Annotated in this window: 48 protein-coding genes and 1 pseudogene (2 of these 49 cut by a window edge); 20 read left to right on the top strand and 29 right to left on the bottom strand. The window is 73.9% G+C overall.

Features of this window, described 5'->3' with window-relative positions; genetic code table 11:
• Both SY2F82_RS34275 and SY2F82_RS34270 read right to left on the bottom strand, forming a co-directional pair.
• Positions 1-97: the beginning of a hypothetical protein gene (locus SY2F82_RS34275; RefSeq protein WP_200422972.1), read on the bottom strand. The gene continues 110 nt to the left of window position 1, outside the view; only the first 97 of its 207 coding nucleotides appear in the window; its start codon is at positions 95-97; its stop codon lies beyond the left edge, outside the window.
• A 170-nt stretch (positions 98-267) separates the two neighbouring features.
• Complete coding sequence (locus tag SY2F82_RS34270; protein ID WP_200423128.1) at positions 268-1701, bottom strand: alginate lyase family protein; 1434 nt, start codon at positions 1699-1701, stop codon at positions 268-270.
• Positions 1702-1928: 227 nt separating this feature from the next.
• Here SY2F82_RS34270 and SY2F82_RS34265 point away from each other — a divergent pair, with 227 nt between their 5' ends.
• Together SY2F82_RS34265 and SY2F82_RS34260 are read left to right on the top strand one after the other, a co-directional pair.
• The gene (locus SY2F82_RS34265) at positions 1929-2414 is read left to right on the top strand and encodes an Lrp/AsnC family transcriptional regulator (protein WP_200423127.1); all 486 of its coding nucleotides are present in this window, start codon (positions 1929-1931) and stop codon (positions 2412-2414) included.
• A 228-nt stretch (positions 2415-2642) separates the two neighbouring features.
• Positions 2643-3077, top strand: coding sequence for a DUF2000 domain-containing protein (locus SY2F82_RS34260; protein ID WP_236041960.1), 435 nt, complete (start codon positions 2643-2645; stop codon positions 3075-3077).
• A 19-nt stretch (positions 3078-3096) separates the two neighbouring features.
• Here the strand turns inward: SY2F82_RS34260 and SY2F82_RS34255 are convergent, their stop codons facing one another.
• The gene (locus SY2F82_RS34255) at positions 3097-3894 is read right to left on the bottom strand and encodes an N-formylglutamate amidohydrolase (RefSeq protein ID WP_200422970.1); all 798 of its coding nucleotides are present in this window, start codon (positions 3892-3894) and stop codon (positions 3097-3099) included.
• A gap of 64 nt (positions 3895-3958) precedes the next feature.
• A complete protein-coding gene (locus SY2F82_RS34250) occupies positions 3959-4825 on the bottom strand; it encodes a fructosamine kinase family protein (RefSeq protein ID WP_200422969.1) in 867 nt (288 codons plus the stop codon).
• 230 nt (positions 4826-5055) lie between these two features.
• Between SY2F82_RS34250 and SY2F82_RS34245 the strand changes: the two genes are divergently transcribed.
• Positions 5056-5916: a polysaccharide pyruvyl transferase family protein gene (locus SY2F82_RS34245; protein ID WP_236041959.1), complete on the top strand. Its 861-nt coding sequence runs from the start codon at positions 5056-5058 to the stop codon at positions 5914-5916.
• A gap of 242 nt (positions 5917-6158) precedes the next feature.
• Here SY2F82_RS34245 and SY2F82_RS34240 read toward each other — a convergent pair whose 3' ends face one another.
• A complete protein-coding gene (locus SY2F82_RS34240) occupies positions 6159-7166 on the bottom strand; it encodes a Ppx/GppA family phosphatase (RefSeq protein ID WP_200422968.1) in 1008 nt (335 codons plus the stop codon).
• 246 nt (positions 7167-7412) lie between these two features.
• Here SY2F82_RS34240 and SY2F82_RS34235 point away from each other — a divergent pair, with 246 nt between their 5' ends.
• From SY2F82_RS34235 to SY2F82_RS34220, 4 genes are read left to right on the top strand one after another with little or no spacing between them, the layout of a single operon-like run.
• The gene (locus SY2F82_RS34235; protein ID WP_200422967.1) at positions 7413-8435 is read left to right on the top strand and encodes an NAD-dependent epimerase/dehydratase family protein; all 1023 of its coding nucleotides are present in this window, start codon (positions 7413-7415) and stop codon (positions 8433-8435) included.
• The gene (locus SY2F82_RS34230) at positions 8432-9400 is read left to right on the top strand and encodes a glycosyltransferase family 9 protein (protein ID WP_200422966.1); all 969 of its coding nucleotides are present in this window, start codon (positions 8432-8434) and stop codon (positions 9398-9400) included. The genes SY2F82_RS34235 and SY2F82_RS34230 overlap by 4 nt, the downstream gene beginning before the upstream one ends.
• Before the next feature lie 47 nt (positions 9401-9447).
• Positions 9448-10290 (top strand): glycosyltransferase, encoded by an 843-nt coding sequence (locus tag SY2F82_RS34225; RefSeq protein WP_200423125.1) that lies wholly within the window; start codon positions 9448-9450, stop codon positions 10288-10290.
• Positions 10287-11288 carry a glycosyltransferase family 2 protein gene (locus SY2F82_RS34220; RefSeq protein WP_236041958.1) on the top strand — a complete coding sequence of 334 codons (1002 nt, stop codon included), beginning with the start codon at positions 10287-10289 and terminating at the stop codon, positions 11286-11288. The genes SY2F82_RS34225 and SY2F82_RS34220 overlap by 4 nt, the downstream gene beginning before the upstream one ends.
• Before the next feature lie 63 nt (positions 11289-11351).
• Here SY2F82_RS34220 and SY2F82_RS34215 read toward each other — a convergent pair whose 3' ends face one another.
• The 3 genes from SY2F82_RS34215 to SY2F82_RS34205 form a co-directional block, all read right to left on the bottom strand.
• On the bottom strand, positions 11352-11546 hold the full coding sequence (locus SY2F82_RS34215) for a DUF2795 domain-containing protein (RefSeq protein ID WP_200422965.1): 195 nt from the start codon (positions 11544-11546) through the stop codon (positions 11352-11354).
• Between the two features lie 141 nt (positions 11547-11687).
• Positions 11688-12710, bottom strand: coding sequence for a cytochrome d ubiquinol oxidase subunit II (locus SY2F82_RS34210; RefSeq protein WP_200422964.1), 1023 nt, complete (start codon positions 12708-12710; stop codon positions 11688-11690).
• 48 nt (positions 12711-12758) lie between these two features.
• Positions 12759-14171: a cytochrome ubiquinol oxidase subunit I gene (locus tag SY2F82_RS34205; RefSeq protein WP_200422963.1), complete on the bottom strand. Its 1413-nt coding sequence runs from the start codon at positions 14169-14171 to the stop codon at positions 12759-12761.
• A gap of 250 nt (positions 14172-14421) precedes the next feature.
• Between SY2F82_RS34205 and SY2F82_RS34200 the strand changes: the two genes are divergently transcribed.
• The 3 genes from SY2F82_RS34200 (at position 14422) to SY2F82_RS34190 (ending at position 16594) form a co-directional block, all read left to right on the top strand.
• The gene (locus tag SY2F82_RS34200) at positions 14422-14592 is read left to right on the top strand and encodes a hypothetical protein (protein ID WP_200422962.1); all 171 of its coding nucleotides are present in this window, start codon (positions 14422-14424) and stop codon (positions 14590-14592) included.
• A 13-nt stretch (positions 14593-14605) separates the two neighbouring features.
• Positions 14606-14923: a DUF2795 domain-containing protein gene (locus tag SY2F82_RS34195; RefSeq protein WP_200422961.1), complete on the top strand. Its 318-nt coding sequence runs from the start codon at positions 14606-14608 to the stop codon at positions 14921-14923.
• A gap of 291 nt (positions 14924-15214) precedes the next feature.
• Complete coding sequence (locus tag SY2F82_RS34190) at positions 15215-16594, top strand: MFS transporter (protein ID WP_200422960.1); 1380 nt, start codon at positions 15215-15217, stop codon at positions 16592-16594.
• Between the two features lie 301 nt (positions 16595-16895).
• On the opposite strand, the gene SY2F82_RS34185 is transcribed toward SY2F82_RS34190, so the two are convergent.
• The 10 genes and pseudogenes from SY2F82_RS34185 to SY2F82_RS34140 form a co-directional block, all read right to left on the bottom strand.
• Positions 16896-17945 (bottom strand): glycosyltransferase family 9 protein, encoded by a 1050-nt coding sequence (locus SY2F82_RS34185; protein WP_236041957.1) that lies wholly within the window; start codon positions 17943-17945, stop codon positions 16896-16898.
• Positions 17942-19336 carry a D-glycero-beta-D-manno-heptose 1-phosphate adenylyltransferase gene (gene rfaE2 / locus SY2F82_RS34180; RefSeq protein WP_200422959.1) on the bottom strand — a complete coding sequence of 465 codons (1395 nt, stop codon included), beginning with the start codon at positions 19334-19336 and terminating at the stop codon, positions 17942-17944. Before rfaE2 ends, SY2F82_RS34185 begins: the two co-directional genes overlap by 4 nt.
• Positions 19333-19980: an SIS domain-containing protein gene (locus SY2F82_RS34175; RefSeq protein WP_200422958.1), complete on the bottom strand. Its 648-nt coding sequence runs from the start codon at positions 19978-19980 to the stop codon at positions 19333-19335. The genes rfaE2 and SY2F82_RS34175 overlap by 4 nt, the downstream gene beginning before the upstream one ends.
• Before the next feature lie 114 nt (positions 19981-20094).
• Positions 20095-21366: a glycosyltransferase gene (locus SY2F82_RS34170; RefSeq protein WP_200422957.1), complete on the bottom strand. Its 1272-nt coding sequence runs from the start codon at positions 21364-21366 to the stop codon at positions 20095-20097.
• Positions 21363-22328, bottom strand: a complete 966-nt coding sequence (locus SY2F82_RS34165) for a glycosyltransferase (RefSeq protein ID WP_200422956.1) — start codon at positions 22326-22328, stop codon at positions 21363-21365. The genes SY2F82_RS34170 and SY2F82_RS34165 overlap by 4 nt, the downstream gene beginning before the upstream one ends.
• A 205-nt stretch (positions 22329-22533) precedes the next feature.
• Positions 22534-23557 (bottom strand): annotated as a pseudogene (locus SY2F82_RS34160) (glycosyltransferase family 9 protein); the annotation flags it as partial.
• A complete protein-coding gene (locus SY2F82_RS34155) occupies positions 23554-24231 on the bottom strand; it encodes an HAD-IIIA family hydrolase (protein ID WP_200422954.1) in 678 nt (225 codons plus the stop codon). The gene SY2F82_RS34155 and the pseudogene SY2F82_RS34160, both read right to left, overlap by 4 nt.
• On the bottom strand, positions 24228-25316 hold the full coding sequence (locus SY2F82_RS34150) for a glycosyltransferase family 2 protein (protein ID WP_200422953.1): 1089 nt from the start codon (positions 25314-25316) through the stop codon (positions 24228-24230). The genes SY2F82_RS34155 and SY2F82_RS34150 overlap by 4 nt, the downstream gene beginning before the upstream one ends.
• Complete coding sequence (locus SY2F82_RS34145) at positions 25316-26977, bottom strand: carbamoyltransferase C-terminal domain-containing protein (protein WP_200422952.1); 1662 nt, start codon at positions 26975-26977, stop codon at positions 25316-25318. Before SY2F82_RS34145 ends, SY2F82_RS34150 begins: the two co-directional genes overlap by 1 nt.
• A 143-nt stretch (positions 26978-27120) precedes the next feature.
• Complete coding sequence (locus SY2F82_RS34140) at positions 27121-28083, bottom strand: UDP-glucuronic acid decarboxylase family protein (RefSeq protein ID WP_200422951.1); 963 nt, start codon at positions 28081-28083, stop codon at positions 27121-27123.
• A 458-nt stretch (positions 28084-28541) separates the two neighbouring features.
• On the opposite strand from SY2F82_RS34140, the gene SY2F82_RS34135 reads away from it, so the two are divergent.
• A complete protein-coding gene (locus SY2F82_RS34135) occupies positions 28542-30293 on the top strand; it encodes a glycoside hydrolase family 15 protein (protein ID WP_200422950.1) in 1752 nt (583 codons plus the stop codon).
• 26 nt (positions 30294-30319) lie between these two features.
• Here SY2F82_RS34135 and SY2F82_RS34130 read toward each other — a convergent pair whose 3' ends face one another.
• From SY2F82_RS34130 to SY2F82_RS34110, 5 genes are all read right to left on the bottom strand, one after another.
• Positions 30320-30811, bottom strand: a complete 492-nt coding sequence (locus tag SY2F82_RS34130) for a DUF1360 domain-containing protein (RefSeq protein WP_200422949.1) — start codon at positions 30809-30811, stop codon at positions 30320-30322.
• 31 nt (positions 30812-30842) lie between these two features.
• Positions 30843-31832 carry a DMT family transporter gene (locus tag SY2F82_RS34125; RefSeq protein ID WP_200422948.1) on the bottom strand — a complete coding sequence of 330 codons (990 nt, stop codon included), beginning with the start codon at positions 31830-31832 and terminating at the stop codon, positions 30843-30845.
• 246 nt (positions 31833-32078) lie between these two features.
• Positions 32079-32876: a polysaccharide deacetylase family protein gene (locus SY2F82_RS34120; protein WP_200422947.1), complete on the bottom strand. Its 798-nt coding sequence runs from the start codon at positions 32874-32876 to the stop codon at positions 32079-32081.
• 156 nt (positions 32877-33032) lie between these two features.
• The gene (locus SY2F82_RS34115) at positions 33033-33995 is read right to left on the bottom strand and encodes a DMT family transporter (RefSeq protein WP_200422946.1); all 963 of its coding nucleotides are present in this window, start codon (positions 33993-33995) and stop codon (positions 33033-33035) included.
• Positions 33996-34002: 7 nt separating this feature from the next.
• On the bottom strand, positions 34003-34854 hold the full coding sequence (locus SY2F82_RS34110; RefSeq protein ID WP_200422945.1) for an SDR family oxidoreductase: 852 nt from the start codon (positions 34852-34854) through the stop codon (positions 34003-34005).
• A 371-nt stretch (positions 34855-35225) separates the two neighbouring features.
• Between SY2F82_RS34110 and SY2F82_RS34105 the strand changes: the two genes are divergently transcribed.
• A complete protein-coding gene (locus SY2F82_RS34105) occupies positions 35226-36290 on the top strand; it encodes a galactosyldiacylglycerol synthase (RefSeq protein ID WP_200423122.1) in 1065 nt (354 codons plus the stop codon).
• Positions 36291-36417: 127 nt separating this feature from the next.
• Here the strand turns inward: SY2F82_RS34105 and SY2F82_RS34100 are convergent, their stop codons facing one another.
• Both SY2F82_RS34100 and SY2F82_RS34095 read right to left on the bottom strand, forming a co-directional pair.
• Positions 36418-36864: an SPW repeat protein gene (locus tag SY2F82_RS34100; RefSeq protein ID WP_200422944.1), complete on the bottom strand. Its 447-nt coding sequence runs from the start codon at positions 36862-36864 to the stop codon at positions 36418-36420.
• Positions 36865-36919: 55 nt separating this feature from the next.
• Entirely contained in the window at positions 36920-37561 is a 642-nt protein-coding gene (locus SY2F82_RS34095; RefSeq protein ID WP_200422943.1) for a CGNR zinc finger domain-containing protein, read from the bottom strand.
• 38 nt (positions 37562-37599) lie between these two features.
• On the opposite strand from SY2F82_RS34095, the gene SY2F82_RS34090 reads away from it, so the two are divergent.
• On the top strand, positions 37600-38823 hold the full coding sequence (locus tag SY2F82_RS34090) for an MFS transporter (protein WP_236041956.1): 1224 nt from the start codon (positions 37600-37602) through the stop codon (positions 38821-38823).
• Here the strand turns inward: SY2F82_RS34090 and SY2F82_RS34085 are convergent.
• The gene (locus SY2F82_RS34085) at positions 38793-39599 is read right to left on the bottom strand and encodes an SGNH/GDSL hydrolase family protein (RefSeq protein WP_200422942.1); all 807 of its coding nucleotides are present in this window, start codon (positions 39597-39599) and stop codon (positions 38793-38795) included. The genes SY2F82_RS34090 and SY2F82_RS34085 overlap by 31 nt on opposite strands.
• Before the next feature lie 652 nt (positions 39600-40251).
• Between SY2F82_RS34085 and SY2F82_RS34080 the strand changes: the two genes are divergently transcribed.
• From SY2F82_RS34080 to SY2F82_RS34060, 5 genes are all read left to right on the top strand, one after another.
• Complete coding sequence (locus SY2F82_RS34080; protein WP_308437807.1) at positions 40252-40512, top strand: STAS domain-containing protein; 261 nt, start codon at positions 40252-40254, stop codon at positions 40510-40512.
• On the top strand, positions 40509-41465 hold the full coding sequence (locus SY2F82_RS34075; RefSeq protein WP_200422940.1) for an anti-sigma factor RsbA family regulatory protein: 957 nt from the start codon (positions 40509-40511) through the stop codon (positions 41463-41465). Before SY2F82_RS34080 ends, SY2F82_RS34075 begins: the two co-directional genes overlap by 4 nt.
• Positions 41466-41716: 251 nt before the next feature.
• Positions 41717-42580 (top strand): LysR family transcriptional regulator, encoded by an 864-nt coding sequence (locus tag SY2F82_RS34070; RefSeq protein ID WP_200422939.1) that lies wholly within the window; start codon positions 41717-41719, stop codon positions 42578-42580.
• A 140-nt stretch (positions 42581-42720) separates the two neighbouring features.
• The gene (locus tag SY2F82_RS39305) at positions 42721-43182 is read left to right on the top strand and encodes a hypothetical protein (RefSeq protein ID WP_236041954.1); all 462 of its coding nucleotides are present in this window, start codon (positions 42721-42723) and stop codon (positions 43180-43182) included.
• A 9-nt stretch (positions 43183-43191) separates the two neighbouring features.
• A complete protein-coding gene (locus tag SY2F82_RS34060) occupies positions 43192-47508 on the top strand; it encodes a cation-translocating P-type ATPase (protein WP_200422938.1) in 4317 nt (1438 codons plus the stop codon).
• A gap of 432 nt (positions 47509-47940) precedes the next feature.
• Here SY2F82_RS34060 and SY2F82_RS34055 read toward each other — a convergent pair whose 3' ends face one another.
• Positions 47941-48747 (bottom strand): LuxR C-terminal-related transcriptional regulator, encoded by an 807-nt coding sequence (locus tag SY2F82_RS34055; RefSeq protein ID WP_236041953.1) that lies wholly within the window; start codon positions 48745-48747, stop codon positions 47941-47943.
• 589 nt (positions 48748-49336) lie between these two features.
• Here SY2F82_RS34055 and SY2F82_RS34050 point away from each other — a divergent pair.
• Together SY2F82_RS34050 and SY2F82_RS34045 are read left to right on the top strand one after the other, a co-directional pair.
• A complete protein-coding gene (locus tag SY2F82_RS34050) occupies positions 49337-49903 on the top strand; it encodes a methanogen output domain 1-containing protein (protein ID WP_200422937.1) in 567 nt (188 codons plus the stop codon).
• 1 nt (position 49904) lies between these two features.
• The gene (locus SY2F82_RS34045) at positions 49905-51479 is read left to right on the top strand and encodes a PP2C family protein-serine/threonine phosphatase (protein WP_236041975.1); all 1575 of its coding nucleotides are present in this window, start codon (positions 49905-49907) and stop codon (positions 51477-51479) included.
• A 103-nt stretch (positions 51480-51582) separates the two neighbouring features.
• Here SY2F82_RS34045 and SY2F82_RS34040 read toward each other — a convergent pair whose 3' ends face one another.
• Complete coding sequence (locus tag SY2F82_RS34040) at positions 51583-53736, bottom strand: OmpL47-type beta-barrel domain-containing protein (protein ID WP_200423119.1); 2154 nt, start codon at positions 53734-53736, stop codon at positions 51583-51585.
• A 47-nt stretch (positions 53737-53783) separates the two neighbouring features.
• On the bottom strand, positions 53784-56020 hold the 3' portion of the coding sequence (locus SY2F82_RS34035) for a ThuA domain-containing protein (protein ID WP_200422935.1). Its footprint extends 289 nt past the window's final position; 2237 of the gene's 2526 nt are visible here — the last part of the coding sequence; its start codon lies beyond the right edge, outside the window; its stop codon occupies positions 53784-53786.

The raw sequence follows: 56020 nt of genomic DNA, 5'->3' as shown, positions 1-56020 counted from the left end.
CCGCCGAGGTCTCGAGCGGGCACGCGTGCAGCAGCTCGTCCGGCGTGGCGCGGTCATCGGCCGGACGACGCGACGCATCAGGCTGTGACGTCGACATTCTGTCTCCTCTGCGAGTCGATCCTCCCCTCACCTTTCCCCCAGATGGCGCAGCGCGCATCCCGAGAGGGCCGCGATCGGCGCTCCTCCACGGAGCGTCGCGGGGTGAGCACTCGGCGTGTATGAGGGGACGCCGGCGGTCGTGGGACGGTCGGCCGCCGGCCCTTCGGCTCACGCGCTGTCGCGCCCGGCGCGCCCGCGGCGGCGCAGCAGGAGCAGTCCGCCCGCGACGGCGGTGACGCCCGCGGCGGCGGTCCACGCGGGGACGTCCGAGGAGCCGGTGTTCGCCAGGTCCCTGCCCCGGCCGCCCTGCGGACCGGCCGTGGACGACGGCGCGGAGGGCCCGCCTCCGGCCCCGGTGGCCGCGCCGGACACGGGCGTCGGGGACGCCGTCGCCTCGGCCGTGGACACCCGGTCGCGGGTGAACGTCAGGGTGCCGAAACCGAGCTGGTCGTATCCGCCGCTGTTGGGCCCGTAGTCCCCGCCGCCGCCCTCCGGGGCCGTCCTGGCCGCGATCCGCGTGACATAGGGGGCGTCCAGCCCCCGGCGCTTGGTGTAGTGGTTGGCGATCATGGCCCAGATCGGACGGGTCATGGCCGGATCCACGGCGGCCGCCTTGCTGGTCGTCTCACTGCCGGACCAGATGCCCGGTGCGCCCTTCTTCCGGGTCAGCGCGGTGTAGGGCACGGATCCGCCCATGCTCCACTTGGCCACGTACTGGGCGCCCTTGAGGAAGCGGCTGTCGTCGTACCCGTACAGGTCGATGCCCTGGTTCCAGGCCATCTCGCACACCGTGGCCATCAGTCCGACCCCGAGCAGGGCGTGGCCCTGGTCGCGGCCCGCCTCGGCCCATTCCGCGAGGCCGTCGGGGTGCACCACGGGGATCGCGTTCCTGATCGAGCCCATGCCGTCGCCGCTCCGGAAGTAGGAGACCGCCTGGTCGACCGCGGTGCGGTCGTCGCAGAGGATGCCGACGGCGAGGACGCAGGCCATCGCGGCCAGGTCCCAGTTGGTCCAGTAGTTGCTGACGTAGGCGCCGTTGTGGCTGGTGAGGAAGTCGGAGCTGACCGGAAGGAAGACGGACCGCATCATCTTCTGGAAGCGGGCCAACTCGAACCCGTCGCGCTCGCGCACGAGTTCGGCGGCGTTGGCGAACTGGTAGCCGTACAGCCCGGCCGCCAGGAACCGGTCCGCCGTGCCGTCCAGCGTGGTCAGAGTGGCGGACCAGGCGTTGAGGATCGCCACGGCGGCGTCCGCGTGCGCGCTGTCGCCGCTGACGTGCCAGCGCAGGGCGTTCTGGTAGGCGGCGTGGACGTCGTTGTAGAGAACCCTGTAGTTCTCCGGTGTGCCCGATCCCCGGTAGACGGTCGCCGCCGGGCGGGCGGTCCATGTGCTCTGCGCGTGCCGGTTGGCGGTGAGCTTGGCGAAACCCGCCGTGTAGGGAGCGGCGCCCGCCTTCACCTTGGCCGCCATGCGGTCCAGGTCGGCCTGGGTGTGCAGCAGTCCCGGGTGCGCGAAGGCCGTGCCCGCCGCCGACGCCCCGGGGGCGGGGACGGCGGCGGTGACGGCGGCCGCGCCCGCGGCCGTACCGGCGATCTTCAGCATGCTCCGGCGGCTGATCCGTGCTCTCACGTGGGTGCGTCCTCGGTCTCGTCAGATGGTCGATGCGGACGATTGCGCACAGGAGACGGCCCCGGACCCGGCCGATAACAAAAAGTGGCGCGGCCTTGACGGACCGGAGCACACCGGCGGGTCGAACCGCTGCGGCCAGCAGCCGTAGGGAGATTCCCGGCTGCCGCCGAATTTCGTACGGCATAGTGAGCGGCATGGACATGGACGCACTGGACCGCGCCCTGCTGCGGGAACTGCAGGACGACGCACGGCAGACCAACCGGGAGCTGGCCGCGCGGACGGGGGTCTCCCCGTCCACCTCGCTGGAGCGGGTACGGCTGCTGCGGGAGCGCGGGGTCATCACGGGCTACCACGCGGCCGTGGACCTCGAGGCGGTGGGCCGCCCGGTCCAGGCGCTCATCTCGGTCCGCATCCGGCCGCCGGCCCGCCCCGTGATCGAGGGGTTCCGCGAGTGGGCGGCCCAGCTTCCCGAAGTCATCGGCCTGTTCGTCACCTCCGGAGCGCACGACTTCCTCATCCACGTCGCCGTCCCGGACGTCAACGGCGTCTACGCCTTCGTCATCGACCGGCTGACCGAGCGCCGTGAGGTCGCCGACGTGCAGACCACCATGGCCTACGAGCACGTCCAGCCCCGGCGTATCGAGCCCGCCGCCGGATCCCCGGCGGTCCCGCGCGGGAAACGGTGACGGGCCCCGATCCATGTCCGCACGTTCGACGCCACATCGGATGACTTGCCGCATGAAGTTCACCACTGGCGGTCATGCGGCGGCCGTGGCCTGCAAAAGTTCGACAGTCAAGCGACAGAGACGCACACCTGCCTAGCATTCGCGGCACCAGCCGCAGAAATGCTCAGGAGACAAGCTCATGACCGACGAAAACACGACCGGCTCGCAGATCGGCTGCGCCCCGAGGAGGTGGACCCCGGCGTCTCGACCCGCGCCGCCCGGCTGAAGTGGGTCGTGGTCGTCGACCGGGACCTGCCCTCGGGCCGCGCCGTCAACGCCGCCGTCTGCGTCGCGGCGGCCACGCAGTCCGCGGTGACCGGGCTGCTCGGCGAAGACGCCACCGACGCCGAGGGCGCCGTGCACCCGGGACTGCCCTGGGCCGGCTGCTCGGTCCTGGCGGCGGATGCCGACACTCTCCGCGCCATCCGCGCCAAGGCGGCCTCGTACGCCGACACCTTCGTCGCCGACATGCCGGTCGCGGCCCAGGAGACGCTGGTCTACGCCGACTACCAGGCCACCGTGGGCAAGACCGCCACCGACGACCTCGTGTACTGCGCCGTGAGCATCGTGGGCCCGCGCAACCGCGTCAGCAAGATTGTGGGCAAGCTTCCGCTGCTGCAGTGACCTCGGGCGGGGACGTCCCTCAGGACACCGCGTCCACCAGGGCCGCCAGGGCCGACGCGAGGCGGGGCAGACCGGGGCCCGCGGCACCGCCCGGTTCGGTCATGTAGGTGTCCCGGCGGATCTCCACCATCAGGGCGGTGACCCGGGGCTGTGCGCCGTAGAACTCCAGGGGGACGTACGCCCCGGAGAAGGGGCTGTCGACCCCCGTTCCGCCGAACCCGGCGAACGCCTCACGCGCCCGGGCGAGCAGCTCCGGCGGCGTGTGGAAGGAGTCCGTGCCCAGGCAGACCGGTGGTCGGGGGCCTTCGCCGTGCAGTTCGTAGGGCAGAGGGGAGGTCGGGTAGGAGTGGACGTCGAGGACCACGGCCCGGCCCGTGGCGGCCAGCCTGTCCGCGACCGCCGCCGTCATCGCCCGCGCGTACGGGTGGAAGTAGCGCCGCAGCAGCGGTTCCGGGTCGGTGCCGTCCCCTCGCAGGACCTCGCGGTGCGTGGTGCGGGTGTAGACGGCGCCCATCCCGACGGCGAGCATCTCCTCCCGCTCGTCGGGGAACCGCTCGGGATCGACCACCAGCCGTGACAGCCGGTTGACGAACCGCCAGGGCGTGACGGTGGCGGCCTTCGCGGCGAGGTCGGCCAGTTCGCCGGTGTGCGCGTCCGTGATGTGATCCAGCTCCCGGGCGAGGGCCGTGTCGTCGAGCAGGATGGCCTCACGCACGTCCGCCGGTATCTCCCGCGCCCCGTGCGGCACATGGAGGATCACCGGAGAGCCGTCGGCGCCGGGCAACAGGTCGAACGAGGCGTCGGTGGCGCGGGACATGGCGGCTCCTCCGGGTGCGGTGACCAGGAGACCGTACCCTGCCGAGGAACACGCGTGCGGTGGGTCAGGCCGCCAGGGCCGCGCGGGCCGCCGCGAGCGCCTGCCCCGCGTACCCGCCGCCGAACAGCACCGTGTGGACCAGCAGCGGGAAGAGCTGGTGCAGCCCGATCCGATCCCTCCAGCCGTCCGCGAGCGGAGTCGCCTCCTGGTATCCGGCCAGCACCCGGTCCAGGTGCGGGCAGCCGAACAAGTGCAGCATGGCGAGGTCGGTCTCCCGGTGTCCGCCGTGCGCGGCCGGGTCGATCAGCCAGGCGTGGCCGTCGGCGCCCCACAACACGTTCCCGTTCCACAGGTCGCCGTGTAGCCGCGCGGGCGGCTCCGCGGGACCGGCCACCTCCGGCAGCCGCTCACAGACACGTTCGAACAGCGTCGCCTCGGTGGACCGCAACGTGCCGTCGTCCACCGCACGGCGCACATAGGGCAGCACCCGGTGCTCGCCGTACCAGCCCGGCCAGTCCTCACCGGCGACGTTGCGCATCGGGGCGAGGCCGATGTACGCGTCCTCGGGACCACCGGGCGGCGGGGCGCCGAACGCGGGCGCACCGGCCGTGTGCAGGGCCGCCAGTTCGCGGCCGAAGCGCACTGCCGCCTCGGCACTGGGCCGCCCGGGCCGGACGCGGTCGGTGACAAGCCAGTGCTCGTCGTGACCGTGCACGGCGGGGACACGCACCGCGCCGGCGTCCGCCAGCCAGCGCAGCCCCGCCGCCTCGGCCCGCAGGGAGCCGGGTTCGTCGCCGCGTTTGACCATCACCACCCGGCCACCGTCGAGGACGACCTCCGCGAGCGCACCGGACCCCGGGCGCTCACCGGTCACCGGACGCCCGGTGAACCGGGCCGCCGCGGCCCCGGGTCCCTGATCGGCTTCGGTCATGGCGGGCACCTCGTCGACAGAACTCCGTGAACTCCCGGCCCGCGCCGTACGGGCTCCGAGGGCCCGGACGATACCGCAGCCGTCCGGCGCGCCGACGCGGTGACCGTGAACGCCGGCCCGGGTGTCTGCGAACCCCTGCGGGGATGAGTGAGCACGTGACGAGGGGGCACTCGTGAGGCGTTGTGTGTGCGAGGCATCTGAGGACTCTGCTGACCGGATGGTTCAGCTTTGTGGACGGCGAGGCCACCGCGGGAGATGTGCTGGCCCTGCGGCGGGTCGAGGACGTGCTGCGTCACCAGGGGATCCCCTACGACGTGGCGTGGAGCCCCGGCTTCCGGCCGTCGGCGCTGCACCTGGACGACGTACGGCCCGCCTCCTATTCGCATCTGATCTTCATCTGCGGGCCGCTGCACGGACCCCGGATCGAGGAACTGCACCGGCGATTCTCGCACTGCGTGCGGATCGCGGTCGGCACCTCCGTGCTGGACGCCGACGATCCGGCCGTCACCGGATTCCACCGGGTCCTGCCGAGGGACGCGCCCGCCATGGGCCCCGTTCCCGACCTGTCCACCCACGCGCCGAGCGAGACGACCACGCCCGTCGTCGGGGTGATCCTCACGCACGGGCAGCACGAGTACGGGGAGAGGCGCCGGCACGACGAGGCCGCCGAGACGGTCACCCGGTGGCTGGCCGGCAAGGACTGCGCGCGTGTGGAGCTGGAGACCCGGCTGGACAGCCACGACTGGCGGTTGTGCGCCACGCCCGGGCAGTTCGAGTCCGTGCTGTCCCGGATGGACCTGGTGGTCACCGACCGGCTGCACGGGCTGGTGCTCGCGCTGCGCGGCGGAGTGCCGGCCCTGGCCGTGGACCCCGTCGAGGGCGGCGCCAAGCTGACCGCCCAGGCCGAGGCCTGCGGCTGGCCCGCGCTGGTCCCCGCGGACCGCCTCACCACCCGGCGGCTGGACCACTGGTGGCAGTGGTGCCTGACCTCCGGCCGGGTCGCGGCCCGGCAGGTGCGCCGCGAGTTCCTGGAGGACCCGGACGACGACAACGCCCCGGCACTGGTGGCAGCCTTGACGGACCGGGCCTGAGAGGCGACCCGGCGTCCGCCCGGGCCGGCCGCACACCGCGGAGTCGTCTGCTCGGGGCGACCCCGTGCACGGAGAGACGGGTGACCCCGTGCACGCGGAGACGGACCCCGTGCACGCGGGGAGAGGGGTCTGGAGGGGTCTTCCCTGTGCACGCCGGGACGAGGGTGCGGCCCTCAGAGCGACGACCGGGCCGCGGAGCGCTCCAGTCCCGCGGCCCGGTCGCCGCCCTGAGGGTGTCCCGGTCAGGCCGTCGGTTCCGCCACGCGCAGCGGGACGGCGGCACCCGACAACGTCTCCTCACCGTCCCGCGCGACCTTCGACCACCAGCCGATGCCGTCCTCGATGGACCGCAGCAGCACACCCTCCCTGACCGCCCACGGGCAGACGGTCACCGTCTCGAAGCTCGCCAGCTTCATGACGGTGTGGGCGACCAGGGCACCGGCCAGGCTCTGGCGGGCCCGTGGCGCGGAGATGCCCGGCAGGTCGGCCCGTTCCGCCGACCGGCGGGAGGCCAGGGCGTCGATGGCCCGCCGCAGATCCGCACGGCGCAACTCACGGTGCACGAACGGGCCGTGCCGCCCCGGCGGCGCCCCGCACAACCGTGCCAGCTGCTGGAACGTGCGTGAGGTCGCCACCGCCGCGCAGGGGCTCTCCCAACGGGCGCGCGTGGCCACGTCGCGCAGTTGGTGACGCACCTTGCGGCGCAGCGCCTTGATGTCCGCCGGGGTGGGCGGATCGTTCTCGGCGAAGAACTCACGGGTCAGCCGGTTCGCACCGAGCGGCAGCGACGCGGCGAAGTCCGGGAGGCTGCCCCGGCCCAGCGCGACCTCCAGGGAACCGCCGCCGATGTCGAGCAGCGCCAGCGGCCCGGACCGCCAGCCCATCCACCGCCGTGCCGCGAGGAACGTCAGCTCCGCCTCCACCTCGCCGGGCAGCGTGCACAGGGCCACACCCGTCCGGCCGCGCACCGCCTCCAGGACCTCCCGCCGGTTGGGCGCGGCGCGCACCACCGCGGTCGCGAAAGCCAGGGGCGGCCCCGACCCCCACCGCTCGGCCGTCGCGGCGGCCTCGGCGACCGACTGGGCCAGTTGCTCCACCGCCGGGTCCGCCATCCGCCCGTCCGCGTCCGTCTGGTCGGACAGCCGCTGCTTCCACTTCGCGGTGTGCACCGGGAGGGGCACACCGCGCTCCACGTCCGCCACCATCAGACGGATCGTGTTCGAACCCACGTCAATCACGCTCACCCGCATGGCGGCGAAGTACCCCGTTCGGCCCGGGGGATGCCGGGCGGTCCGTCCGGCCGCGCGGGTTCACTCGAACGAGCCGCGACGAGCCGCCGTGGCCGCCACGCGGTCGGCGGTGCGGTGCCCGCGCCCCTGTGGCACGCCCTCACCGCAGGCCCGAGCATGAAAACGACCCGCCGGGGCACTCGACCGGCCGCCGCGCACAGGCGTGCGTCACCATCGGCGAAAGGAAGGCGGAAGGACCACGTGCTGATGACGCCGACGACCACGTTCTCCCCGCTGCCGACGGCCCGGCCCTTCTGGGGGCGCGCGGCGGTGACCGGAGGTGCTGGATTCCTCGGCTCACACCTGTGCGAACGTCTCCTGGACAGCGGGATCGACGTCGACTGCGTGGACGACCTGGTGTCGGGATCGGCGGCCGACATCGCCCATCTGACCGGCCGGCCGGGCTTCCGGTTCGTGGAGTGCGACATCGCGCGGCCCGAGAGCCGCGAAGCCCTCGCCGGCCCCTATGACGTGGTGCTGCACTTCGCCGGTCCCGCCTCCCCCGCCGACGCCCGGGACCGGGCCCTGGAGACGATCGCCGCCTGCGGCCTCGGCACGCGCAACGCGCTGGCCGTCGCCGACCGGGACGGCGCCCGCTTCCTGCTGGGCTCCTCCTGCCAGGTCTACGGCGATCCGGCGGTGCACCCGCAGCGGGAGGACTACTGGGGCGACGTCGACCCCGTGGGACCGCACAGCGCCTACGACGAGTCCAAGCGGTTCGCCGAGGCGCTCACCACCGCCCACGCGCGCGCCCGGGGCACCGACGCGGGAGTCGTACGGGTGTTCACCACCTATGGCCCCCGGATGCCGGCGGACGGCCGTCAGGCCCTCCCCGCCTTCATCCGGCAGGCACTGGCCGGGGAACCCGTCACCATCGAGGGCGACGGCACCCAGACCCGCTCCCTGTGCTATGTCGACGACACCGTCGACGGCATCCTGCGAGTCGCCGCCAGCCGGTCCGTGCGGCCCGTCAACATCGGCGGAGACGAGGAGACCACCGTCGAGGAGATCGCGCGCCGGGTGATCGCCCTCACCGGCTCCACCTCGCGCCTGGCCTTCGTCGACCGGGACCCGGGCGATCCCGCGGGGCGCCGGCCCGACACGACCCTCGCCCGCGAACTCTTCGGCTGGGTACCGAAGGTGACCTGGGAGGAAGGGCTCAAGCGGACCATCGCCGCCTGCACGGACAGGACCCCGGAAGAAGTGGCGCACGGGGGAGGGGCGCTGTGAAGGCGCTCGTCGTGCGGCTCGGCGGCTTCGGAGGCGTCCTGCTGACCGGTCCCGCCGTCCGAGCCGTCGCCACCCGGGCCGGCCACGTGACCGTCGTGTGCGGCGCCCGTGGTGCCCCCGCCGCCCGGCTGCTGCCCCATGCCGACGACGTCCTCGTGGCGGAGGACGCCCGGCAGGGCGCCGACCCGCCGGGCGAGGGCGAGGCGGACACCGACCGACTGCTGCGGCGCCTGCGCGAGGACTCCTACGACGTGGCGCTCGACCTCACCCCGTCGCACCGAAGCCCGCTGCCGGTCGAGCAACTGCTGCGCACGGCCCGGGTGCCCCGCGTCGGAGCCGTCGACCACGTCGACAGCCCGGCCCGGCGCCCGCAGGGCCGCCCCGACCACGCGGCCGAGGCGGCACTTCAGACGGCGGCCCGCCTGGGCTTCTCGCTCCGCGACGGGGACGACGGACGGCTGCGCGTGGTGCCGTCGCCCGACACCGCCGGCGTCACCGGCAACGGCCCCTACGTGGTGGTCCACCCCGGCGCCGGCACGCCGAACCGCGCCTGGGACCCGGACGGTTGCGCGGAGGCGGTCGCCCTGCTGGCCGACGCGGGCCATCGCGTCGTCGTCACCGGCGGCCCGCACGAGACCACCCTGACCCGGTACGTCAGCGGCGGCACGGCCGTGGACCTCGGCGGCCGCACGGACGCGCGAACCCTGGCCGGGGTGGTGCGGGCCGCCGACGTCGTCGTCACCGGCAGCACGGCCCCCGCCCAGCTCGCCGCCGCCACCGGCACCCCCGTCGTCTCGCTCCGCTCCCCGGTGGATCCACGCCGGGGGCCCTACGGAGTGCCCGGTGTGCTCCTCGGCGACGAGACCGGTCCCCGCGCGGAGGCGGGCGCCCGCCCGGGCCGCAACGGGGTCACGGCCCACGACGTGCTGCGCGGCGTACAGAAGCTGCTTCAGGAGGGCGCGTGAGGGACATCGACGCGCCCGAGTGGCACGCCTGCCGTGTCACCGTCGCCATGATCACCCGCGACCGCCGTGACAGCGTGCTGCGCACCCTGGACCGCCTGGCCGACCTGCCCGAGCGGCCCCCCGTCATCGTCGTGGACAACGGCTCCAGTGACACGACCGTGGCCGCCGTACGCGACCACCCACTGGGCGTGCGCGTCCTGGCCGCCGGACGCAACACCGGTGCGCTCGGCCGCAACCTCGCGGTACGGCACGCCGCCACGCCCTACGTCGCCTTCAGCGACGACGACTCCTGGTGGGCGCCGGGCGCCCTGGACACCGCCGCGGACGTCCTCGACGCCCACCCCCGGCTCGGCCTGCTGGCCGCCCGCACCCTGGTCGGCCCGGACGCCGCCGAGGACCCGCTGAACTCCGTACTCGCGCGCTCGCCGCTGCCGCCCGACCCCGACCTGCCGGGCCGCCCGGTGCTCGGCTTCCTCGCCTGCGCGGCGGTGGTCCGCCGCCGCGCCTTCCTCGAAGCAGGCGGCTACCACCGGGTGCTCTTCTTCGGGGGCGAGGAGACCCTGCTGGCCTACGACCTCGCGGCCCGCGGCTGGGGCGTCAGCTATGTGCCGTCGGTGACGGCCCATCACCACCCGGACCCCGGCGAACGCCCCGGCCGCTCAGCGGTCCAGCGGCGCAACGCCCTGCTCACCGCATGGCTCCGCCGGCCCGTCACAGTGGCACTGGGCCACACCGCCCGCCTCGCCGCGGCGGCCGCCCGCGGCGAGCGCGACGCCGCTGCGGCGCTGCGCGGCGCGATCGCCCGGCTCCCCGCGGCGCTCAGGGACCGCGAACCGCTGCCCGCCCGGATCGAGCACGCCGTCCGCCTGCTGGAGCGGGCCACCCCATGAGCACCGACGACCGAGGACGAGCGGACATGCCCCACGACCCCTCTCACGTGCCCGCCACGACACCCCGGAACGACACCGGCACCCCGCACGGCGACGACCTCCACCCCGACCCCCGGACCACGGTCGTCGTGATCACCCGGGACCGCCGCCCGGAACTGCTGCGCACCCTGCGGACCCTGCGGGACCTTCCCGAGCGGCCCCGGGTCGTCGTCACGGACAACGGATCCACCGACGGCACCGCGGACGCCGTCACCCGGCACTTCCCCGAGGTCCGGCTGCTGTGCCCCGGACGCAACCTGGGAGCGGTCGGCCGCAACCTGGCGGTGCGTCACGTACGGACGCCCTATGTGGCGTTCTGCGACGACGACACCTGGTGGGAACCGGGATCCCTGCGGCGGGCCGCGGACCTCCTCGACGCCCATCCCCAGCTCGCGGCCGTGACGGCCCGCATCGTGGTCGAGCCGTCGGGGGAGGAGGACCCCGTCGTCGCCGAACTGCGCGACTCACCCCTCAGGGGCCCCGACTGGCTGCCCGGCCCCGCCCTGGGGTCGTTCCTCGCCGCCGCGACCGTGATGCGCGTGGACGCCTTCAGGGCCGTGGGCGGATTCCACCCCGGACTGTGGCTGGGCGGCGAGGAGGAACTCCTCGCCACCGACCTGCTGCGCCGGGGCCACTGGCTCAGCTATGCACCGGAACTGACCATCCATCACGCCGCGTCCCAGGTACGGGACAGCACCGAACGGCGCGTCCTCGGACTGCGCAACACCCTCTGGTTCACCTGGCTGCGCCGCCCCTGGCCGTCTGCGCTGCGCCGCACCTGGTACCTGATGCGCACGGTCCCCCGGGACCGCGCGTCCCTGCGCGCGTTCGCGCGGGCGGTGGCCGGGCTTCCCTGGGTCCTTAAACAGCGCGATCCCGTGCCCGCCGATCTCGAGGCCGGCCTGGTCGCCCTGGAGGAGGCGAGGCGGACCTCCCCGGCCCGCAAGTACGTCGGCTGACCAGCGGCCGCACGCACCGCGGCCGGGGCACCTCGCCCCGGCCGCCGCACCTCCGAGATCGGATCACTCGTTCTCGAACACCGCCTTGCTCACCTCGGCCGGATTCTGGAACTTCTTCTTCCCGAGGTGATCGATGCGCTCGGTGATCTCCTTGGGAGCGCGGTTGTCCCGGGCGACCTTCTTGAGCTGCTCGGTGTCGGCCGGGTACTCCGCGCCGGACAGTGCTTTCTGCAGATCTGTGGGGCTGACACCCGCCATGGCTCCTCCAGGCGGTGAGACGTTCCGGTTGACACGGCGCCGCCAAAAGCGCCGGACCCCCGAGTACCCGGTGCCCGGCAGGGCCATGCGCGGGCCGGGCGCGCGATCCCCGCCGCGCCGCCACGGCCGGGGGAGTGGCTCTCAGGCGCCGCGCTCGCCGTCCCGTGCCGCGGGCGCGGGGCGGCGCTGGAAGAGCGAGTACAGCCACAGCAGCGACGGCACGAGCAGCAGCGCACCGGCCGCAAGGGCCGCGAGGCTCGCCCCCAGGACGGACGACTGCGAGGCGCTGTCACGCACGGTGACCGACGGGGGGAGCATCGCGGGGTACTGGGCGACCCCCCAGCTCCACAGGATCGCGGCGACCGCCGTGGCCGCCGTGACCCGTACCGACGTCAGCCTCGCCCGCATCAGCAGGGCCAGGCTGACCACGCCGAGCACCGCCGAGACCACCACCAGGGGCAGCGCCCGGTGCGTCAGGCCGTGGAAGAGCTGCGGCGCGTCCGCGTGCAGGACGGCGATCCCGGCCAGGGCCACCACACCCGTCACCACCCCCGTGACCAGGGCCCGGTGCCGGAAGTAGACCGCCAGGTCGTCCTCCCCGGTCCGCGCGGCATCCCCGCTCAGATACACCGCCGCCAAAAACGCGCAGGTCAGCACGGCCAGCACACCGCCCAGCGCGGAGGTGGGATTGAGCCAGCCGGTGACCAGGTTCCCCTTCGCCAGGCCGGGAGGCACGCGCCCCGAGGCCACTGCTCCGGCGACCGAGCCGAGGAAGTAGGGCGTGACGACCGAGGACAGCGCGAAGAAGCCGCCGAACAGTCGCTGCTGCCACACCTCCGTGCTGACCTTGCGGAACGCGAACGCGGCACCCCGGGCGATGATCCCGAGAGCCGTCAGGGTCAGCGGGATGTAGAGGGTGGACATCACCGCCGCGAACACCGGTGAGAACCCCGTCCACAGCATGACGACGACGAAGATCAGCCACACGTGGTTGGTCTCCCACACCGGGCCGATGCTGTGCTCGATGAGCCGTCGCGGCGGCCTGCCGCGCTCGCTGCCCCCGGCGAGCAGGTCCCACAGGCCCGCCCCGAAGTCGGCTCCGCCGAAGAGGGCGTAGCAGGTCAGGCCGACCCACATGGCGGCCAGGGCCGTGTTGGCGAGCATCAGCGTCCCCCCGTCACGGTGGTGCGGGTACGCAGCGAGGGCGAGCGGTCAGACAACGGGGTACTCCCGTACGTCGTGCTCCTGGGGAGCGAGCGGAACAGGCCGGTCGCGGGTCAGACGGCGCAGCACATAGACCGTGGCCACGGTCATCAACGCGTAGACGACGACCACCAGCCACAGCCCGGCCATCAGCCCGGGAGCCACGTTCACGGCGTCGTGGACGCGCAGCAGCCCCCACACGATCCACGGCTGACGCCCCTCCTCGGTCACCGTCCAGCCGCACTCGAGGGCGACCACCGCCGCCGGTCCGGTCAGGACACCGAGCGCCAGGAAGGCGCGCAGCGGGCGGCTCTCGCCCTCCAGCCAGGGGCCGCCACGGCGCCTGCGACGCAGCCCCAGCACGAGCAGCCACACACTCACCGCGAGCAGGAACAGGCCGCAGGCGACCATCAGGTCGAAGGCCAGGTGGACCCCGGTGACCGGGGGGCGCTGGTCGGGCGGCACCTCCTCGAGGCCCTTGATCACGGTGTTCGGGCTGTAGCCCACCAGCAGCGACAGCCCGTCGGGGATCTCCAGCCCGTAACGCAGGCCGCGCGGGCCCGCGATGCCGGCGATGGTCAGCGGCACGTGGTCACCGGTGCGGTAGACGCCCTCCATCGCGGCGAGCTTGACCGGCTGGTAGTGGGCGATGAAACGCGCCGCCCAGTCCCCGACGACCAACTGCACGGGAGTGACGATCGCGCCCAGGACCAGCGGGACGGTGAAGCCCAGCCGGTGGTAGCGGTCCCGGCGGCCGCGCAGCAGCGCCACCGCGTACACGCTGGAGGTCAGGAAGGCCGCGACCATCAGGGCCGCGAGGATCATGTGCGTGGTCTGCGGCGGGGTTGCCGGATTGAACATGGCCGCCCACGGGTCCACGTGCACCACCTTGCCGTCACGCAGCGTGAAACCGCGCGGCTGGTTCATCCAGGCGTTGGCGCACACCACGAAGAACGCCGACGCCACACCCGCGACCACGATCGGCACACCGGTCAGCAGATGGGTGCGCGGCGGCAGCCGGTCCCACGCGTACAGGTAGATGCCCAGGAAGATCGCCTCGATGAAGAAGGCGATCCCCTCCATGGCGAAGGGCAGGCCGATCACCTGGCCGTAGGTTCCCATCAGACCCGGCCACAGCAGGCCCATCTCGAAGCTGAGAATCGTGCCGGACACCGCGCCGACGGCGAAGAGCACCCCCATGGCGCGGGCCCAGCGGCGGGCGAGGAGACGGTACGAGGGGTCCCCGGTCCGCACACCCCGCCACTCCACGATCAAGGTCAGCAGCGGCAGGCCGACGCCGAGGCAGGCCAGCACGATGTGCCAGGCGAGGGAGAAGCCCATCTGGGCGCGGGCCGCGTCGAGATCTCCCGGGTTGACGACCGTGGCGGCCAGTGCTCGCGGCCCCGAGGCGACCGGTTGCATCGAACACGTCCTCTCTCACGCCGGGACCGTGCGCTCCCGTGGGTTCCCGCAGCGTCGCGGGGCATGCCGGACGGGAAGCAGGGCGTCGCGGCCCACAGGTCCCGCCCAGGTCAGCTTCGCGGCATGGTCCGCCGTATGTGCCGTGCGACACGCACGTGTGTGCTCCCGATCTTCAGGGTGTTCACGGCCTGGTCTCCCGGGTACTCGCCGTCGTTCAGGAAGCGAGAGGCGTATGTGAGGAATCGTCGCGATGACCGTTCCCGAGGGGAACCGGCAGAAGACCGAGACCACCGACGACGTGGTCATGGAACCGGCGGAGGAGAACGCCGGCAAGCCCGCGCCCACCGGCCCGTCCGGCCGCACCATGCGTGAGGCGATGGAGGAGGCGGGCATCCAGCGGGAGGACTACGAAGAGCAGTAGCAAGGAGGCCCCCATGGCGCACACCAATGTGCCGGAGGTGCTCGGCGCGCTGAAGGACGTCGACTTTCCGGCCGACAAGGACCAGTTGCTGACGGCGGCGCGCGCCGCCGGCGCCTCGGACGAGGTGGTCAAGGCGCTGCGCGGCATACCGCCCGAGGAGTACACCAGCCGGGAGGACGTGGCCCGGTCGGTCCGGGTGGACCCCGACTCCGACCTCGGGCACACCGCCGCACAGCGTGCCGAGCAGGCGCGCGAGGGCGGCAAACCCGGCCTGTCGCAGCACCTGCGGGACGTGCCGAAGACGCCGATCCAGGAGGAGCTGGAGGACTGACGTCACGGCGGCCGGCCACGGACGCTGTGAGCAAGTACACAGGAGCACCAAGTCCCCGACACGGTCGGGGACTTGGTGTGCGTTCGCCACCCCTTCCGGAGCCCGCGCCGACGACTCGCCGGTCCCGTCTGCCACGATGGTCGACGCCGTCCTTCCGGGACCCGCACCGCGGCTCACCGGCGGCACGGCACCCGCCAGATGCGGGGGAGCGACCGCGCAGCGCAGCCGGTGTACCGAGCTCCCGCCGATGTTCCGTGTGAGTCCCCCCGGGACCCCTCCCCGAAGATCACTGTGCCTTCTTCCCCTGTCGCTTCCGCGTCCCCTCATGCCCCCGTGCCGGCTGCTTCCGCGCCGGACGCCGTCCCGGCGGCCGAGTCCTCCTCGCCCTGGAGATCCCTGAAGTACCGCAGCATGCGCTGGTGGTCCCTGGCGAACTTCGTCTCGAACGCCGGCACCTGGATGCAGCTCACGGTGCAGAACCTGCTGGTCCTGAAGATCACCGGGTCCGCCGCCGCCACGGGTCTGTCGATCTCCGTGCAGGCCGCCCCGGCCCTCCTCGTGAGCCTCGCGGGCGGCGCCGCCGTCGACCGCTTGCCGAGGAAGCTGACCGCCGCCGTCAGCCAGGCGCTCCTCGGCGCCGTCGCCTTCACGACGGCCGTTCTCGTCGCGCTCGGCCGGCTCGACGTGCCCGTGCTGATGGTGCTGGCCGCCGTCACCGGCCTGATCGCCACCGTCGACGGGCCCGCGTGCGCGCTGCTGGGCAACGACCTCGTCCGCGAGGAGGACGTCCCCTCCGCGATCGGCGTGGGCTCACTGGTGCACAGCGCGGGCCGGCTCGTCGGTACGGCGCTCGCCGGTGTGGCGGTCGGCTTCTTCGGCACGGCCGCCGCGTACACCGCGAACGGGGTCTCCTTCCTGTTCGTCGCCTCCGTCATCCCCTTCCTCCGCCCGGCACCCGGCGCCGTACGGGCTCCCGCGCGGCGTGCGCCGGCCATCCCGGCCCAGCGCGGCAGCCGGCCCGCGGGCGGGGACATGACCGTGCGGCAGGGCCTGGCCTTCTTCGCGCGCCGCCCGCGGCTGGTCGCCCTCGCGGGCGTCACCGGGATCAGCGCGATCTTCGGACGCAACTACGGCCTCACCCTGGCCGTCCTCGTCACCGGTCCGCTCGCGGGCGGCGCCGGGGCGTTCGGCACGGTGTCCACCGTCCTCGCCGTCGGAGGCATCGTCGGTGCGGTCCTCGGTGCCCGGCTGCGTCGGCCCTCCGTGCGGGTCGTGGGCACGCTGGCCGCCGTGGGCGGACTCCTCCAGATCGTGGCGGGGCTCTCGCCGTCGCTCGCCGTGCTGCTGGTGCTGGTTCTGCCGATGGCCGTGGTGGAGTCCGTCTCCGACACCGCCGGGACCACCGTCCTGCAGACCGACCCGCCCCCCCACCTGCGCGGTCGCGTGCTCGGCGTCTGGAGGACCATCAGCACGGCGTGGGGCCTGGGCGGCCCGCCCGCGCTCGGCCTCCTCATGCAGGTGGCCGGAGCCCGCGGCGCCCTCGTCGTCGGCGGCGTGATCATCGCGGGAACGATCGGAGCGGGCTTCGCCCTGCGCCGGCGCCGGACCACCCCGGCGGTGGTGCTCCGCACGGAGGACCGCCGAGTACCGGAGCTGAGCACCGCGGCCTGAGCCGTCCGGGCGGCGGCCGGCCGCCGCCCGATGCCGGGCCGACCTCTGTGCCGTCGCCTGTTGCCGGCCTACTTTCCGCCGTGCCGCCGCCCGGGTCCCATGCCGGGCGGCGGCACGGCCGTCGCGCCGGATGGCGTCTGGGGCCGCCCGGGTCGACCGGAAGGGGAGGGGATCGCGCGTCACCTGACGGCGGAGCGATGCGGAGGGCTCGTGCGGAGGGCTCGTGCCTCCTTCGTCCGTCGCCCGTCGCCCGTCGGCCGGCACAGCCCTCAGGGGCCCTCCGGTCTGCCCTCGGCCTCCGTCAGCCGCGGGCGCGCAGGCCCGTCGTCAGTGCTCCCGGCACCTCGTGCCTCGCCCCACGGCCCGGCCCCGGCTCCAGCAGGCCGTGCACGGCCTCGGTGACCTCCGCCACCGTGATCCTCAGCAGCCGCTCGTCCGGCACCCTCCCGTGCGCGTCCCCGGGCCGTGGCGCATCGTCGCCCCCCGGATGCCACAGCACCCGGTGCCGTGCGTCGGCCGGCGGTCCCCACAGCCGAGGGGCGACCGGGCCGAACAGGACCACCGAGGGTGTGCCCAGCGCCGTGGCCAGATGCGCGAGCCCGGTGTCGCCGACCACCACGCAGCGGGCCCCGGCCACCAGCGCGGCCAGCCGGTCGAACGGCACGTCGCCGTCGCCTCCCACGACCGCCTCCGGCGGCAACCCCGCCCGAGCCGCCACATTCCGCGCCAGCGTGCCCTCCCCGGCGCCCGCGGTCACCACCACGTCGTACCCCGAGCGGCGCACCTCCCGCGCCACGGCCGCGAACCGCTCCGGCGGCCAGCACCGCGCGGCGGCGTCGGCCCCGGGGTGCACCACGACGGCACCGGGTGCGGGGGAGGGCGTCGCGGGCGCCGGGACCGACAGGTCCTCCGGGTCCGTCCGGACGCCGTACCAGGCGAGCAGACGGCACCACCGTTCCCGCTCGTGTTCGTCCTCCCGCCACACCGGACCGGGGATATCGGGGGTGCCCGGGTGCGCGTAGGCGAACAGCCGCCGCGGCCCCAGCCCCCGCAGCAGCAGATGGCTCGGTGGGCCGTTGCCGTGCAGATCGACCGCCAGATCGGGCGCCGGCCCGGCCCAGGCCAGCTCGGTGGGCACCGCCCGGCCGGGGGCGGAGGCGGGCAGCAGCCGGTCCACCAGGCCGGTCGCCGCGGCTGCCTGCTCCAGCCGTGCGGGCGCGGCCAGCACGATCTCGTGGCGGGGCAGATGCCGCCGCAGCGCCCGCAGCGCGGGCACCGCCGTCAGCAGATCGCCCAGCCCCAGCGCCCGCAGCACCAGGACCCGCGGCGAGTGCGCCTCGGCCGTCCTCACGACGGCGGCACCGGGGGCACGGCGGCCCGCGCCGCCCGGCGGGCCAGCAGGGTCGTGGAGCGGCCGTCGAGATAGGGCAGCACGACCGCCTGCCCGCCCCAGGCCCGCAGCGCCTCCGCCTCCGGCAGGTCCTGGACGGAGTAGTCGCCGCCCTTGACCCAGACATCCGGCTGCAATCGCTTCAGGACCGTCTCCGGGGTGTCCTCCTCGAAGACCGCGACGGCGTCCACGCTGCCGAGCGCCTCGAGGACCCGCACCCGGTCCGCCACCGTGTTCAGCGGGCGCCCCGGCCCCTTCAGACGGGCGACCGAGGAGTCGGAGTTGAGGCACACGATGAGGCAGTCGCCGATGCGCCGCGCGCTCTCGAGCAGGCCCACGTGCCCCGCGTGCAGCAGGTCGAAGCAGCCGCCGGTGGCCACCACGGTGCCGCCGCGCGCGCGGACCCGCTCGGCGACCGCGAAGGCGTCGGTGCGGGGGGTCTGCGCCGGGGGAGGGGGCGAGGTCCGCCACAGTGCCGGGTTCCCGGCCCCGCCCGCCGAGACGAACGCGGCGGCCTCCGCGACGCCCCGCTGCAGGGCCTCCTCCGGCAGCGCACCGTCCGCCAGCGCCGCCGCCGTCGTGGCCGCGAAGCAGTCGCCCGCGCCGCAGGGGTCCCCGCTCGCCCGGTACGGCGGCGGCACCAGCATCGGCGTGCCGTTGCCCGGCCTGGCCAGCAGCGCCCCGCGATCCCCGAGGGTCACGGCGACACCGGCCGCCTGCCAGCGCTCCGCGAGCCGAGCGGCCCGGTCGGCGTACGCGCGCAGCGAGTCGCCGTCGCCGGGGCACAGGGCGGATGCCTCCGCCGCGTTCGGGGTGACCAGTCGCGCCCCCGGCACCGGAGTGTCGCCCCGGGGGTGGGGGTCCCACACCAGCGGTGTGCGCGGCACGACGGCCGCCAGATGCTCCCGCACGGCACCGGCCGTGTGCCGCCCGTAGTCGGCGACCAGCACGGCGTGCGCCTGCGCGAGCGCCTCGCGCACCGCGGCGTCCGGCTCGCCGGGCGTGCCGCCGCCCCGGTCGATCCGCACCAGGGGCCGGCCGCTCGCCAGCACCCGCGTCTTCACCGGCAGGCTGCCCTTCAGCGGGATCTCCACCAGCCGCACCCGGCCGCGCAGATCACGGCGTACGGCCTCGCTGGCCGAGTCGTCGCCGAGCGCGGTCACCAGCACCACCTCACGCCCGCCGCGGGCCGCCAGCGCGGCGGCCAGTCCCGCGCCACCGGGATGACGCCGGTCCTCGGTGACGTCGACGACCGGCGCGGGGGCGTCCGGGGACAGCCGGGTGGCGACACCTTCGATGTCCTCGTCGAGCAGGACGTCCCCGACGACCACGAGCGGAGCCCGCCCCGTCACGACGCCCTCCCGTGCGCTCCGACCGTACGTGGCGCGGCGGTGGGCCGGGTGGCGGCGCCGAGCGCCGCGTCGAAGCTCTCGCAGAGCAGGTGCACGGCCACCAGATGGGCCTCCTGAACGGTCGCGGTGTTGCCGACGTCGATGCACAGGGCCTCGTCGGCCGCCTCCGCCAGCGGGTTCGGGCCAGGCCCGGTGAGCGCCCAGACGCGCAGCCCGGCCGCCCGGCCGGTCACGGCCGCGCTGATCAGGTTGGCGCTGCGGCCGGAGGTGGACAGCAGCACGAGCACGTCACCCGGGCGGCCGTGTGCGGCCACCTGCCGGGCGTAGACCTGGTCGAAGCCGTAGTCGTTGCCGATCGCGGTCACGCTGGAGGTCTCCGCGTGCAGTGAGATCGCCGAGTAGGCCGGCCGTTCCTGCCGGTAACGGCCCACGAGTTCGGCGGTCAGATGCTGGGCCTGGGCGGCGCTGCCGCCGTTGCCCGCGGCCAGCAGCCGTCCGCCGGCTGAGAGGACGATCGCGAGCCGGCCGCCCCACTCCGCGATCCGGTGCAGGCCGTCCCGGCGCAGGCGGACGAGCGCCTGCTCCAGTGAACGGCAGTGCAGGTGCGCGGCATCGAGTGCAAGAGATGCAGAAGAATCGGTCATGTTGATCGGGCGTACCGCGTCACGGGGACGGCGGCCGGACCCGCACCTCCTTCGGACGTCGGAGCTCCGCGGTGGGTCGGGAACGCTGTCGAGGGCCGGGCGGACGGTGCGTGATCACACCACCCCCGTGGCCGCGGGCTGGGCGTCCAGGACGGAGCAGTACGTCGCCTCGGTCGCCGCGGCGACCCGTCCCCAGCCGTACCTGCGCAGCACGCGACGGCGGCCCGCCGCGCCGCACGCCTCCCGCATCTCGGGGTCGGCGAGGAGTTCACCGACGGCCCGTGCGAGGGCCTCCGGGTCCCGTGGCGGCACCAGGCGCCCGGTGGTCGGGTCCGCGATGGTGTCCAGCTGGCCGCCCACCGCGCTGGCCACGACCGGCCTGCCGCAGGCCATGGCCTCCAGCGGGACGATGCCGAACGGCTCGTAGTCCGCGGGGCACACCACCACGTCGGCCGCGCGCAGCAGCGGCGGCACATCGCGCGGCGCCACACCGCCCTTGAAGATCACCCGGTCGGCGACGCCGTGCTCCTCGGCGATGCGCCGCAGCCGGCGCACCTCCGGGTCCTCGTCCAGCCGGTCCGCCGACGGCCCCCCGACGACGACGAGTTCCGTCTCCGGCAGCAGGGCGAGCGCGGCGACGGACACCGCCGCGCCCTTGCGCGGCACCAGGCGCCCCAGCTGGATCAGCCGGTGCCGGCGGGTGCCGCGTTCGGCGACCGGACCCTTCGGCGTGAACAGCTCGGTGTCCACCCCGCACGGCACGATGCTGACCTTCCCGGCGGGTATGCCCATCCTGCCCAGTTCGACGACCTCGTCCCGGCACGTGGCGATCACCCGGTCGCAGCCGAGGCCCACCTCCGTCTCGTACGCGATCCGCCGCGCCGGACTGGTGTCCGCCAGCTGCTGGTGCCGTCGCTTCACAGTGCCGAGCGCGTGGTACGTGTGCAGCAGCGGCAGCCCCAGCTCGCGCACGGCCCGCAGCGAGGCCAGCCCCGACATCCAGAAGTGCGAGTGCACCACGTCCGGCGCCCGTACCCGCCAGACCCCGGCCAGATAGCGCCCGAAGTCGGCCATGTAGGGCAGCAGTTCGTCCTTGGGCAGTGGCTCCGGCGGACCCGCGGGTACATGGCGCACCTCGACCCCTTCGCGCAGTGGCACCCGGTCCGGCAGGTCCTTGTCGTCGCGGCGGGTGTACACGGTCACCCGGTGTCCCCGGTCGGCGAGCGCCCCGGCCAGGCAGGCCACGTGGACGTTCTGCCCGCCGGCGTCCACCCCGCCCAGGGTGGCGAGGGGGCTCGCGTGTTCCGAGACCAGTGCGATCGACAGGGAACCGGGGCCGTCGGCGTCGACGGTGCCGGACTGGATGGGGTGCAGGGATGAGGTCATGAGCGCGCCTCCGTCATCACGCGCTCCCAGTCGTCCAGGAAGCGCTTGAGCCCGTACCGGCCGAGTGCCGCCTGGCGGGCACGGGCGCCGGCCTCGGCTGCGGCTTCGGGTTCGTGCAGGTAGTGCCGGGCTGCCCGGGCCAGGACGTCGGGCCGGGTGGACAGGACACCCGCGCCCTGCGGGACCGCCTCGACCACCTCGGTGGTGGCGAGCGCCAGGACGGGCATGCCCAGGTGCATGGCCTCCAGCAGCGACAGGCCGAGGGACGTCCAGCGCACCGGATGCAGATAGAACCGGCGCTCGGCCATCGCCCGGTGCAGCTCGGCCTGCGGCAGGTCCGCACTGCAGCACCGCTCCTCGGGGAGCCCGAGATGGCCGGCCAGGCCCTCGGTGCGCATCCCGAACACGTCGAGCGGCGCCGCCTCCGCCAGCGCGGGCAGCAGGTCCGTACCCGTGTAACGGCCGCGCCGCACCGGCTCGTTGACGACCACGGCCCCACGGGCGAGACGGCCGGTGTACTGGTGTCCCGGGTCGACGATGCCGTGCTCGACGACCTCGGTGCGCGTTCGGCCGCAGTCCCAGAACAGCCGGTTGAAATGGGTGACATGGACGAGCGTCAGGTCGCCGCGGTCGGCGAAGGGATGCCGGGTGTTCGGCACGTCGCCGTCCGGTGCGTTGTGCTCCAGGTAGACGGCGGGTATGTCGCGGCCGGGGCGGCGGCCGCCGAGCCAGCGCTCGGCGAGCTCCAGCTCGTGCGGCCGTTGCAGGACGACCAGGTCCACGTCCGCGTCCCGCAGCTGCTCGGGGGTCGCCTCGCGCACCGAGGACGGCCAGGAGAACGTGCGGGCCCGCCCCAGTCCGTCGGGGTCGCGGCCGGGTGTCACCGGAACGAGGTAGGTGTGGGGACCCTGGACGAACGCCGTCGTCCAGGAGCCGTGCACATGCCACAACAGGATGTTCATACGGTCGCTCCTCGTTCCGTCTCGGGACCGCGGCCCGCCCCGGACACGTCCTCCGCCGGGCCGCGTGCGTCCCCGGGCCCTGACGCGTCCTCGGGGCCGGACGCGTCCTTCGGGCGGGACGCGTCACCCGGTGCGGGCGACGCGGCCGTGGCGAGATCCGTTCGGTCCGTCTTTCGCGTCCGGTCCGCCTCATGCATCGCCGTGGCCCTTCTCTCACAGAGCGCCGCCACGGCGGCCAGCACCTCGGCATCGCTCACGCCGTCGAGACACGGGTGTCCCGGCACCGGGCAGTGCCGGGCGCGGGTCGCCGCGCACGCCGCGCCCTGGTCACCGAGCAGCACGTGCGGGACGCCGTACGGGGCCCAGCGCTCGGCGGGCACGACCGGCGCGAACAGGGAGGCGACCGGGGTGCCCACCGCGGCCGCAAGATGTGCCGGCCCGGTGTTGCCGACCACCGCCACCCGCGCCCCGGCCAGCACCCCCGCCAACTGCCGCAGGTCGGTGAGGCCGCCGAGGTCCAGCCCGTGCGATCCGGCCACCTTCGCGGTCAGCTCCCGCTCCCCACGGCCCCCGGTGACCACGACCCGGTAGCCCTCGGCGGCCAGGGCGGCCACGGCCCGCGCCGCCCGCTCGGGGCTCCACGCCCTGGCCGGCACCGCGGCACCGGGGTGCAGCACCACGTACGGCTCCGACCCGGTGAGGTGAGTGGTGTCCGGCGGTGTGGTGACCCGCAGCGCCCCCTCGTCGTCGGGCGGCAGCGCGAAACCGGCGTCCTCCGCCAGGTCCAGCGCCGCCAGGGCCTCGTGCCGGTGCGGCAGCCGGCGGTGCCGCAGGTCGAGCAGGGCACCCGGGTAGTCCTCGCTGTCGGCGGCCGTCCAGCCGACCCCGGCCAGCTTCAGCAGCAGCGCGATCGGCAGCGGGCTCTGGTGGTACGAGACGAACACCAGGGCGCGGTCGAAGCAACCCGCGGTCAGCGTCTGAAGGAGCTGACGCGTCGCCGCACGGGAGACCGGCGCCGGTTCCAGCCCCACCCACGGGGCGTCGTACTCCAGCACCTCGTCCACGCCCGGCAGCAGCTTCGCCGCCTGCACCCCGCGGGGACCGCAGAGCATCGCCGTGTGCGAGGAGCCGGCCGCGACGGCACGCACGGCGGGCCCGGCCAGCAGCACGTCGCCGGCGCTGTCGAGGCGTACGACCAGGGTGCGGGGAAGGCGTCGGGTGTCCGTCATCGTGCCTCCCCTGCGATCGAGGCGGCGCGCGGCCCGTGACCGGAGCCGCCCTGCGGGCCCAGCACCAGGCGCACCGCCGCCAGCAGGTCGCCGGCCGTGGTCTCGGCGGCCTCGATCTCCTCCGGGAGGGTGACGGGGGTCGGCACCAGCACGCCGCGGGCGCCCGCCGCCCGGGCGGCCCCCATGTCCGCGCCGATGTCCCCGATGACGACGGCGCGCTCCACGGGGACGCCCAGCCGTGCGCAGGCGGCCACCACCAGGCCCGGCGCCGGCTTGCGGCAGCCGCAGCCGTCGCCCGGGCCGTGCGGGCACACTGCCCACACGTCGAACGGGCCGAGCAGCTCCTCCACGCGCCGCCGCACCGCCTCCACCTGAGCGCGCGTCAGCAGGCCGCGGGCCACGCCGGACTGGTTGCTGACCACCCCGACGGGGATGCCCCGTGCACGGACGGCGTCGACCGCCTCCCGTGCCGTCGGCATCGGCGCGACGCGCGCCGGGTCACCGTTGTAGGGCACATCGGACACGAGCGTGCCGTCGCGGTCGAACAGCACCGCCGTCGGCAGGGTGCCCCCCGGCTGCGGCGGGCCGCCCTGCGGTCCGTCGAACAGCCACGGCCCGGTCGCCGACGGCACGGCGGCCTGGGGGTCACGGGGCGGCAGGCGACGTCCGCTCATGGGTGCACCCGTTCCTCGAGCGACCGGCGCCGCACCGGCGGCTGCGCCCCCGCGTCGTATGCGGCGTGCGGCGGCGCTCCCCGGTGGACGATGTGACCGCGCAGCCAGTGCCAGGTGGCCGCGGGCGGGATGAGCACGCTGGTCAGCGCCATGGTGGCCACCTCGTCCGGGGTTCGCGGCCCCGGCCCGATCCGTGCCAGGGCGAACTCGGCGGTACCGGCCAGCCATCCGGCGGCGCAGACCGCAGCGGCCCGGGGCCTGCGCAGGGCCGCGCAGGCGAGGGCCGCCACCGCCGCTCCGGTGACCGCCAGGTGACCGGGCAGCCGTCCCCGTGGTGCGCCCGCCCTGCTCCACCACCCGGGGCCGTGCAACCGGGTCATCAGCACGTCGTCCGCGTTCCCCGCCTGCAGGCGCACCGAGACCCAGCGGTCGGCCGGGCGCACCGGGTGCGTGGTGGTCCGGGACCCCGCGGTCACCATCCATCCCGCGGCCTGCACCCGCAGTGCGAGGTCCGCGTCCTCCCGGAAGGCCCGCCGGAACCGTTCGTCGAAGCCGCCGACGGCCTCCAGGGCCGTGCGCCGGTAGGCCATGTCGGCGGTGATCCACCGCGCGGTGGCGAGGCCGGCGGTGTTGCGTTCCCAGTCGGTGGGCCGGCGGTCGGGCGGCAGCGGCACATCGATCCGGGCGGTGATCGCGCCCGTCGGTTCCATCGCCTCCGCCAGGTCCAGGGCGAGGTCGTCGCCCCAGGTACGGCCGGGCACCACATCGTCGTCGAGGAACACGATCCAGGGGATCCGCCCGGCCGCCCGCCACCCGTCGTTGCGGGCCGCGGCCGGGCCCCGGGCACGGCCGCGCACCACGGTGGTGACCGGGCGCAGCGGCCCCGGGATGTCGACCGTGAGCGGCTCGCCCTCGTCTCCCGGGCGGTCGTCGACCAGGACCACCCGCACCGGCCGGGGCCCGGACGCCTCGGCCAGCGCCCGCAGGCACGCACTCAGGCTGGGCCGTCCCAGCGTGGGTATCACCACCGCGTACGCGTCGTCGGCGTAGGCGGTGGTCACCTCGTCGTCTCCGCGCTCCCCCATCACGTGCTCCTCATGTCGGCGCCGCGGAAGAAGTCCCCTCGCCGCACCGCGTACGGGCCGATGGCGAGGAGGTCGACGGGGGAGGAGCCGAAGCACTCCAGCGCGTCCCGCGGATCGTCCACCATGGGCCGGCCCGCCGTGTTCAGGCTGGTGTTGACCACCACGGGCAGCCCGGTGAGCCGTTCGAACTCATCGAGCATCCGGGCGACCAGCGGCTCCTTGGCCGGATCGACGGTCTGGATGCGGGCCGTGCCGTCGACGTGCACGACCGCCGGGATGCGGTCCCGCCACGCCTCGGCCACGTCGTGCACGAACAGCATGTACGGGCTGGGCAGCGGACCGTCGAAGATCTCCGAGGCGCGGTCGGCGAGGACCATCGGCGCCACCGGCCGGAACTGCTCGCGGCCCTTGACGTCGTTGAGCCGCTCCAGGTTGCCCGCGTGCCCGGGGTGGGCCAGCAGCGAGCGGTGCCCCAACGCCCGGGGGCCGTACTCGGAACGGCCCTGGAACCAGGCCACGATCCCGTTGTCCGCGAGGGTCTCGGCGACGGTCCGGGCGATGTCCGCGGGCCGCTCGAAGGGCACCGCCGCCGTCTTCAGCCATGCCCCGAGCTCCGCGTCCGACCAGTCCCGGCCCAGGTCGGCCCCCGGCATGGGCTCCGGCTCGTCCCCCTGCCGGGCAGCCAGCAGCAGCGCCCCGCCCAGAGCCGTGCCCGCGTCACCGGCCGCGGGCTGCACCCACACCCGGGAGAAGGGCCCCTCGCGGGCGATCCGCGAATTCGCGACGCAGTTCAGCGCGACGCCCCCGGCGAGCGTGAGCACGCTGTGGTGCGTCCTGCCGTGCAGCCAGCGCACCAGGTCGAGCAGCGTCTCCTCCAGTACGGCCTGGGCGCTCGCGGCCACGTCCGCGTGGTCCTGGGTCCACGGCTCGTCCGGGCCGCGCGGCGGGCACAACTCGTGCCAGGGCACACCGGTGGCGTGGAAGCCGCCGTCAGCCGTGGGGTACACATGGCGGCGCAGCTCGGCGAGCATGCGCGGGCGGCCGTGCGAGGCGAGCGCCATCACCTTGAACTCGTCGGAGGACCTGAGGAAGCCGAGGTGTTCGGTCAGCTCCTCGTAGACCAGCCCCAGGGAATGCGGCAGTTCCTGCGCATACAGGGGTTCCAGACGGTCCCCGACCCGGCGCGCGGCCAGGTGTGAGGCGCGCTCCCCCCGGCCGTCCAGCACCAGCACGGAGGAGTCCCCGGCGTCGGGCGCGGCGAAGGCGCCGGACGCGGCGTGCGCCATGTGGTGCGGCACGAAACGCACGATGCCGGGGTCGAGGCCCGGCAGCGCCGTCTTCAGGAAGCCGGGGGCCTCGCGGGCGTAGGTCTGCCGCAGGTGGTCCCAGGGGTCGTCCAGCCCTATGGCCTCGGCCGGCCGGGCGAGGTCCGGATCGTAGGAGTAGACGACGGCGTCGAGGTCCTGGGGGCGCAGTCCGGCGCGCCCGAGGCACCACGCGGCGGCCTTCTCCGGCAGTTCCCAGGCGGAGAACGGCACCGGCCGCTTGCCGTGCTTGCGCCGGGAGAACCGCTCCTCCTCGGCGGCGGCGACGGTCCGGCCGTCGATCACCAGGGCGGCGGCCGGGTCGTGGAACAGGGCGTTGATTCCGAGGATGCGCATGGGGTTCCGAGGCCTTTCGGCGATTCGTGAGCCGGACGGAAGCGGGTGGTGAGGGGGCGGGCGTCAGGCGGAGTGGCCGGTACGGGACCCGAACGACGGGGCGCGTGCGCTGCCGCGGGGCGCGGCCGGAGGCGGGCGCGCGGTCAGGCGCCGGCGGTGGCGCGGAACCAGTCGATGGTGCGGCGCAGCCCTTCCTCGGCGTCCACCTGCGGCTCCCAGCCGAGCTTGTCGCGGGCCAGCGTGATGTCGGGGCAGCGCACGGCAGGGTCGTCCGTCGGCCGCTCGATGAACCGGATCTCCGACGACGACCCGGCGAGCCGGATGACCAGGCGGGCGAGGCCGAGCATGGTGATCTCGGAGGGGTTGCCGATGTTCACCGGACCGCGCATGCCGTGCGCCGCCGCCGCGAGAATGCCGCGGACGGTGTCGTCGACGTAGCACAGGGACCGCGTCTGGCGTCCGTCACCGGTGACCGTCAGCGGCTCACCGGCGAGCGCCTGCCGCACGAACGTCGGAACCGCGCGGCCGTCGTGCCCGCGCATCCGCGGTCCGTAGGTGTTGAACAGGCGCACGATGCCGGTGTCGGTGCCCTTCGCCTCGGCGTGCGCGGTGGTCAGGGCCTCACCGAACCGCTTGGCCTCGTCGTACACGCTGCGTGGGCCGACCGGGTTCACATGCCCCCAGTACCGCTCGTCCTGCGGGTTCTGCTGCGGGTCCCCGTAGACCTCGGAGGTCGAGGCGAGCACGAAGCGCGCGCCCGAGCGGTGCGCCAGGTCCAGGGCATTGCGCGTGCCCAGGCTGCCGGTGTCCATCGTGTGCAGGGGGAGGCGCAGATAGTCGGCGGGCGACGCGGGGGAGGCGAAGTGGAGTATGAGATCCGGCTTCCGGTCGACGGTCAGCCCCTCCGCCACATCCCCCCTCACCAGCGTGAACCCGGGCCGGTCGAGCAAGGGCGCCACGTTCTCCGGCCGGCCGGTGCTGAAGTCGTCCACGCAGGTGACCGCGGCGCCCGCGTCCAGCAGGGCGGCGCACAGGTGGGAACCGACGAAGCCCGCGCCGCCGGTGACGACGGCGTGGTCCCAGTTCCGTGACAAAGGGCTGGCCATTGAAGAACTCCTCCCTACGCGGCGACGGCTCGTCGGGCCGTTTCCGGGCGCCGGGCCGCTGACGTCGCGGAAGACCGTCGAGTACCCCGATCAGCGTCCGTCGCCGCGGCGCCGGTGGCTCGGTGGTGTACGTCATCCGAGTGAGTGACGCAGCGTGAGGACCCACGGTGCGCGCGACCCGACGGGCACGGCGGCCGCCCCCACGGGCGCCCGTGGCGGTGCGGCAGGGCGCGGTGGGGGCACCGGGCGGGCCGGCGGACGTCGCCGGGTCGTTGACATGCGGCACCGGTTTCCCCACTGGTCGCAGGTCAATCACCGGGTCTCTCCAGCCGTCCGGGGACGCTTCTGGCACATTCGGCGCCAATGCCGCAGCTCAAACCGGGTAGCCGTACGGCTTGAGGTCCCTGCGACTCCGCACGCCGCGTGCCCCCAGTCGGCCCAACCAGGAGGCAGCACCCATGAGCACATCGTTCCGGCCGCACGCGCTGCACGACTACGCGTTGCTGGCCGACGGGGAACGCGGCGCGCTGATCGGCCCCTGCGGTGACATCGGCTGGCTGTGCTCACCCGGCTGGCACAACGACGCGGTCTTCGCCTCGCTCATCGGCGGCGGCGGTGTCTACGCCATCACGCCCAGGGGCCGCCACGTCTTCGGCGGCTACTACGAGGAGGGCACCCTCATCTGGCGCAGCCGCTGGGTCACCACCGACGGCGTCATCGAGTGCCGGGAGGCCCTCGCCTTCCCCGGCGAGGCCGGCCGCCTGGTGCTGCTGCGGCAACTGCACGCCGTCGACACGGTGGCCCACGTACGGGTCCTGCTCGAGCCGCACGGCGACTACGGCCGCTCCTCACTGGCCTCCGCCCACCGCACCGACGACGGCGTGTGGTACCTCACCTCGGGCCCCCACCGCCTGCGCTGGCAGGGCGCCCCGTTCGCCGTCGCCCGCGGTCAGGGCCTGACGGCCGAGATCGTGCTGGAGCCCGGCGAGCGCCACGACCTGGTCCTCGAGTGCTCCGCCTCACCCCTGCCCCGCACCGCGCCGCGGGCCGCCGAGGCCTGGGCCGCGACGGAACGGGCCTGGCGCGAGGCCGTACCCGCGCTCGACCACACGATCGCCCCGCGCGACGCCCGCCGTGCCTACGTCGTCCTGCGCGGCCTGACCACCCACGGCGGCGGCATGGTCGCGGCCGCCACCACCAGCCTGCCCGAACGCGCCGAGGCGGGGCGCAACTACGACTACCGCTACGTGTGGATCCGCGACCAGAGCTACGCAGGGCAGGCAGCAGCGGCCACCGGCGCCCCCGAACTACTCGACGGGGCCGTGCGCTTCGTCGGCGAGAGGCTGCGGGAGGACGGCCCGCGACTGGCCCCCGCCTACACCGTGCACGGCACCCCCGTCCCCGACCAGAGAGAACTCGACCTGCCCGGCTACCCCGGCGGATTCAGCCGTGTCGGCAACCACGTCAGGGAACAGTTCCAGCTCGACTGTTTCGGCGAGGCCCTGCTGCTGTTCGCGGCGGCCGAGCGCCGGCAGCGGCTGGACGCCGACGGGTGGAAGGCCGCCGAGACCGCGGTGCGCGCCATCACCGAGCGCTGGCGGGAGCCGGACGCCGGGATCTGGGAGCTGGACTCCCAGTGGTGGACCCACAGCCGGCTGACCTGCGTCGCCGGGCTGCGCGCCCTGGCCGCCGCGGCCCCCCGCCATCCCCTCTCCGACCACTGCGCCCGGCTCGCCGGCACCCTCCTCGACACCACCGCGCAGCGCTGCCTGCACCCCGACGGCCACTGGCAGCGCACCCCCGACGACCCGGAGGCCGACGCCGCCCTGCTGCTGCCGGCCGTACGAGGCGCCCTGCCCCCCGACGACGACCGCACCCGCGCCACCCTGGCCGACTGCCGTCGCCGACTGGCCCAGGACCACTACATCTACCGCTTCCGGCACGACGAACGCCCCCTCGGGGAGGCCGAGGGGGCGTTCCTGCTGTGCGGGTTCGTCATGGCGCTCGCCGAGCACCAGCAGGGCCGGCTGATCGACGCCCACCGCTGGTTCGAACGCAACCGTGCCGCCTGCGGGGCGTCCGGCCTGTACGCGGAGGAGTTCGACATCGCCCAGCGGCAGCTGCGGGGCAACCTCCCACAGGCGTTCGTCCACGCCCTGCTGCTGGAGACCGCCGCACGGCTGGCCGAGGACCCCGAGGCGCACGCCTGACCTCCTGTCAGGCGACCGGCCTCGCCTCAGCCCTCGGCCGCCTCGGCCGTCGCACTCCATCCGTACTGCAGCCAGTCCGACACGGTGACGGCCGTGAGACCCGCGCACACCAGCCGGGTGGCCCTCGGCGCTGAGGCGTAGGAGCACACCAGCGCCCCCGCCACCCACGTGGACGTGCAGAACGGGCAGGAGAGCAGGTCGCCCACGGCCTGCCGCACACCGCTGCCGCGCGCCTCGTCCATCACCTCGTTGGCCGTGCTGTCGGACGCCCGCCGGGTGAACGGCGCCCGCAGAAAGCTGGTCACCTTGTCCTTGGTCAGCAGCCGGGACGCCTTGAAGGTCGCCGTTCCCAGCAGGGCCACGTCCCACGGCGGCACCTGCTGCGGCAGACGCAGCCCCCGGCGGCGCGCCACCGCCGCGAACAGCGCGGCACCCGCCGTGAACGTCGTCGCCAGGAACGCGTAGCCCGCCAGCGGCGTGTCGCCGCTCCGGTCGTAGCGCGTGTCCTCCACCGTCATACGAATGCCTCCCTCGGGGCCGGTCACCAGGTCAGCCTTCGCTTTCGGACCGCTCTCCCATGGGTCCCCGTCCCCGCTGGGTGCGCGGACCCCGGCTGTCGCAGCCCTCGTCCTCCTGCGGCCCCGAGTCCCCGTGGCCCCCGCCCACAAACGCCTGCCGGTGGTCGGCCTCCGCCGCCTGGACCTTCGACACCACCCGGCTCAGTCTCACCACCCCCCACACGATCACGGCGACGCCGACGGCCTCGGGCAGCAGCCACCAGCCGGTCCGGATCCGCTCGTCGAACAGGGTGATGCCGAGCAGCAGGCTCACCGTCGCATCCCCGATGGTGAGCGCCGGCTGGGACGCGGTCAGCCAGCCCGCCTGGAGCGCGTTCTCCAGCAGCAGGATGGCGCTGACACCGGTGAGCGCGAAGCCGTACGTCTGCCAGGACTGCAGGAAGGCGCCGACGCCGCCCTGCGCGAACCTGCCCGTGGCGGACTTCAGCAGCGCAGCGGTCAGGGCGTTGCCGACAGCGGAGGCCGCGGCCAGCACGGCGGCCCGGAACAGCGGCGGTCGCCCCGGGCGGGCGATGACGATCGCGGCGGCCATGGCACCCAGGCAGGCCGCGAGGACCGGGATCCAGCGCACCATGGACGCCTGGTCCACCACCCCGGACGGAGCGGCGGAGCCGAGCACCAGGGCAAGCCCCATGACGACTCCGGTGATCCCCCACCAGGCCGCGGCCGGCAGCCGCCGCTGCATCAGGGGAGCGGCGATCATCAACGCGAACGGCAGCTCCAGCACGAACAGCGGCTGCACCAGTGCCATCGGCCCGTTGACCAGGGCGAGTGCCTGGAACAGCGCGGCGCCGACGACGCCGCCGATGCCGATCACCCAGGCCGGCCGGTGGGCCAGCTCGATCAGCAGCCGCAGACCGCCGCCGCGCGCGACCGTGGACGCCGCCTTGCGCTGGAACGCGGTGCCGACCGCATTGCTGGCGGCACCCATGACGGCGAACAGCGCGGCGAGAAGGATCACCCCTCCAGAATGCCCCGGAGGCCCGAAGCAGGCGGGCTCGGAACACCGCGACCGGGTCGGCCGGGTCGGCCGGGTCGGCCGGGTCGATGGGATCGACCGAATCGGCCGGATCGGCCGGAGCGCCGGTCGCCCGCGACAGGCCGAGCGGGGCGACCAGGCGGGCGCGGGGGCCGCCGGCCGGTGTTCCGACGACCCCGGTGACCGCCCGATCGCGACGCGCGGTCCGGTTCCTTCCCTCGGCGGGCGTCAGGCGCCGCGGACGCACCCCGCCGCCTCCCGCGCCGCGGTCTCCTCCGCGCCGGCTTCCCCACCGTGCTCGCCCAGCGGCCCGACCGACAGCCCCGCCTCACGGCAGTCCTCCACGATGCCGGGCAGCGCCCCGAGCGTGGCACGCCAGCAGCCGACCGCCGCGGCATGGTCCGAGTCGTGCAGCAGCAGGGTGCCGCCACCCCGCAACTCCGCACCGGCCGTCGCGCGTACGGAGGCGGGCGTGGCGTCGGCCGTCCAGTCCTTGCCCCAGGCCGTCCACAGCACCGGCCGCAGGCCGACCCGCCGGGCCGCAGCCCAGCGTCCCGATGTCAGGATCCCGTACGGCGGCCGGTACCACCGGGGCCGGCGGCCCGCCGCGTCGTGGACCGTGTCCACCGTCCGGACCAGGTCCGCCGTGTCCCGGGCGGGAGACGGCAGCCAGGGCCGGTCGTGGCTCCAGCCGTGCACGGCGAGCTCATGCCCGCGCTCCGCGATCTCCCGCGTCACCGCCGGGTAGCGCACCACGTTCTCGCCCAGCACGAAGAACGTCGCCCGGACGCCGAGGTCGTCCAGCGCGTCGAGGAAGTGCGGCGTGGAGCCGGGGTCGGGCCCGTCGTCGAAGGTGAGAGCGATGTGGTCGGGGCGGCCCACCCCGGCCAGTCCGGGGAGGAAGCGGCGCCGCAGGCCGGGCAGCCAGGTGGCGGCGGGGCCGATGTGCACGGCCGCGACCGCCGCGACCGGCGCCAGGAGAGCCGCGGCGCGTCCGCCGGCGGAGGGACCGTGAGGACGAGTCATAGGGCAACTGCCTCCTTGTCGTCGGGAACCCGGGGCTTCGCCGTGTGCCGGGCCGTCGTGGGGACGGGGCCGCCGTCGGGGCGGGACCGTCATGGAGCGGGGTCGGCGCGGATCGGGACCGGCACGGATCGAGGCCGCCGTGGACCGGAATCGTCGTCACAGGCCCGGCCGGTCGCGGTCGGGCCCACCGGCCGACGGCCTCCCCGGCGCCCGCTCCCGGGCCTCGGGACCCGGTCCGTCCCGGCCGTTCGGTGCCGTGTCCCAGGCACCGCCGGCCCACGGGGCGCCCGCCAGTCCGATACTGCCCGCACCGATGAGCGCGAAGCCGAGAACCTCGGGCAGCACCCGCACCCCGAGCGCGATCTGCTCGTCGAACAGCGCCGATCCCAGCGCCACACTGACCATCGCGTCCCCGAGGGTCAGAGCCGGCTGCGACGCCGTCAGCGACCCGGCCCGGAACGCGCTCTGCAACAGCAAGAAGCTGACCACGCCGATCAGCGCCGTCACGTACGGCGGCCACTGCGTCAGCACGGCCCCCACGCCCTGCGGGAGCCGTCCCATGACCTCCTTCAGCAGCGCTGCCGTGGCGGCGAACGACACCGCGCTCGCAAGCCCCAGGAGCGCGGCCCGCGGCGCGCCCCGCACAGCACGGGCCGAGACGACAAGAGCCACCACGGCGCACACCACGGCCACCCCCGCCGGAAGCCAGCGCCCCGGCAGGGCCGTGGTCCGGCCGGAGGAGGGCGCTGCGACCCCCAGGAACAGCGCCAGGCCGGCTGCGAGGGCGGTGAAGGCCAGCCAGGTGCGCCGACTCGGGCGAGCGCGGAAGACGACGCCGCCGACGGCCAGGGTGAACAGCAACTCGGTGGCCAGCAGGGGCTGTACGACGGCCAGGCTGCCCACGGCCAGCGCGGCCGCCTGGAACACGGTCGACAGTGCGAGCAGCCCGGTCCCCGCCAGCCAGTACGGCCGCCGCAGCACATGGCCGAGCCAGCGCACCGCCTGTCGCACCCCGCGGCCGCCGCCGGGTTCGTCCGTCGCCGCACGTCGTTGCAGCACGGAGGCCGATGCGTTGGACAGCGCCGTGAGCAGCGCGAGGACGACGGTGAGAGCGCTCACCCGCCGCTCATCCGAACGTGGCGGCGAGCCGCCGGTACAGGCCGGGCGCCGCACCACGGATCCGGGCGGGCAGCCGCAGCCAGCGGGGCACGTACACCTCGTCCCGGCCCCGGCTCACCGCGCACCAGACGGCGTCCGCCACCCGCTCGGGCGGCACCGGCCTCGGCCTGGACCTGCGGTAGGGCGCACCCCGGCGCTCGAAGAAGGGGGTGTCCACCACGCCGGGGACCACGAGGCTGACCCGCACCCCGGTGTCGCGCAGTTCATAGCGCAGGGCGTCCGCGAAAGCCGCCAGCGCCGCCTTGGCCGCGGAGTAGACGGCCTCACCGCGCACGCCGACCGCGCCCGCCAGCGATCCGACGATCACCACACGCCCGGAGCCCGCTTGGACCATATGGGGGACGAGCTGCCGTACCAGATGCAGAGTGGCGAGCAGATCGACGTCGATCACCTCGTCGATGGCGCGTGGGGGCATGCTGCTGAACTCGCCGGCCCAGCCGATCCCGGCGCACGCCACCAGCAGGTCCACGCGGCCCATCCGCTCGAGGGCGAACTCGGCCAGCTGCCGGCCGGCTCCGGGGCGGGTGAGATCCGCCGGGTAGCCGGTGGCCGAAGCCCGGTCGGCGACCTGTGCGAGACGGGTCGCGTCCCGCCCGTTCAGCACCAGTCGCCAGCCGCCCTCGGCGGCCAGCCGGCGCGCGACGGCGGCCCCGATGCCGGAGGAGGCGCCGGTCACCAGTGCCGTGCCCGGGTGGGCCCCCCGGCCACCGGTGTGTGGGGACGCGGCGCCCGCGGCGGGGGACGGAGCGTCCACGGAGAGGGCGGGGACGGATCGAGGAGGTGAGGGAGCATGGGACATGGCGGCGACCTCGGCTCGGCTGCGACGGCGAACACCGGACGGACGGGTGGCGACGGCTTTTGGTCGGGTGCTCCTGGCTTCGAGCACTCCTGCGCTGAGAGGGTTGAAGCGGACGAAGCGGACGGTGAGTATCCCCATCGCCACACCTCGAAACCCGCAACAGGTGCGTGTTTGGGAAGTGCGGCTAGGGACAATCAGTACCAGTGCGTGCATTTTCCCCCGTGCCTCGACGGCGAGCGATGCGAGCGGCCATGACCCCTGCCCGCCGCCCGGCGGACGAAGTAGCCCGTTCGACGGGACCGGCCACCGCCCCAGCGGCCCCACCCCCGTCCCCTGAGGGCTCCCGGCGGATCCTGATCGTGAGCGCGAGCATGGGAGCCGGACACGACACGGTCGCCGGGGAACTCGCGCGGCGTGCACGGGAGCGCGGCCACGAGGCGGACGTCGTCGACGTCCTCGCCCTCCTGCCGTACGGCCTGGGCACGGGCCTGCGCCGCTTCTACCAGTCCTCGGTTCGGCACTTCCCGTGGGCGTACGCCTTCCTCTACCGCACGTTCCTGCGTCGGGGCCCCGGCCGCCGTCCCAGCGGCGTCCCCCTGGCCCGCCTCGCGGGCAGCCGCCTGACGGACCTCGTGGACCGTACGGGCGCGGATGTCGTCCTCCCCGTCTTCCACCTGGCGGCGCAACTGACCGGGCACCTCAGGTCCCGGGGCCGGCTGCGGGTGCCGAGCGCCGTGTTCCTGATCGACTTCGCGGTGCACCGGCAGTGGCTCCATCCGGGCAACGACCGCTACTTCTGCCTCACCGACGAGGCCGCCCGTGAGGTACGCGAGGACATCGCCGTCCCCGCCGAGACGACCGGACCGGCCGTGGCCCCCGAGTTCCTCACCGCGGGTCCGGCTGCCGCGCAGTGGTCCAGCCGCTTCGCCCGGTTCGCTCCGGGCCGGCCCCCGGTGATCCTCTCCGCGGGCGCCTGGGGAGCGGGCTCACGTCTCTCCGCCACCGCCGGACTGCTGGCCGCACAGGGCTTTCTCCCGGTCGTGCTGTGCGGCCGCAACGAGGTGCTCCGCGAGCACCTCGCCGGGATCCCGGGCGTTCTCGCGCTCGGCTGGGTCGCCGACATGCCCGACCTGATGCGCGCGGCGGGCGCCCTGGTGGACAACGCCGCGGGCCAGACCGCCGTACAGGCTCTCGCCGCGGGCCTGCCGGTGGTGGGATACCGCCCCCTGCCGGGCCACGGTGAGGAAGGCGTCCACCGGATGGCCGCGCTCGGCCTGACGGAGGTGGCCGAGACGGAGTCCGAGCTGCTCGATGCGCTGAACCGTCTCACGCCCCCCGGTCCCGACCGCGACCGCCGCGTCGCTCACGCCCGCACGCTGTTCCGCACGGACGTCCTGACGCGGGTGATGGACTTTCGGGACGCCTCACCCGTGTGAGGGGCCCCGGCGGGCGGCCGACCGCGCCGTGCGCCGTGTGCCGTGCGCCAAGACGCCCGGAAGCGTGCCGGTGTGCACGAGTCATCTGCGCCCGGCACGCTCCCCATCGGCTTGCCGTGCCGCCGTCTCACTGAGGCCCGCGGCGCGAGACGCCGATCGTCAGACCCATGGCTGCCAGGCCCAGCGCCGCCGTCACCGCACCCACCGCGCAGTTGTTCGCGATGATGCCGGCCCGCGCGCTGTGCGTGGCGGTCACCACCCAGGGCGAGATGATGAGCCACACACCGAGCGGGGCGATCACCCACGCCAGGCGGAACATGCGCTCGGGCACCAGGGTCAGACCGAGCCCGATCAGGCCGACGGTGATGCCGACGATCAGGTTGTTGACGGTGATGAACGGCTGACCGGAGAAGTGCACGACCCAGGGCGATATCGCGGCGTAGACACCCGCCAGGAGGATCGCCCCCTCAACGGCGATGGCCGGGCCGCTGGCCGCGGTGCGCTCGAGCCGTTCCCGCATCTCCGCTATCTCGGGATGCGTGCCCATTCCACTGGACTGCTGCGGATACGACATCGCTGTGCCTCTCCAGGAGGGTTGATTTTTTCCTTACATAGACCAGTTCCCCCATTCAGGTGGATTTACCCAGTTTTGCGTCATTCGCGGTCGTGTCATCTCCGTACTGCGCCCTCCGTGTGGGGGCGGGCTGGGAGCGCCGGTGCGCTGCCACCCGTTCGCGGGTGGCGCAGCGGCGCGAGCAGTAGCGGCGCTCCGGGCCGCTGCCCTGCGTGATGAAGACGTTCCGGCAGCTGGATGACGCGCAGATCCTGCCGGGCGGGCGTTGGCGGTCCCAGACCAGCACGGTGAGGGCCATGCAGGAGGAAGCGAGGAGCCATTCGGCCCACGGGGCGTCGTCGTCATGGTCGAGGTGGGGGTGCCAGGGGGTGCCGCCCCCGTGCGACGTGAGGCGGACCGGTCCGGTGTGCCGTCGCAGGAGGGTGTTGAGGGCCACGGCCGCCTCGTCGACCCGGTCGGCGGCGAAGACCTCCCGCAGAAGCGCGGCCGCCGCCCGCATCTGGGCGACGTCCTGAGGAGTGAGGTCGATGGGGTCCGTCTCGCCGAAGTCCCGCAGCACCGCGGCGACTTCGGCGGGGTCGGTCACTTCGTCGGCGAGGACGTTGACGAGGGCGGCGGTGCGCCGCGCCGTGGTGAGGACGGAGTGGCGGGTCGACCAGTCGTCGAGGGGAGGGAGCACGGCGCGAATGTAACGCATATTGCGCGCTTTTACGTTACGTTCGTAACGTCTGGCCGGTGAAGAGCCGTTACTCGATGGGCGCGTATCTCACCGGCGCGGCGACGGCCCGCACCGGCGACGAGATGTCCGGGCCGGCGTTGATGCTGGCGGGGTTCGCCGTTGCCGGATCGGCCGCTGAGGCGTCGTCGCTCCTCGCGGGCGTCACCATCGCCGCCGCGGTGGGCGGGCCGGTGCTGGGGGTGCTCCTCGACAGGGCGGCTCGTCCGGGCCGTCTGCTGGCCGCCGCGCTCATGCTCCATGCGACGGGTCTGATGGTGATCCTGGCGGGAATCGGCCGTCTTCCGCTCGTCGTCTGCGTGCTGATCGCCGTGCTGACGGGTCTTCCGGGACCGGCACTGTCGGGCGGCTGGACGGCCCAACTGCCCCGAGTGGTGCCAGGCGACAACCTCTTGCGAGCCAACGTGCTCGATGCGATGACCTACGGCCTGGCCGGCCTGCTCGGCCCCGCCCTGGCCGGCGGCGCTGCACAGGTGTTCGGAGCGTCGGCCTCGGTGGCCGTCTCGGCGGTGCTCATCGGCCTGGCCGTACCGGTCGCGTGGAGGCTGCCCGTGAGCGGTCGGCCGGCGAAGGGCTTGCAGGCGGCCTCCGTGGTCCGCGACCTCCTGGCCGGAGTGCGGTTCGTCGTCCGCGCCCCCCGACTGGCCCGTGCAACCCTCACCTCGGTCGTCTCCTGCCTCGGCCAAGGCATGCTGACGGTCTGTCTTCCGCTCCTCGGTGAACGCGTCCTCGGCGGTGCGGGCCAGGGCACGATGCTGCTGTCCTGCGCGGCCGTCTCCGCCCTGACGGCCAACGCCACACTCGCGCGGTTTCCGCGTTCTCTCGCGCCGGACACCGTCCTGTGGGCCGGTGCCCTCGTCCAGGCCGCCGCGCTGCTACTGGCCGCGACGGGGCGACCGGCCGCGCTCCTCGCCGCCGTCCTGCTGGCCGGAGCCGGTGAAGGGCCCGGGCTCACCGCCCTGTTCGCCGTGCGCCACCAGGAGACCCCGGAAGACCAGCGCGGGCAGGTCTTCACCCTGGGGGCCAGCCTGAAGCTCACCGGATTCGCCCTCGGCGCGGCACTTGCCGGGTCCGCCGCCACCTGGTCCCTCCCGGGCACCTCGGCGCTCGCGGCCGGCGTCGAGATCCTCGCCGCGACGGCCTTCTGGGCGATCACCGCGGCGTGCGGAGTACGGCGGGACCCGACCGAGGCTCAGGCAGTGCGGTTCAGGGCGGGGAGGTAGGCCTGGGACTGTCCCCGCTCGGTGGGGTGGTACGACTCGGTCGGGGCAAGCCAGTTGACGCTGTGGAGCCATGGGGCGGTGGAGCAGATCTCGTGGCCGGTGAAGGCGCCGGTGACGTCGACGTAGGTGAACCCGTGGTGTGTGGCCCGTTCGTCGATGACCTTGTCGAGGTGGTCGACAGCGCCGTTGATCGCGGAGCGGGTGGTGTCCGCCAGCCCCGCCTTGCAGCTGCCGTTGAGCTGGTACAGGTGCGGGTAGCCGAGGACGACGACATGGGCGTGGGGGGCTTTGGCCCGGATGGCGGCGTAGAGGCGGTCGAGGTCGCCGGGGAGGGCGTTGTCGATGCGGTCGAGCGCTTCCTTGACCGCGTCCAGGCAGGTCCCCGTGCCGTGCAGCACACAGGTCGTCATCACATGGCCGAAGCCGGCGTCACTGCCGCCGACGGTGATGCTGACCAGACCGGTGCGGGCGTTGAGCGACCCGAGCTGGCGGCTCAGCACGTCGAGGGCGCGGGCGCCGTTGCACGCGGTGAAGTCGAAGCTGGACGGGGCGTGGGCCGCGGCCCACAGCGCGGGGAAGGAGTGGCTGCTGCGCAGACAGTCGGTGCTGGAGGTGAGATAGCTGCCGGCGCCGACACCGGCGGAGTAGGAGTCGCCGAGGGCGACGTACCCGGTGGCGTACTCCCGAGGCGCGGCGTGTGCCGTGGGAGTCGCGGTCAGGGTGCAGACGGCGGTGAGAAGTGAGCACAGACGGGCGGCGATACGCGAGGGTCTCATGCATTCCGCTTACCACCGCGCACCGGGCCCCGCTGCGGTGCCGCCGGCGACGCTCGTCCCTGTTGAGAGGCGGCCGCACCTGTGCTTGCGGAGCCCGGTCGCACGGCACGGGCCTCGTACCGGCGCTGAAGCCCCCGGCGGCGCGCGGTCCCCCGGCCACGGACGGCACCCGATCAGCCGTCACTCGCGCGGCGGCGTTTGTGTGCCGTGCCCGGGGAACTCGAAGGGTCGGTCCGGTCACCGCCTCGCTCGGACCGCAGGGGGGTGCCCGGTATGCGGTCCGTGACCGAAGGCCTGCCGGCCGGGGCGGTCGGCACGGTCGCCACCGGGCACTCGGCTGACCGGCGCCCGCCATCGGCCGGGAGGCAGCGGTGATTGCCGCTCCCGGTGCCCCGGTGGACGACGTGCCCGGCCCGGAGACCGGGCAATGAAAAGTGCCGCCGTGACCGTTCCGGCCCGCGCCGTGTGCCCGCCCGTGGGATGCCGCCGCATGGCCTCGCTCGGCCGTAGGCCATACTGGCTGGGTTCCGGAGCAGCCGCACGAGGTGGAGAGATGGACACACCACAAGGCCCGCGGCAGGCGGCCCCCCAGGCCTTGCCGACGGCCGCGTTGGAGGGCGGCCCGCTACGGGACCGGGCCGGAATCCGGGCAGTGGGTGAAATCAGCCTGGCGACGCAGCCGGTGTGGGAGCGATTGCTGGAAGAACTCGTGGACGGGGACGAGCCGGTGTGCCATCTGGAGCTGTCCGCGGTCACCTTCATCGATGTCCGCGGCGCCGCCTCGCTCGCGGCGGCGGCCCGGGTTATGGGGGAGGGGCGGCGCATCGTGCTGTGGCAGCCCCCGACGAGTCTGAGGCGAACGCTGGAGTTGTTCTGGCCCGAGCTGTCGGTGATCGAGGTGGCGCAGTCATGACTGGTACGACGGTGGACGACCGGTTCTGGCATCCCGCCCTGTTCTACTCCGGCCGCGACGAGTACCTGGCCGGCACCGTGTCGTTCGTGCAGGAAGGACTGGCCTCAGGGGAGCCGGTGGCAGTGGCCGTGCCGGGCGACAATCTGCGTCTGCTGCGGGACGCTCTCGGTGAACAGGCCGAGGCCGTGCAGTTCCTGGACATGACCGAGGCCGGGCGCAATCCCGGGCGGATCATCCCCCGGGTGCTGCGCGGCTTCGCGGACGCCCACCCCACGGGCCGGGTACGGATCATCGGGGAGCCCATCTGGGCCGGACGCACCGCGACCGAGTACCCCGCGTGTGTGCAGCACGAGGCCCTGATCAACGCGGCCTTCCGGGGCCGGGCCGTGAGCATCCTGTGCCCGTACGACACCTCCCGGCTGGATTCCGCGGTGCTCGCCGACGCGCACGCCACCCACCCGACGGTCATCGAACGCGGCCAGGAGCGCCCCAGCGGCGCCTACGCGCCCGATCAGGTCGTCAGCCGGTACAACCAGCCCCTGCCTCCTGCGCCGTTCGGCGCCGCCGAGTTCCCCTTCGACGCCGCCGCACTGCCCGTCGCCCGCCGCTTCGCCACCGAGCAGGCGGCACTGCTGGGTCTGTCGAAGGACCGGATGGCGGACCTGGAGCTGATGGTGGCCGAGCTGACCACGAACAGCGTGGTGCACGGCGGTGGCCGGGGCACCCTGCGCCTGTGGGCGGAGGCCCGGCAGCTGGTGTGCGAGGTCAACGACGCCGGGGTGCACACCGATCCGCTGGCCGGACGCATCCCTCCGCCCGGTGCCCGGCCCGGCGGCCGGGGCCTGCTGCTGGTGAACATCCTCGCCGACCTGGTCCGCCTGCACACCGGCCCGGCCGGCACGACCACCCGCATCTATCTCGCCACCGGGACGTACGCCCACGAGGTTCACTGAGACCCACGAGGCTCACTGAGCATCCGGACCTGACCCTGCGTCACACCGCTGCGGTGCGGGGAGAAGCCGTACCGGACCGGCAGCCCGGCCGTGGCCCGGGCGGCAGCCGTTCGGCGGCCGATACGGTGCTGCGGTGATGGTGACCCGCGCGGCACGGCGACTCATATGACGGTCCTCCCTGAGGGCTGAGCAAAGTCCCTGAGGGCTGAGCAAACCGGGGATCGAACGGGTTGATACGGGAGGAGGCGGCCATGGATCTTCGGCAGATGGAGGTCGTCGTCGCGGTCGCCGAAGAAGGCGGGTTCAGCGCGGCGGCACGGCGGTTGCACGTGGTGCAGTCCGCGGTGTCCACCACGGTGCAGTCCCTGGAGCGCGAGCTGGGCACACCGCTGTTCCACCGCACCACCCACCGGGTGTCGCTGACCCCCGCCGGAGAGGCCTTCCTGCCGGCCGCCCGCGCCACCCTGCAGGCCGCCCAACAGGCCCGTACGGCCGTCGACCCCTTCAAGGACGCACTGCGCGGCGAGATCACCGTCGGTGTGATGCAGGGCCTGTTCACCGGCCTTGCCCAGGCACTGGCCGATTTCCACCGCGAGTACCCCGCGGTGACGGTCAGGCTGCGCCAGGCACCCGTCGGCGACATCCCGCAGACGCTGCGCGACGGCAGCCTGGACCTGGCCGTCGTCGCCCTCGACACACCGCAGTTGCGGGGCCTCACCACCCGGTTGCTGGCCCAGGAGGACATGGTCCTGGTGACAGGGCCTGCGACCGGGGCCCCGCCGGCCCTGCGGCCGGTGACCCTGCCCGAAGCGGCCCGCCTGCCGCTGGTGGACTTCCCCCCGGGCTGGGCGATCCGGCACGAGGTCGACAAGGCCTTCCGGTCGGCCTCGCTCGAACGCGCCACCACCTTCGAGGTGAACGACGTGCTGGCGGCGACCGACCTGGTCCGGCACGGCTTGGGCGTGTGCATCATGCCCCCGTCGCTCGCCTCCCGATTCCCCGATCTGCCGGTACGCCCGTTCGCCGGACAGGCACCGGCGTGGACGGTGAGAGTCGTCCAGCCGCAGGGACAGACGCCTCCCGCCGTCGCCGCGCTGCTGCGGCACATCACCTGACCCGTCGCCCCGCTGCCCTCACCGAGCCCGTCGCCGCGCTGCCGCGCACATCACACATGACCAAGACCTGGGGATGGCGGGCGTCGACGCGGGAACCCGGGCCCCGCAAGAAGGCGATGTCACCACGGATGAGGTGAGTCATGACGGAGCAGAAGTCGTCGTCCCTGCCGGCGCCGCTGAGGGCCGTTCCCCGGCCGGTGCGCGACGCGGCCTCGGTCCTGGGCCGGCTTCCCGGCGCCGGGAGGGTGGGCAGGGCGGCCGGGGGAACACTCGAGAAGGTCGGCGCCGTGTCGCCGCGGGGGCGGCGCCTGGCGGTCTACGCCGGGGCCGGAGTGCTCGGCGCCGTGGGCGTGGTCGAGTGGCCCGTCGCCCTCACCGGCGCGGCGGTGGCCTGGCTCACGCAACCCCGGCCGAAGGCATCCGGGCAGGTCCCGGCCCAGGTGTCCGAGAGCGAGGGGACAACCTCGACCGCAACCCGGCCAAGGACGTCCCGGGCGAAGAAACCCACGTCCAAGGCGCTCGAGCCCGCGCCCTCGAAGAAGCCTTCGGCATCCTCCGGACGCGTCGGCTCCGGCACGCGCCGCGCCCGTACCACCGGCTGAGGGCGCGTCATGGTCCTTGCGCTGCTGACGAGGCCTTCCGCCACCGCCGGACGTATGGTGCCGGCGGCGGTCCACCTGTTCGAACGGTCGGCCCCGACCGCGGTGGGCGCGGCCGCGGGAGCCGTGGCCCAGACGGCACGGGCGGGGGTGCGCGGCGCGGACGCCGCGGTCCGTGTCGCCCGCGTACTCCGGCACGCGCTGCCGGGCCGCCCCCGCCCGTGGCGGTCCGGTGCGCGGGCGCATCTCGCGCTGCGGCAGGCGGTTCCAGGGGAGGAGCGGCGGGCGGACGGAATCGCCACGAGGGCGCGCCGGGTGGCCGCGGCGCTGGCGGATCACCCGGACGTGGCCTTCGCGTACTGGGACGGTGGGTTGGCCCGCCTGGTGGTCGCCGCGACCGAGGAGGCCGTCACCGACCGTGTGGTGGAGGACGCGACCGGCCTCGCGGAACGCCACGGCCTGGTCCGGGCGGACGACCTGCCGGAGGAGTTCCCACATCCGGCCGGGCCCGCAGGGGTACGGGCCGCGGCGGCCGCGCTGACGGCCGACGTGGCCGGCACCGCGGCAGCGGTGATCGGGTCGGCGCTGCACCTGCTGCCGTCGCCGCGCCTGGTGACCGCGGCCGTGACACTGCTGCGGGAGAACCCGCGCTTCCGCGACCTGCTGCGGGCCCGGCTCGGCCGCACCGGCATGGACCTGACGCTGGCCTGGGCGAACGCGGCCGCACACGGAGCCGGTCAGACACCCACGTCCCTGGTGCTCGACGGAGCGCTGCGGTCGTGCCAGTTGGCGGAGACGGTGGCACGCGCCGCCGCCTTCGACGCGGTCCACGATGAGCTGTGCACGCCCGAGCGGGTCAGCGTGCCCCCGGGCGAGGCTCCGCGCCCGCCGCTGCGCACGGCCCCGGCCCAGGAGTACGCCTCCCGCGCCTCCACCGGCAGCCTGGTCGGCGCCGCGGTGACGCTGCTCGTCAAGCGCGACCTCAACGAGGCCGCCGAGGCGGTGCTGGCGGGATCGCCGAAGGCCGCGCGCTACGGACCCGCCGCCTTCCAAGCCGTCCTGAGCGGCGCGCTGTCACGGGAGGGCGTGCTGGTGCGCGACCCGCAGCGGCTGCGGCAACTCGAGACGGCCGGCACGGTGGTGCTGCACCCGAGCGCGCTGCGCACCGAGAGCGGCGAGGCGGACCCCTGGGCCGAGGCGGTACTGGACGCGGCGCGCCGGGCCGGACTGCGCGTCGTGGTGGTGGACGACCCGGCACTGGAGGAGTTCACCGGCCTCGCCGACCAGGTCGTGGACGCACGGCGTCCCCTGGACGACGTGGTGCACGGGCTGCGCGGCGACTCCGGCGGCGTCGTCACGGTCGCCCGGCTGGGCTCGGCCGACGAACGCACCGTCCTGGCCGGGCTGCTCGCCGGCGACGTCGCCGTCGCCCTCACGGACCGGGACGCCGCCGTCGTATGGGGAGCGGACGTCCTGGCCGTGCACGGCCTGGCCGACGTGTGGCGGCTGCTGGTCGCGGTCCCCGCGGCCCGCGCCGTCGGTGGCCGCGCGCAGACCCTGGCCCGCTCCGGTGCCGCGCTCTCCGGTCTGCTGGTGGCCGTAGGCGAGTCCAAGGGCGGCCGGGGGCGGCGCGGTCTACTGCCCGGCCTGCGGCACGTCCCGGTCGACGTGAGCGCGGCGACGGCCCTGGTGTCCGGGGCGCGGGCGGCGCTGGGCGTCGCGGCGGCCCGCGCCCCGCACCCCCGCCCTCGCGTGCCCTGGCACGAACTGCCGCCTCAGGAGGCCGAGGCCCGGCTGGCAACCGAACGGGCCCGCGAACCGGACCCGGTCGACCTCGTCACGGCCCGGCTGCGCAAGGCGACGCGCACCGCCGTACGGTCGCCCGCCCTGGCCCCGGCGCGCTGGACGTTCCAGCTCGCCCGGGCGGTGCGCGGCGAACTCGACGATCCGCTCACGCCGGTCCTGGCGGTCGGCTCCGCCGCCTCCGCGATCCTCGGCTCCGTCGTCGACGCGGCACTCGTCGTCGGCGCGCTCGACCTCAACGCGCTGGTCGGCGGCATCCAGCGGCTGCGCGCCGAACGGGCGCTGTCCGGCCTGCTCGCCGAGCAGAAGCAGAAGGCGCGCGTGGCACCCGCGCACAAGGACGCGGCCGAACCCGCGCGGACGGTGGACGCCGCCCGGCTCAGGCCCGGAGACGTGATCGAGCTCAAGGCGGACGACGTCGTACCCGCCGACGCCCGCCTGCTCCAACAGGACGGCCTCGAGGTCGACGAGTCGGCGCTGACCGGGGAGTCCCTGCCGGTCGTGAAGCAGGTCGATCCGACCCCGGGTGCCCCTGTCGCCGACCGCAGTTGCATGGTCTTCGAGGGCACCACCGTGGTGGCCGGACACGCGCGGGCCGTCGTGGTGCAGACCGGCGAGCGCACCGAGGCGGCCCGCGCCGTGACGCTCGCCGCGCGCACCCCGCCCTCCGCCGGGGTGCAGGCCAGGCTGCAGGAACTCACCCGCAAGGCACTCCCGCTCACCCTGGGCGGCGGAGCGGCGGTGACCGGACTGGCGCTGCTGCGCGGCACGCCCATCCGGGAGGCGGTCAGTGGCGGCGTGGCCGTCGCCGTGGCCGCCGTGCCCGAGGGTCTGCCCCTGGTGGCCACGGTCGCGCAGCTCGCCGCCGCCCGGCGGCTCGGCCGCCGCGGCGTCCTGGTACGCACCCCGCGCACGCTGGAGGCCCTGGGCCGCATGGACACGGTCTGCTTCGACAAGACCGGAACCCTCACGCAGAACCGGCTGCGCCTGACCCGTGTCGCCGACGCCGACGGCACGGTCCACGGGGTGACGGAGGCGGCGGTCGCGGGCATCGTACGGGACGCGGCGCGGGCCTGCCCCCGCCTGAACGGCGGCTCCGAGCGGCCGGTGCACGCCACCGACGCGGCCGTCCTGGACGCGGCCGCTGCCGACCCGCAGTGGGAGCAGGCCGAGGGCCTGCCGTTCGAGGCGGCCCGCGGGTATGCCGCGGCGGTCGGCCGCGCCGCGGACGGCCCGCGCACCCTCGTGGTCAAGGGCGCCCCGGAGACCGTCCTGCCCGCCTGCTCCGGACTGCCGGACCACGCGGCCGCCACGGCCCGGACGCTCGCCGGCGAGGGCCTGCGTGTCCTGGCGGTGGCCAGGCGCACCCTGGGCGAGGAAGAGGAGGAGTCCGGCGTCATCGAACGACCGCTGGACCGGCTGGAGTTCACCGGCCTGCTGGCGCTCTCCGACGCGCCGCGCGAGACGTCCACGGCCCTGGTCCGCGGTCTGCGGGATGCCGGCGTACGGCCGGTCATGCTGACCGGTGACCATCCGCAGACCGCCCGGGCGATCGCGACCGAACTGGGCTGGCCCGAGGACACCGTCGTGATCACCGGGGACGAACTGGCCGCCGCGGACCGGTCGGTGAGGGTCCGGATGCTGGCCGGCGCGGGCGTCGTGGCCAGGGTCGCGCCGGAGCAGAAGCTCCAGGTCGTCGAGGCCCTCCGGGACGCCGGCCGGGTGGTCGGGATGGTGGGCGACGGCGCCAACGACGCCGCGGCGATCCGCGCCGCCGACGTCGGCGTGGGCATCAGCGCCCGCGGATCGGCCGCCGCCCGCAACGCCGCCGACCTGGTCCTCACCGACGACGATCTGACCGTCCTGGTCGAGGCGGTCCGCGAGGGCCGCGCCCTGTGGCGCAGCGTCGCCGACGCCGTCGCCATCCTGATCGGCGGGAACGCGGGCGAGATCGGCTTCGGCGTCATCGGCACCCTGCTGTCGGGGACCGCACCCCTGAGTACGCGTCAGATGCTGCTGGTGAACCTGTTCACGGACCTGTTCCCGGCCATGGCGGTGGCGGTGACCCCGCAGCGGCAGGAGCCGGACGGGCAGGGGGAGGGCGCCGCGTCCGTGGACGGGGTGCCACGGGCCCTCGGGGCGCCCCTGATCCGGCAGATCCGCCATCGCGCGCTGACCACGTGCCTGGGTGCGGTGGCGGCCTGGCTGATCGGCCGCTTCACCCCGGGCAGCGCTCGCCGTGCCGGCACGATGGCCCTGTGCGGGGTGGTCGGCACCCAGCTCGCCCAGACCCTGGCCGACCGCCGCGACAGCCCGCTGGTCCGCGTCACGGCCATCGGCTCGGCCGTCGCACTCGTCGCCCTCATCCAGACGCCGGGCGTCAGCCGTCTGTTCGGCTGTACTCCGCTCGGACCGTTCGCCTGGGCAGGCGTCGCCGCGGCGATCGCTCTGGCGCTGATGGGCCAACGGGCGTTGCCCCGGCTGGAACCGGCCATCGCCCGACTGCTGCCGTCGGGACAGGGGTGACGGCCGGCAGCCGGCGGGGCGAGGTGTGCGGGGGATACCCGGAGGGCCGGCCCTCCGGGACCCGCGCCCGCCGTCAACTCCACGGATCGCCTCGCCGGCACCCGGGCCCGGCGACATGCCGCCGGGCCCGGGCGGGCATCAGGAGGGATGTGCCGGGCTCGGTGGGCCAGGGCCTGTCTTTCGGATCAGGTCGGCTGTAGGAACACCGCGCTTCAGCCGAGCGGGGTCTGGTGCGTGCAGATGCAAGGCGGAGGAGGCTGCGACATCGGCCGCTACCGCGGCGGGCGACGCGATGGGGGTCCCCGCGCGAGCGTGTTCGGGCGTGGGGAAGTCGGCGAGGGACGGCAACGCCGCGGGGGTGCCCCCACGCCGTCAAGGCAGTGGGGGAGTGCCTGCCAGGGCCCGCGTCACCAACCTGCCCGAACAGCACACCTAGCCGCGCTGACGGTGGGGCGGGTTCGGTGCGGGGACGAGGCCGAGTTGCTGGGCGCGGAGCACGGTGCTGATGCGATCCCGGGTACCCAGTTTGCGGTAGACGTTCTGGATGTGCTTGTGCACCGTCCGGTCGGATATGCCGAGGCGGCGGCCGATGGCGGCGGCGGTCAGCGCTTCGGTGAGCAGCAGCAGGACGGCCGTCTCCCGGGGAGTGAGATCACAGTCCGCGGCCGCGTCCTGCGCAGCGCCCGGCGCGACGAGGCGCTGCCAGCTTTCCAGGAGTTGACGCTGCTGGTCGACGGCCGCGAGCAAGGGCTGCACCCGCCCGGCGAAGCGGAGCTCGTCGTCGGTGAAGTCCGTTCCCGCGCGGTAGACGAGACACCCGGTGACGGGAGTGGTCGCCTCGGGCAGCGGGATCGCCAGCACGTGGTCCATGTCCAGCGCATCGTCGACCAGACGGGCGGTCGCGCTGGCGGACCAGGCGGCACCGAGCACCCGGCCGGCTGTGACCGGCGCTCGGTCGCGATCGTCCGCGTAATGCCCCGCGAACGGGAACCCGGTGCGCAGAAGCCCCAGGGCCTCGTCGTCGAGCGCGTCCAACGCCGACGCCGCCTCGGGCGCCGTACCGACCGTGCCCGCGCTCTCACTCCAGTCGTCCAGCTTGTAGATCAGGACCTCGCCGCCGCACACATCCGGCAGCGTGGCGGCCATCAGCGGCCACAGCCGTGCGGGTTCGCGTTCGTGGAGCGCCGCCGTGGCCACCGACAGCATGCGTTCGTAGGCCGCGTCCAGCCCCTGTGCCATGTGACCTCTCCGCTCATCCGACCGTGCGTCGTACGCAGTTCTACCCATACCGGTGCGCCCCCTCGCTGATCCACACTCCAACCCAAGCGACTTCGACGTTCCCGGACACACTCCGGCCCACGGGCACCGGGCGGTGCGGCGGAGTGGATCAGGCGACCGGGGGGTGCCTGATCCGCCTCATGGGTCGATGGCGAGTGGCCCACCAGAGTCCGTGCGGGCCGGCGGCATAGGGGAACGCCGGCCCGCACGGATGCCGCGATCCCGGCAACTCCCCGGCTCCTGCCCACACCGCCGTGCGCGCTACGGGAGCCCGGGGCCCGCCACGTCGTGGACGCCCTGCACGCGGCGCCGGCGGCTTCCACCGGGTCCGCGGCGGCATCCGGGGGCTGCTGTGACCGATCCGGGCGCGGGCCGCCGCGCCGTACTGCCGGCGTCAACACCGGTACACGGCGGGGCCCGGAACCGGGGGATCGTGCGTCGATGATCGGGGCGCTATGCTCACGAACAGACCGTGTGATGACAGATGGACCTGTCAGTCGACATCCGCGCCGGCCGCGCACACGGTACTCCGCGAAAAGGAGGGGCCGTCGTGAACCTGGCCAAGGATGCCCACGTGGATCTGGACCGGGACGTGTTCATGCGAGGACTGGTCCGTGAGCTGGCGACGTCCCTGGAGTCCGTGGTCGGACTCGAGGAGGCCTCCGGCTACATCAGCCTGGTCGGCCAGTCGGTGGGACTGCAGATCAACGAGGCCTACACCGAGGCCATCGGCCTGCCGCAGCTGACCCGCGAACAGGTCGCCGACGTGCTGGTCGACCTCAAACAGCGCATCGAGGGCGACTTCTATCTCATTTCCCAGGACGAGCACCGGATCGTCCTGGGCAGCCGCAGCTGCCCGTTCGCGGAGAAGGTGCTCGGGCGGGAGTCGATGTGCATGATGACGTCCAACGTCTTCGGCACCATCGCCGCGCAGAACCTGGGATACGCACGCGTCGAACTGGAGGAGACCATCGCCCGCGGCGCCACCGGCTGCCGCGTCGTGGTGCACCTCGAACCCGAACTCGACCTGGGTGAGGAACCGGGCCGTGAGTACTTCGGCGACGCTGCGTCCGTCGAAGAGGAGGCGGTCGACGCAGGGAGCGGACCCGGTGGCTGAGATGAACCTGGCGATGTTCCAGGCCATGTCCAGGGTTCTTCCCCACGCCGTCGTAGTCTGCACCACCTCCGGCCGAGTGGTGGCCGCCAATCCGGCCACGACCCGTACGGTGGACACGCTCCGTCCCGAAGCGGAACTCGCGGACCTGGTGCTGGACCCCGCCGACCTGTACCGGCGGATGGCACAGTGGGCGCGCAGCGGATCCCCGCTGCCGGGCGTCATGACCGTGCGCGACAGTGCCGGCGCCCCGGTGCGCCTGCGTTGCCACGGAGGCCGGGCCACCTGGTGGAAAGGCCCCGAGCCGGCCGTCCAACTGCACCTGTCCCGGCTCGACGTCAGTGACCGCTTCGTGGCGCTCAGCCAGCGCGTCAGCCTGCTGAACCAGCAGATGGCCTATCGGCATGCGATCGCCCAGCAGCGGGACCAGTTGCTGCGCACCGAGCAACGGGCCCGCGCGCGGATGCAGCGCCTGTACCGGCTCACGGCGGCCTTGGCGGCCGCCGCCACCCTCACGGACGTCTGCGACGCCGTGTACAAGTGCGCACCCCAGGCCCTCGACGCCGCGGAGGTGACGCTCGAGCTGTACCCGCGGCGCATCGTGCCGTCCCTCGGCCCGGCCGACACACTGCCCGTGACCACGGCCCCCTGGGTGGATCTCGACCGGCTGCCCACGGCACCGGTCTCCGCGCCGGCGTACGAGGCCGAGCAGCGTCTGCCGCTGCAGACCGAGGGTGTCACGCTCGGCACCCTGGTCATCCACTACGCTCCGGGCGCCGAGCAGGACACCGAGCACACCGTCGCCATCGGCCAGCAGATCGCCCAGGCGGTGCGCAGGGCGGGTCTCTTCGAGCACGAACACCGGCTCGCCGAGCGCCTCCAGCGCAGCCTGCTGCCCAATCTGCCACCCGTCGAGGGCCTGGACATCGCCGGCGGATACGCCCCCGGCACCCAGCTCGTCGACGTCGGCGGCGACTGGTACGACGTCCACATCCTCGACGGCGAAACCGTGGGCCTCACCATCGGCGACATCGCCGGCCACGGCATCGCCGAGGCCACCGCCATGGCCCAGACCACCACCGTGCTGCGCAGCATCGCCCGGCGCAGCGGCACCCGTCCGCCCGCGGTCCTGGCGGAGCTCAACGACTTCCTGGGCACCTACCACCACGGCCTGATGGCCACGGCCTGCTACGCCGCCTACGACCGTCGCACCCGCACCCTGCGTTACTCCCGGGCCGGCCACCCTCCGCCTCTGCTCATCCACGCCGACGGCTCGAGCCGGTACCTCGAGGGCGCGCTCGCCCCACCGCTCGGCCCTGTCCCGTTCACCGACTACCCGCAGGCGGAGACCACCGTCCCGACAGGTACCACCCTCGTGTTCTACACCGACGGTCTGATCGAGCGGCGCGGCCAGAGCCTGGACGTCGGCCTGGCACAGCTTCTTCAGACAGCGCGGTCGACCGCGGGCCTCGACGCCGAGGGCATCTGTTCCCTGATGCTCCACCAGCAGCCCGACACGGAGATGCCCGACGACAGGGCCCTGCTCGCCGTGCAGTTCCCGCCGTCGTCCGCCGGCTGAAGCGCATGCGGCCGCACGCACGCCTGCCGTACCCGCCCGTGCATCCGGTGGTGCCGCGGGGGCGCCGGGCGGGTACAGCCGAACCGGGTGCGCGGGGAGCGGCCTACAGCTCCTTGACGCGGATGTCCCGGTAGGAGATCACATCCGTGGTGCTGTGCACCTGCAGTCCGATGTAGCCGGAGGCGAACCGCCGCCCGTCCGTGCCCGGATCGTCCGAGCGCGGTGGGTAGAAGGCCTGGCCCCCGGTGTTGTCGAACTCGTTGATCAGCACGCCGTTGCGGTAGACCGAGTAGTGCTGGTCGACCACGCGGATCTCGTAGTCGTTCCAGGTGCCCTTCTGCGTGACGCCGGCCCCGGCGAGCCCCACCCTGTCGAAGCCGTAGATCGAGCCGGTCTTGTACATGTCGCCGGTGGGTGAGTCGAGCACCTGCACCTCGTGCCCGTACTTGATGGCGACCCACTCGGGCCGTGGCTCCTCCGGGTGGTCGTGCACCCACGGGAAGCGGACGAACACCCCGGAGTTGGCGTTCCCGGTGCCGGGAGCGTCGTCACGCCACTGGAGCTTCAGCGAGAAGTCGCCGTACTTGCGCTGCGGGAACCAGAGCATGCCCAGGCCCGACTTGGTGGTGCCGCTGGTGATCGACCCGTCGGCGTTGAGGGCGAACGAACCGCCCCCCACCTGCTCCCACTTGGCGAAGGACTCCGCGGTGCCGTCGAAGATCTTGCGGTAGCCCTCCGTCTGCCCCGGCGTGCCGATCCCGGACTGACGGGCGGCCCGCTGAATCGCGTTGTACTCGCGCTTGTCGATGACGCCTTCGTCGAGGAGCCCGTCCAGGACGGTCCTCACGTGCTTCAGGAACAGCGCGTGGGACGTCCACTCCTTCTCGTCCTCGATCAGCTCGTTGATCCGGCACCGGTTGTTCGTGACCCGGTTCGGCACGCCCGAGTCGACCGTGCCGACGATCACCGTCAACCGCTCGTCGTACTCGGGGCAGTCGGGCGCGGGAACCCCGCCTCCCGCCACGACGGTGAAGCTCACGGTCCGCGGTTCGGAGGTGTTGCCCGCCTTGTCGCTCGCCCGGTAGGCGAGGGTGTGTGCGCCCACGCGGTCGACCACCACGGGCGCGGTGTACGCGAGGTAGGGCCCGCCGTCGAGCGAGTACTCCACGCTCGCCACGCCCGAGCCGCCCGCGTCCGTCGCACTCACCGTCACCCTGGCGCTGCCGACATAGGCTCCGTCGGAGTTCTTCGTGCCCTCGACGGTCACGCCGGTCACCGGAGGGGTGGTGTCCTGCGGCGGCGCCGCGACGACCGTGAACTCCACGTTCTTCTCGGCGGAGACGTTGCCCGCCTTGTCGGTGGCGCGGTAGCGCACGGTGTGGGTGCCGAGCTGGTGCACCATCACGGGACCGGCGTACGGCTGCCAGGCGCCCGAGCCGACGGCGTACTCGATCGCGTTGACCCCGGAGCCGGTGTCCGAGGCGGTGACGGTGACGGTGGCCATGTCGATGTACGCGCCGTCGGCGTTCCGCTCGCCGCTGACCGTGGCCGAGGTCTCCGGAGGCGTGGAGTCGTCGGAAGGCGGCGCGACGACGGAGAACTCGACGCTCTTCTCCGCCGAGACGTTGCCCGCCTTGTCCAGGGCACGGTGGCGGACCTTGTGGGCGCCGACCTGGTCGACGACGACCGGAGCGGTGTACGGCTGCCAGGCGCCCGCGTCCCCGACCGCGTACTCGATCCGGTCGACGCCGCTGCCCTCGTCGGTGGCGCCGATCGTGACCGTCGCCGAGCCGACGTACTCGCCCTGCGCGTTGCGCGTGCCGGTCACCTGGGCGGAGGTCTCGGGCGGTGTCGTGTCCGCGCCGCCGCCCTCGGTGACCACCAGGACACCCTGCATCTGTCCGTGGCCGGGGATCGTGCAGTGGTAGAAGTACCGGCCGGGCGTGAGCGTGACCTGCGCCGTGTGGCGGCCGCCCATGTCGTCGTTCGGGTTGGCCAGGATGTTGAGCTGGACGTCGCTGTTGTACTCGGGGTCGCTGGTCACGAACGTCAGCGTGTGCGGCATGCCGGTGGTGTTCCCGGTCGCCGCACTGTTCTCGAAGACGATCGTCGCCGGTCCCGCCTGCGCCGTCGTGGGCGCCGAGGCGTACTTCGTGATGTCGTCGCCGGCCGTCCAGGTGAGCACCTGCTCGGCGGCCCGGGCCTCGGATCGTCCGGCCGTCTGCCCGGCCGCGGACGTCGTCTGCAGGCCGAGCATCGTGAGCAGTGCGGCCAGCAGCGCGACCCAGAGTCTCGACTGCCGTGTCACTCGGTCCTCCTCGCCAACTGGTCGGCGGCAGGCGTCGGTCCGCCGCCCGTGTAGGTGATACGCCACAGTGCCGACTTGGAGTCCGAGGTGAAGAAGCCGCGGCCGTAGTCGAGGACGTACAGCGCGCCGTCCGGACCGAACTTCCAGTCCATGAGGTTCTTGATGCCGTCGTTGCCGGTCGGCACGATCTTCTTCAGCGACTCCGAGTGCACGGGCAGACCGCCGTCCCCCTGTGTCCTCGGATCCATGAGCACCGCGTTGCGCGGTTGGTCGGCGTCGTAGAAGTCACCGACGAACCACTTGCCGTCCCAGTACGCGGGCCACTTCTTCTCGCTCGCGTTCGTTGCGTCGTACCGGTACACCGGTCCGTTCATCGCGGCCTGGCCGCCGCCCTTGAGCCAGGGCAGCCGGTAGGTTGCCTCCTCCTGCTTGTAGGAGGGGACGCCGTTCGCGTCGCGCGGGTAGTCCGGTGCTCCGCCCTGCGGCGAGTACCAGATGTTGTTGCCGGTGACGGGTGGCAGGTTGACCAGGCCGTCGTTGTTCGGGGACTCGTTCTTCGGGTGGTCGCAGTCGTACCAGCCCAGCGGCTGCGAGGGATCGGGCAGGTTGCGGTCACGGTAGGGCTGTTTGTCGCCCATGCAGTACGGCCAGCCCCGGTTGCCCGCCTTGGTGATCACCGCGAACGTGTCGTACTTGGCCGGCCCCCAGGTCGGCGACGGCTGACCGGCGTCCGGACCGACCCAGCCCGCGTAGAGGATGTCGGTCGACTTGTCGACGAAGATGCGCGCCGGGTTCCGCACGCCCATCACATAGATCTCGCCGCGGGTCTTGCCGCCGCCCTCGTCGGTCTCCTTGCCGGTGAAGAGGTTCCCCTCGGGGATCGTGTACGTCCCGTCGGGCTCCGGGTGGATGCGCAGGATCTTGCCGTTGAGGTTGTTGGTGTTGCCGGCGGTGCGGCGTGCGTCCGCGAAGGAGACCCCCTTGTAGGCGGGCTGGGGGTTGTTGCCCGAGTAACCGCCGCTGAATCCGCTGGAGTTGTTGTCTCCGGTGGCGATGTACAGGTTGCCCTTGGAGTCCCAGGCCATCCCGCCGCCCGCGTGGCAGCAACTGTGGATCTGCACCGGCCATGTGAGCAGCACTTTCTCGCTGCCCAGGTCGAGTTTGTCGGTGGCGGGATCCAGTGTGAAGCGGGAGACGCGCCGCTCGGCCATGTGCGTGTCGCGGTTGATCCGCGAGTGGGGTGTGTAGTGCAGATACACCCAGCCGTTCTGCTCGAACTTCGGATCGAGCTCGATGCCGAGCAGGCCTTCCTCGACCTTGGTCAGCTCGTCGCCGCCGCCCTTGTTGCCGAAGACCGTCACCTCACCCGCGAGCGTGACCTTTCCGGTCTTCGGGTCGTAGACGTGGACCTGGCCCTTGCCCTTTCCGACGTCGGGGTTGTTCCAGTCGGTGATCACGGGCCGGGAGGCGTCGGCACCGCCCCGGCCGATGTAGAACACACGGCCGTCGGGTGCGGTGACCAGGCCGTGCGGCTCGCCGATCTGGTCGTTCTGCCCGGGCTGGTTGGGCCGGGTGAGGCGCTCCGCCTTGTAGTTCCCGGTGATGGTCGCCTTGCAGTCGGCCTGTACCAGGCGGGTCGTCCACAGCAGCGCGCCGCGCAGATGGGTGCGGAAGTCGGTCTCGTCGTAGGACGACACCGTGCCGCCCATGCCGGTGTAGAACGAGCGTCCGCCGTCGTAGTCCCGGCACCAGCTGATCGGATGGTCCCAGCCGTTGCGGCTCGCCCCCGGCTGGTAGGTCGACTCCCGCACCCGCGCCACGGTGTGCACCTCGCCGGACGGGTTCTTCACCCAGTTCGGCCACTGGTCGGGCCGCTTCCACTCAGGCGGCAGGTCCTTGGTGGCCGGATGGCGCCGGTCGCCGACCTCGACGGTCGCCCGCTGGACGCTCGCCGGGCCGGAGGCCGCCGGGCGGGCACCGATGAGACCGGTGAACCAGTCCGAGTACGGCTCCGCGCGGGCCGCGTCGTGGATGCCGACGAAGCCGCCCCCGGCCTCCATGTACGCCTCGAGACCGGCCTCCTGCTCCGGGTCGAGGACGTCACCGCCGCCGGTCAGGAACACGATCGCGTTGTAACGGCCCAGCCTGGTCGCCTGGGTGAACACCGAGGCGTCGTCCGTGGCCTCGACCTTGAAGCGCTGGTTCGCCGGGCCGGACAGCCCGATCTGTTCGA

Source organism: Streptomyces sp. Y2F8-2, assembly GCF_014905555.1.
GTDB lineage: Bacteria > Actinomycetota > Actinomycetes > Streptomycetales > Streptomycetaceae > Streptomyces > Streptomyces cynarae.
The sequence above is the reverse complement of the archived record's forward strand: the minus strand, read 5'-3'. Positions and strand labels throughout refer to the sequence as shown.

Bases quoted from the DNA above. Each gene is read 5' to 3' on its own strand.
- SY2F82_RS34270 (WP_200423128.1), bottom strand. From the start codon at position 1,701: ATGCTGAAGATCGCCGGTACGGCCGCGGGCGCGGCCGCCGTCACCGCC.
- SY2F82_RS34265 (WP_200423127.1), top strand. From the start codon at position 1,929: ATGGACGCACTGGACCGCGCCCTGCTGCGGGAACTGCAGGACGACGCA.
- SY2F82_RS34255 (WP_200422970.1), bottom strand. From the start codon at position 3,894: ATGTCCCGCGCCACCGACGCCTCGTTCGACCTGTTGCCCGGCGCCGAC.
- SY2F82_RS34250 (WP_200422969.1), bottom strand. From the start codon at position 4,825: ATGACCGAAGCCGATCAGGGACCCGGGGCCGCGGCGGCCCGGTTCACC.
- SY2F82_RS34240 (WP_200422968.1), bottom strand. From the start codon at position 7,166: ATGCGGGTGAGCGTGATTGACGTGGGTTCGAACACGATCCGTCTGATG.
- SY2F82_RS34235 (WP_200422967.1), top strand. From the start codon at position 7,413: ATGACGCCGACGACCACGTTCTCCCCGCTGCCGACGGCCCGGCCCTTC.
- SY2F82_RS34225 (WP_200423125.1), top strand. From the start codon at position 9,448: ATGATCACCCGCGACCGCCGTGACAGCGTGCTGCGCACCCTGGACCGC.
- SY2F82_RS34220 (WP_236041958.1), top strand. From the start codon at position 10,287: ATGAGCACCGACGACCGAGGACGAGCGGACATGCCCCACGACCCCTCT.
- SY2F82_RS34215 (WP_200422965.1), bottom strand. From the start codon at position 11,546: ATGGCGGGTGTCAGCCCCACAGATCTGCAGAAAGCACTGTCCGGCGCG.
- SY2F82_RS34210 (WP_200422964.1), bottom strand. From the start codon at position 12,710: ATGCTCGCCAACACGGCCCTGGCCGCCATGTGGGTCGGCCTGACCTGC.
- SY2F82_RS34205 (WP_200422963.1), bottom strand. From the start codon at position 14,171: ATGCAACCGGTCGCCTCGGGGCCGCGAGCACTGGCCGCCACGGTCGTC.
- SY2F82_RS34200 (WP_200422962.1), top strand. From the start codon at position 14,422: ATGACCGTTCCCGAGGGGAACCGGCAGAAGACCGAGACCACCGACGAC.
- SY2F82_RS34195 (WP_200422961.1), top strand. From the start codon at position 14,606: ATGGCGCACACCAATGTGCCGGAGGTGCTCGGCGCGCTGAAGGACGTC.
- SY2F82_RS34175 (WP_200422958.1), bottom strand. From the start codon at position 19,980: ATGACCGATTCTTCTGCATCTCTTGCACTCGATGCCGCGCACCTGCAC.
- SY2F82_RS34170 (WP_200422957.1), bottom strand. From the start codon at position 21,366: ATGACCTCATCCCTGCACCCCATCCAGTCCGGCACCGTCGACGCCGAC.
- SY2F82_RS34165 (WP_200422956.1), bottom strand. From the start codon at position 22,328: ATGAACATCCTGTTGTGGCATGTGCACGGCTCCTGGACGACGGCGTTC.
- SY2F82_RS34155 (WP_200422954.1), bottom strand. From the start codon at position 24,231: ATGAGCGGACGTCGCCTGCCGCCCCGTGACCCCCAGGCCGCCGTGCCG.
- SY2F82_RS34150 (WP_200422953.1), bottom strand. From the start codon at position 25,316: ATGGGGGAGCGCGGAGACGACGAGGTGACCACCGCCTACGCCGACGAC.
- SY2F82_RS34145 (WP_200422952.1), bottom strand. From the start codon at position 26,977: ATGCGCATCCTCGGAATCAACGCCCTGTTCCACGACCCGGCCGCCGCC.
- SY2F82_RS34140 (WP_200422951.1), bottom strand. From the start codon at position 28,083: ATGGCCAGCCCTTTGTCACGGAACTGGGACCACGCCGTCGTCACCGGC.
- SY2F82_RS34135 (WP_200422950.1), top strand. From the start codon at position 28,542: ATGAGCACATCGTTCCGGCCGCACGCGCTGCACGACTACGCGTTGCTG.
- SY2F82_RS34130 (WP_200422949.1), bottom strand. From the start codon at position 30,811: ATGACGGTGGAGGACACGCGCTACGACCGGAGCGGCGACACGCCGCTG.
- SY2F82_RS34120 (WP_200422947.1), bottom strand. From the start codon at position 32,876: ATGACTCGTCCTCACGGTCCCTCCGCCGGCGGACGCGCCGCGGCTCTC.
- SY2F82_RS34110 (WP_200422945.1), bottom strand. From the start codon at position 34,854: ATGTCCCATGCTCCCTCACCTCCTCGATCCGTCCCCGCCCTCTCCGTG.
- SY2F82_RS34105 (WP_200423122.1), top strand. From the start codon at position 35,226: ATGGGAGCCGGACACGACACGGTCGCCGGGGAACTCGCGCGGCGTGCA.
- SY2F82_RS34100 (WP_200422944.1), bottom strand. From the start codon at position 36,864: ATGTCGTATCCGCAGCAGTCCAGTGGAATGGGCACGCATCCCGAGATA.
- SY2F82_RS34095 (WP_200422943.1), bottom strand. From the start codon at position 37,561: ATGCGTTACATTCGCGCCGTGCTCCCTCCCCTCGACGACTGGTCGACC.
- SY2F82_RS34085 (WP_200422942.1), bottom strand. From the start codon at position 39,599: ATGAGACCCTCGCGTATCGCCGCCCGTCTGTGCTCACTTCTCACCGCC.
- SY2F82_RS34075 (WP_200422940.1), top strand. From the start codon at position 40,509: ATGACTGGTACGACGGTGGACGACCGGTTCTGGCATCCCGCCCTGTTC.
- SY2F82_RS34070 (WP_200422939.1), top strand. From the start codon at position 41,717: ATGGATCTTCGGCAGATGGAGGTCGTCGTCGCGGTCGCCGAAGAAGGC.
- SY2F82_RS39305 (WP_236041954.1), top strand. From the start codon at position 42,721: ATGACGGAGCAGAAGTCGTCGTCCCTGCCGGCGCCGCTGAGGGCCGTT.
- SY2F82_RS34060 (WP_200422938.1), top strand. From the start codon at position 43,192: ATGGTCCTTGCGCTGCTGACGAGGCCTTCCGCCACCGCCGGACGTATG.
- SY2F82_RS34055 (WP_236041953.1), bottom strand. From the start codon at position 48,747: ATGGCACAGGGGCTGGACGCGGCCTACGAACGCATGCTGTCGGTGGCC.
- SY2F82_RS34045 (WP_236041975.1), top strand. From the start codon at position 49,905: ATGAACCTGGCGATGTTCCAGGCCATGTCCAGGGTTCTTCCCCACGCC.
- SY2F82_RS34040 (WP_200423119.1), bottom strand. From the start codon at position 53,736: ATGCTCGGCCTGCAGACGACGTCCGCGGCCGGGCAGACGGCCGGACGA.